Genomic DNA, 57671 nt, shown 5'->3' with positions numbered 1-57671 from the left:
TTTTACGCGCTTTGGCGGCGAGCAGGGTGTGACGCATTTCGAGTTTATCCATTAGGGTTTCTCCTATAAAGGGGGCTTTGGCCTATTAGGCTGTGATCAAGACAGCACCTTTTTGGGCTGAGTACGGACGTGGGTGGTATAGAGAACCAAGCCAACCAGGGTTAGGCCGCCTACCAGGTTACCCAGTACCGTGGGGATTTCGTTCCACATAATGTATTGATACAGCGTGAAGTCAGCGCCCAGCATGAGGCCAATTGGGAACAGAAACATGTTGACCACTGAGTGCTCAAAACCAAGGTAGAAGAAGACAATAATCGGCATCCACATGGCCATGATTTTGCCGGAAACCGTTGTGGAAATGGCCGCGCCCACCACGCCCATGGATACCATCCAGTTGCAGAACATGCCTCTCAGGAAAAGCACAATCCAACCGGCAAGCCCCGCCTCCTGATAACCCACCGTGCGGCTTTCACCAACGGCCATCATCGTTTGGCCGACAGCGTTGATCTCCTCTGTGCCGCCCATGGTGAAATTCAGGTAGCCGAAGGTGGCGATAAATAGGGCGCCCCCAAGGTTGCCAAGCCCTACCAGAGCCCAGCACTTCAGCATGCGCGGCAGTGTCACTCCGGGTCTTTTGTCGAGCCATGCAATTGGCACCAGCATAAAAACCCCGGTGAGCAGGTCATAGCCCATCAGGTAGAGCATCACAAAGCCCACGGGGAAGAGTAGTGCCCCAATCAAAAAGTGGCCTGTTTGCGTCGCGATGGTGATGGCAAAAATAACCGCCAACGCCAGAGTCGCTCCTGCCATAAAGGCGCGGATAAGCGTATCCCGGGTGCCCATATAGACTTTTGACTCACCCTGATCCACCAACTTGGTGACAAATTCACTGGGCATTAGATAAGACATAAATATGTCTCCTGTGTCATTTCGGTTAATTAACGCCTAACCCAAGAGTTTTAGTGTTTCCTGATAGGAGCAATAAATAGGAGCAATAAAACCGATGGCTGCGCCGTCCTGGTGCAAAAGAGATTAAGCGTGTGGCGCTATCGCACTATCCACCCATCCAGTGCTATTTGTGTGCCAACTCGCGCATATGATTTCTAATATTTTGTTTTGAATGGATTAATTTATTTTTTAGAGGATGTTTTTGGAGCGTTTAAGGTGTTACGAAATATCGTAAACTACGATATTTCGTTGTTTTAGTGACGAAATGTCGTAACTGGCGCGGTAATTGAATGGTGATGGGACAACTCATTTGAGACCGACACTAATGGATGAGCCTGAACGTCATCACGCTTTTGCGTTGATGGGTGGCTTTTCGCCTCTGGCGATGATTTTGGTCGATCCGTTTGCCGACCAACTGCTCGCTGCGAATTATGCCGCTTGCGCGCTGCTCAATATTGATGAAGCAATGCCTTTGGAGGCACCGTTTAGCCATCGCTTGGGTGCTTCGCTGTCACTATGGGTGAGCTTCACCGATGAAGCGCTAACACACAAAGCGGCCTGGTCGGATGACCTGGTGATGTTAGATATGCTGCGCCAGCCGTATCGAGTTGAGGTTTATGCTCAGCGTATCGACGACTCTTCACAGCTGTTGCTGACGCTTATAGACCGCAATAAAGCTGAGCAGCGGCGAGCAAAAGCGGAATTAGGCCGCCAGCACCGCCAGGGTGAGGTGGGTTGGCAGCGGGTCGAGCAGGTATTCGAGCGGATTGAAAAGCAGAACCAACTGATTCTTGGCGCAGCGGGCGAGGGGATTTACGGTCTGGATGCCGAAGGCAAAACAACCTTCGTTAATCCTGCCGCCGAGCGAATTCTGGGCTGGAGTACCGAGGATATGGTGGGCCACGACGCTCACCTGATGTTCCACCACACCCACGCCGATGGCAGTCACTTCCCGGTGCAGCAGTGCCCTATTCACGCCTCGTTTAGCGATGGTCAGGTGCATCATGTCGATAACGAGGTGTTCTGGCACAAAAATGGTGAGGCAATTCCCGTTGAGTACACGAGTACACCGATTTTTGAAATGGGGCGTTTGGTCGGGGCGGTGGTGCTGTTTCGTGATATTCGTGAGCGCAAGCGTGCTGAGCAGCAGTTGCGCGATGCCCTTGCTGAGGTGGAGTCACTCAAGCAGCGCCTCGAACTGGAAAATGAGTACCTCCAGGAAGAGATAAAAGCGGAGCTAAATCATCGCGATATTGTCGGCAATAGTCCGGCAGTGGCCAAGCTGATTCAGCAGATTGAGCTGGTTGCGCCCACCAGCGCCAACGTGTTGATTAGCGGCGAGTCGGGCACCGGTAAAGAGCTGATTGCCCGCGCCATCCATGCGGGGAGTACGCGCAGTGATCGACCGCTGATCCGCGTGAACTGTGCGGCTATTCCCCGTGATCTGTTTGAGAGTGAGTTTTTTGGCCATGTAAAAGGGGCCTTTACCGGCGCGGTGCAGGATCGCCCAGGGCGTTTTGAGCTTGCCCACGGCGGCACGTTATTTTTGGATGAAGTCGGTGAAATCCCCCTGGAGCTGCAGAGTAAGCTGTTGCGGGTGCTGCAGGATCAGCAGTTTGAGCGCGTAGGCGATAACCGTACCCGCGAAGTGGATGTGCGGGTGATTGCCGCCACCAATCGCGAACTGCGCGACATGATCGATGCGGGCCACTTTCGTGAAGATCTCTATTTTCGACTCAATGTGTTTCCTATTGATTCGGTACCGCTGCGCAAGCGGATTGAGGATGTGCCGCTACTGGCGCGGCACTTTTTACAGCGTGCCTGCCTGAAATTTAATAAGCCGGGAGTGCGCATTCCCCCCGCCCAGTTGGAGATTCTGCAGCGCTACCCATGGCCAGGCAACATTCGTGAACTGGAAAACATCATTGAGCGCCAAGTCATCGTGACCCAGGATCGACGCTTAATGTTTGATGACCTGCTATCGGGAGAGCCGTCGCGCTCGATGGGGCGTGCTCAACCAATGCCGACGTTGCGCCACACCGGCGGAGAGCAAAGTAAAGCAACGCTGCTGACTGAGCAGGCGCTGAGCCAACGTCGGCGGGCGAGCACGATTGCCGCTCTGGAACAGGCGAGAGGTAAAATTTCTGGGACCGGGGGCGCGGCAGAACTGCTTGGTATTAAACCCACTACGCTGGCCTCGCGGCTAACTAAATGGGGTATCGATGCGCGGGAATTTCGTAAAAGAGCGCCGCATTAATCGCCAAACCACCATGCTTTGGACTAAGGTAAGTTGGATGCGACTTGACAACAGGCTGCACACATATTTATAGATTGTTCAAGGCTAGCATACATACATGAATGTAACTATAATGCTCATCTTTCTGAATGGCTTAACGTGCGAGTGGCTTAATTTTCTGCAGGACAAGCAGGTTGAGAGACTAAGCGCGTTTACCATCTGACGCTGATACCTAGAGGCAATCCCATGCGACTGGCACACTGGGCAGTCAATGCCCCTTTACGACCCCTACTGTTAGCGGTATTTACTGCTTCTTTTGTATTGCCTGCTCAAGCCGCCGACCTCATCACGATTACCCGTGATGCGTTGGATAATAACGCTGAGCTTGCTTCGGCGCGCTCGGAGTATTTGGGTGTTGAAGCAGGCAGAGACGTTGCCCGCGGTGGGTTACTCCCCCAAATTAACGCCTCGGGCACCGTGGCGCATAACGAGCAATATGAAAGTCAGGGTTCATCCCGAGCGGGAACAGGGGCTGGAACGGGTAATGTGAGCGCTGGTGATGACCGTTACAACACCGTAGCGCTCACCCTCGAAGCCACCCAAGCGCTTTATGATGAGGTCACGCGCCGCCAAGTCACTCAGGCCGAGCGGCAGATTGACCAGCAGGTATACCTGCTGGCAGCTACCGAACAGCAGCTATTAATTGACGTGGCCAGCGCCTATTTTGATATTTTGCGGGCTTATGAAGTCCTCGAAGCGCGTTTTGCCCAAGAGCGAGCCATTGGCCGTCAGCTTGAACAGGCAGGCGAACAGTTTGAGGTCGGTTTGATTGCGATTACCGAAGTCGAAGAGGCCCGGGCTACCTTTGACCAGTCCCGTGCTGATCGCATTGCCGCAGAGAGTAATCTGCAGGTGGCATTTGAGGCACTAGAGCAGCTGACCGGCCAGCGCTACGCCAGTATTGAAGCGTTGGGCGACAGTATGCCAATCGCCCTCCCGGAACCCAGCAACCGCGACTACTGGGTAGAGCAAGCCATTGAGCGCAATCCTCAGGTATTGGCGCAACAGGCGGGGATTGAGGTATCACGCAGCGGTGTGGAAATTGCCCGTGCGGGTCGTTTGCCCACCCTTTCAGCCTTTGGCAACTATCAGTATGGCGACAGTGATATTGATAACACCACTGGAAATGACTCCTCTAGCCAAGTAGGCATACGCGCTAATTTACCCGTCTACACCGGCGGCAGTACCAGCGCCAGCATCCGCCAGGGGACTTATCAACTTGAAAGCAGCCAGTATGATTTCGAGTCCCAGCGTCGTTCGTCAATTCAACAGGTTCGCTCTCTGTACACTCAAGTCAGCAACGATGTGGAAACTGTCGAGGCTCGCGAGCAGGCCATTGTATCCAACCAAAGTGCGCTGGAAGCGACGCGCGCCGGTTACGAAGTCGGCACCCGTAACATCGTGGACGTTTTGAACGCTGAGCAGAATTTGTATAACGCCATCGCCAACTACGCCGAGGCTCGCTACGACTATGTCGTTAACCTGCTCTCACTGCGTCAGCAGGCCGGGCGCCTGGATGTAGACGCCATTGAAGAAGTCAATGCGTGGTTAACCGGCGATGAGGTGAATTTCACCTTGCCCGAAAGCGGTGGCAACGACCGCTATGAGTCCGCGCTCAACATCGGTGCACCGCCCCAACCTGGCACGTAATGGCTTGTCGGTTGGAAGTGATTCAGGTGCGCATGTGCTATCGGTCACCTTAAAAAAGATATATGGGAATGCAACGTATGAAGAAGATGATTCACTCACGCCGAGCGAGTCTGGTGACGCTAGTAGCTGCGCTGGCACTTTCAGCCTGCGGTCAAGAACAAGCCGAGGCGCCTCAACAGGGTGCCCAGCAAGAAGCTCCACCTCATAAGGTCGAAGTGGCCGAAATGGTGCGTCAAGATATACCGTTGGATAAGTCGTACCCCTCACTGCTACGCAGTGATGATGAAGTCACTTTGGTGGCCCGAGTCAATGGGTTTCTGGAGGAACGCCACTTTGAACCCGGCCAGTTGGTGGAGGAGGGGGATCGTCTTTACACCATCGAGCCCGATCTTTACCAGGCCACGGTCAATCAGCGTGAAGCCGATTTACAGAGCGCTCGTGCCGAGCTTGCCCGCGCCCAGCGTGATGCCCAGCGTTTCGAGCAGTTATTAAGCCAAAACTCAGTGAGTCGCCAGCAGTATGATCAGGCGTTGGCCGACCAACGAGTAGCTCAGGCGAGCGTCGCCCAAGCAGAAGCCGCTTTGACCAGTGCCAACCTGGATTTAGGCTATTCCCAGGTGACGGCTCCTGTCTCAGGCATGATCGGTTTGAGCCAAGTTAACGTGGGCAATTTGGTGACTTCGGGTACGGAGCTGGCTACGATCACCCCGCTGGATCCGCTGGAAGTTCGTTTCCAACTGCCTCAGCGGGATGCCTTTGAGCTGCGTCGTCAGTTGAGTGACGGCGGTGATACGTCGGATATTCGTGCGCGGTTGAGCATTCCTGGCGTGAGTGGCGGCAGCGATTCCGAATTAGAAGGGCATTTGGACTTCCTGGGCTCTCGAGTCGATAGCGGCACCAGTACCGTGCAGGCATCCGCAACCTTCGAAAACCCTGAGGCGACCGTACTGCCCGGCCAATTTGTACGTGTACGCATCGAGGGCCTGAAGCGTTTTGATGTGATGGCAGTCCCGGAAATTGCCGTTACCCAAGGGCTAATGGGCCCGCAAGTGTTTGTCCTGGATGACGAGGACAAAGCCCGCGAAAGGACTGTTTCATTGGGCGAAGTGGCTGGCCCATGGCAGTTGATTCGTGAGGGGCTTGAGCCGGGGGAGCGTGTAGTGGTCGGCGACCCCGCTGGTTTAGAGCCGGGTATGGTGATTGATCCTCAGCCGTTTGCTGGTAACGCTGAGGACATCGTTGAAGATGTGGAGCAAGAAGAGGCCCAACAGCAGTCTGAAGCGGCAGAGACAATGGAAGAGGGGGCAGGTGATGACCAGCCCGCTGAAGGAGAAGAGGGTGCGCAATAATGAACTTCTCTAACTTCTTCATCAGCCGCCCGATATTTGCCACGGTATTGGCGATTATCGTGACGTTGGTGGGCGTGATGTCCATGCGTATTCTACCGATTGAGCAGTACCCCAGCGTGGTGCCGCCGACGGTATCGGTGCAAGCGCAGTTCCCTGGGGCGGACGCTGAAACCGTTGCGCAAACGGTGGCGGCTCCCATCGCCGAAGCCATTAACGGCGTTGAGAACATGCTTTATATGACCTCCAACAGCGCCGATAACGGCCTCATGAGCTTAAGCGTGGCGTTTGACATCGGCACCGACGGCGACATTAACACCATCAACGTCAACAACCGGGTTCAGGGAGCGCTTTCGCAGTTACCTGAGGCCGTGCAGTCACAAGGTGTCACCGTTGAGCTGCGCTCTGACTCGATTTTGATGTTTATCGCGTTGACCTCGCCTGATGGCGACTACGACAACATCTATATGCAGAACTACGCCACCCTTAACGTGCTTGATGAACTGCGCCAGGTGCCGGGTGTGGGTAATGCCGAGGTGTTGGGCGGCGGCGAGTTTGCCATGCGTATCTGGATGGATCCGGATAAGTTGGCCCAGTACGACCTGACGCCCAGTGAAGTGGCCAGCGCGATTAGGGCACAAAATACTGAAGTGCCTGCGGGCAATTTGGCATCGACGCCGCAAAGTGAGCCGCGTGCGTACACCTATACGATTACCGCTGGCGGCCGCCTTAATAATGTCGACGACTTCCGTAATATTTACCTACGCACCAATAACGACGGCTCTTCGCTACACTTGGAAGACGTCGCGCGTATTGAACTTGGGGCATCTTTTTACGGGGTTGATGCGCGTTTGAACGGCTCAACCATGACGCCGATTATTATTAACCAGCAGCCCGGTGCTAACGCGCTGGAAACTGCGCAGGGTGTGCGGGATACCATGGAGGAACTGGCCGGTCGCTTCCCGCCCGGGCTTGAGTATGTTGCCCCTTATGATACCACCCTGTTTATTGATGCCTCCGTGGAAACGGTGCTCCACACCTTTATTGAAGCCTTTCTGATCGTTATCGTCATTCTGTTTATTTTCCTGCAGAACTGGCGTTTCACCGTGATTGCCATGTCGGTGGTGCCGGTTGCGGTCGTAGGTACCTTCGCAGGCTTCTACATGTTTGGTTTTTCAATCAACTTGCTGACGCTATTTGCCTTGGTGTTATCGATAGGGATAGTGGTCGACGATGCCATTCTTGTAGTGGAAAACGTCGAGCGCGTGCTGAGTGAAGAGGACGATATCAGTGTACGCGACGCGACTATTCGGGCGATGAAAGAAGTCGGCGGGCCGGTGATTGCGACCTCGTTGATCATGGCAGCCGTGTTTGTACCCGTGGCTTTCCTGGGCGGCTTTACCGGGCAGATTTACCAGCAGTTTGCAATTACCGTGGCGATCTCGGTGGCCATTTCGGCGTTAATGGCGCTGACCTTTACCCCTGCTCTGTCAGCGATTTTTATCAAGCACAAAATCGCCGGTGCCGGGCAGTCCAAATTCAAACGCGCCCTAAATACACCGCTACGCCTGTTTGACCGACTGTTTGCGGGGATCACCGCTGCCTATATGTGGGTCGTAAAAGGCTTGGTACGGTTTTGGGTATTGGCATTAGCGCTCACGGTAGCGACAGGGGTTGGTTCCTACTGGCTCTACGCCAATACGCCTTCAACGCTGGTGCCGGAAACCGATCAGGGGGTTGTGCTGGTCAGCGTGTCGCTTCCTGACGCTGCGTCGCTGGATCGCACCCAGCGCTATATGTCAAAACTCAGTGCAGCGATTGAAGATATTCCCGGTGTGGAATATTCCTCCGCGGTGGCGGGCTATGACATTTTGTCGAGTTCCGTGAATACCGCTCGGGGGGTAATGTTTATCAATCTAAGTCCTTGGTCTGAGCGTGATTTGACTGCCACCGAACTTGTAGGGCGCATTATGGGGTTGGGCGCCAGTATTGATGGTGGTTCCGCGATGGCCTTTAACTTGCCACCTATCATGGGGCTTTCGACCACCGGTGGGTTTACCGGCTACTTGCAGTCCTTTGATGGTGCATCGGCACGTGAGCTGTATGAAGCATCGCTGCAAATCATGCAGAAAGCTAACCAGCATCCTGCCTTGAACCGGGTATTTACAACGTTCAACGTTAATGTCCCGTCTTATCGTGCCAACATTGATCAGCAAAAAGCATTAAGTTACGGCGTGGCGCTGGAGAACATTAACTCGGCTCTGGGTAATACCTTTGGTAACGGCTTTGTGAACTACTTCAGCTATCAAAACCGTAATTTTCAGGTCTATCTACAAAACGAAGATGAATTCCGGAAGACGCCGGAAGACGTCAGCAGCGTTTACGTGCGTGGCGGAAATGGCGAACGTATTCCGCTCTCTGAATTTGTCGAGCTTGAGCGCCAAACCGGTCCGTCGGTAGTGTCCCGTTTCGGCGTTTATGCCGGTGCAATGTTCCAGGGTGAGCCAGCTGCTGGTTATAGCTCAGCTCAGGCGATCGAAGCAATGAACGAAGTCGTGGAGGAAGCGCTGGGCAGCAACTGGGGCATGGGCTGGACGGGGACCGCATACCAAGAGTCCAATATGGGCAGCGCCGCGACGCTAGCGATTGTCTTCGGCCTATTGATGGTCTTCCTGATCCTGGCGGCTCAGTATGAGAGTTGGTCTTTACCGCTAGCGGTATTGACTGCAACGCCTTTTGCTTTCCTGGGGGGTATTGGCGGTATCGCGTTGCGCGGGCTGGACACCAGTGTGTATGTGCAGATCGGCATGTTGGTGGTGGTCGGGCTTGCGGCGAAGAATGCCATCCTGATTGTTGAATTCGCCGAACTGCAGCGTAAGGAGCAGGGAAAATCAATCCGTGAAGCGGCGATTACAGCAGCAGAGCTGCGCTTTCGCCCCATCGTGATGACCTCCCTGGCATTTATCTTTGGTACCTTACCGCTCGCATTGGCGACCGGTGCCAGCGATGTGAGCAGTCATCACATTGGTACCACGGTCGCCATGGGTATGTTCTCAGTTGCCACTTTGGGCAGCCTGTTTATTCCCAGCTTCTACGCCATGATTGCAACCGTTTCTGATTGGCTAGGTCGCAAGATGAAAGGGAATAGGCATGATAGCTCACAGTCGGCACTTGAGCATGACAAAGCCTAGTCCTTAGCGATTAACCACCATCAAGAACAGGCGGGTGCTATCTTCGGATGGCACCCGCTTTTTATTGCGGTCACGATAATCAAGCTAGCTGACTAAGATCAAGGTAGAGGTGGCGCCCAAAAGCTAATCTGGACTAAGCTGGAAGTAACAATACATCACCGGCTAAGTACCGGGGGAGGCGCCATCATGAACGATCTACTGCACGCTGCTACGCAGTTTCCGACCATCGTCTTTACGTTGCTACTCGGGTTGTTGGCTCTTTACTGGCTGTTAGTGATTATCCGTTTAGCCCCTCTGGAGCTGTTTGAACGCGATAGCCTCAAAGAAGACCATCTCGCCAGCACGCTGGTTTCTCTAGGCTTCGCTGGGGTTCCCGCGACGCTGGCCTTGACGGTGATTCTGACCATTGCAGCAGTGCTTACATTGGCGATCGAACTACTGGTATTGCGGTGGCTACCGCTTGGCTTGATACGTATACCGGTAGGGGTGCTGGTGCTATGGGCTACGCTGGTGGTTGCTTCGCCTTTGGCGGCGATGCTCTGCCAGGCCTTGCACCGTGGGCTGCACCGTTATCGCCCCTTCACGCGCCGCTGTTTACTGGGGCAAACGGTGGTGGTGACTGAGCGCGAAGGTACTGGTGGGCAGGCGTTCGCAGTCATTGATAATGAGCCCAATAGCAGGGTCAAACTGCTGAGCAAGCACGATGCCCTACCTGTACAGGGGGAGCGCCGAGTGCTGGTGAAGTACTTACCTGAAGAGGGCGCCTATCGCAGCGTCTCTGAGAAGGCGTATCTCGAAACGCGAGTTCGTTTGAATAGACTGCGGCTAAACCAGAAAAATCGCCACTCAACCCATTACTCCACCTCCCACTAATACGACGTTCTATCTGAAGGGCGTCACCGGGAAGCCTAAATGCTAGGCATCCCGGTTATTTCCAACGCCGCCACTGCTGTGTCAGCCACTGCACTGCACGCTGCCAGACAGTGGCGTTTTGCGTCTTATTAACGGAGGTAGGACGAGGTGCGGGGCGGTTTAAAAAGTCGTGAATGGGGTCTACCTGTGCTGGTTTATCCAGCATGGGCGCATGACCACAGTCAGGCACTGTAAGCGTCACAAGCTTAGGCTGTGCTTCGGTCATCCGCGGTAGTGTTTCCGGGTCTAAAAGTGTGGACTCCTCACCGCGTATCACCATCGTCGGGCAGCGAATGTTCGCCCAGTCTGCCCACATGTCGCGCGGCGTATCGTGTACAAACTGCTCGCCGATGCGCGGATCAAAGTGATACGTCCAACTACCATCCGGTAACCGACGGGCACTGTTGAGCGCTAGTTCGCGCCATGCGGATTCACCGGTAATACCGAAACTAGCGTAGTGCTGATTGAGCTCTTGTTGGAGTTCGCTGAAGTTAGAGAAGCGGTGGGTAACGCCGAAATAGCTGGAGAGACCAATAAGACCCTGCGTGTTCAGCTCGGGGCCCACATCGTTAAGAATCAGCCGGGAAATACGCCCACTGTGTTGTGGGTCAGCGGCGATCAACATACCTAGCAGGCCACCCATCGAGGTGCCCAGCCAATCGATGTAATCGAGTTCAAAGTGGTCAAGCAGTGCGATTGCTACTGTCACGTAATGGCTATAAAGGTAGTCGTGAGCAGGGAAAAGCGACCAGCTTGATAAGCCGCGGCCCGGGGTGTCTGGGGCGATAATCCGCCATTCACTGCCGAGTTCCCGCGCCAGCGCGCTAAAGTCGCCACCGTGACGAGCAAAGCCATGCCAGGCGATCAAAGTGCGGGGGGCAGTAGGGTTCCAAATGCGTACGGCGACTTCTAATTCGCGTATGCGAACAAACTCCAAGGCATCCATAGGGTACTCACACGGCTAGAACAGTGGGGCCAGTATAAGCATACTTGCTGCATTGCAGCGAGAGTGGGTGCAATGTTTAACGCTGCATCATGCGAATAGAGGTATCAATCAGCTCGCCACCGCGTTCCCGAATCGAAAAAGCTCCGGGGTTACGTAGCCAGTCGTGGAACAGGCCTCCCAGCATGGACTGCATCAAGCGCGTTGCAATTTCGGGGCTAAGGTCTTCGCGCAACAATTGTTGCTGCTCAGCGAGCACAAAGACATTCAGCATCTCTTCAAAACACTCGTTGCCGATCTGCTCCTGCATGTCGAGCGGGTTAATATCGCTGAAGAACTCGCAGCGATGCAGCAGGATGGAGAGTATTCGCTGATAAGAAGGTTGCTCAAGGCGCACTAAACCCGCATGGCAGGCTAGTCGTATAGACTCCAATGGTGATAATTCGGCGTCGGCTTTGTCGACCTCATCCATCAGCGATTGGAAGGGCATACGCACCTGTTCAACCAGCGCCATGAACAGGTCGCCTTTGTTTTTAAAGTGCCAATAAACGGCGCCGCGAGTAAGGCCTGCATGGCGAGCAATTTGCTCTAAGGAGGTGCGCGCCACGCCCTTGGCAAAAAATACCTCTTCAGCAGCTTCAAGCAGTGCTTCTCGTGTAGCAGCCGCTTCTGCTTTGGTCTTTCTTGCCATGGAAATGCAACCTCATTATCGACACAGTATGGTCATATTTTAACCTAAGAGGGAGAACATTTACATTCAAAACTGTATGGTTAAATGAGCCATCTCATAACGTGGGTTAACAAATTCGTCATTTCACGACTGAAAGCGTATAAACAGGCAATGAAACTGGCCCTAATGTCGTGAGCAAAACGAATTAAAAAAACAGGACAGAAAGCATGGCGCGAGCTCCTTTTCAGCTGGGCGAACATACCATTATGCCCGGCCAACGCTTACAAGTTGATGTGCCGGTGGCGCGCTTATATACCCATACGCCCCTGCATATTCCTGTCGAAGTCGTTCATGGCCGTAAGGATGGACCAGTGCTGTTGGTATGTGGTGGCATTCACGGCGATGAAATCAACGGCGTGGAGATTGTCCGCCGGGTACTGCGCGCGAAAGCGATTAGTAGTATCCGCGGTACCTTGATCGCTGTGCCGGTTGTAAACGTACTTGGTTTCTTGCAGCAAACCCGCTATTTGCCTGATCGGCGTGATCTAAATCGCTGTTTTCCAGGCAGCGAGTCGGGGTCACTTGGCGGCCGTATTGCAAATCTGTTTCGCGAACAAATCGTCGATCACGCTACCCATATTATTGACCTACATACCGGTGCAATCCACCGCACTAATCTGCCGCAAATTCGTGCCCAGCTCCGTCCTGGAAGCGAAACCGAGCGTATGGCCGATGCTTTCGGTGCGCCCGTAGTGCTAAATGCGGAACTGCGTGAAGGTAGCCTGCGCCACTACGCTCAGAACCGCGGGATTCCAGTGCTGACCTATGAAGCCGGCGAGGCGCTGCGTTTTGACGAGTGGGCGATTGCCCCAGGGGTTCGCGGTGTGCTGCGAGTCATGCGCCGACTAGGCATGCTGACCGGCGAACAACGCCGCCGCACGCCAGCACCCGCGGAGCTTGCCAAAGGGTCAAGCTGGGCTCGGGCACCTATCGACGGCATTTTGCGCCCCAAGGTGCGCCTAGGCGCCCGCGTTGCGAAAGGCGAGGTGCTGGGCAAAGTCGCTGACCCTTTTGGCAATGATGAAGGCGAAGTGCGCGCCGCTGCCGACGGTATTGTGATTGGCATGAGTCGCTTGCCGCTGGCCAATGAAGGAGAGGCGCTATTCCATATTGCCCGTTTTGATGAAATTGATGAGGCAGAAACGGCTATTGAGAGCTTTAACTCAAGCTTGGTGCCGCCACCTGATTCGTTTTATTAATCGTAGTTCATAACTCAACGCTATCGCTTCAATAGTTAAGGATTAGCTACTATAAATGGCAAGTCAGTAGCCATTTGACTATACCTAAGGACGGGCTTTGTTAGCGGCTACTCAAAATGATAACACCCAAAACAAATAGCTAAGCTTTCATCGGACTCGAACGAGTGGCGATCAAACGCCACGTCTACCGTGACATGGAGGAAAAGCGATGACGAGCGATAAACCTAATCACACCACGACAGATGCGGGTATACCGGTCACCAGTGACGAACACTCGCTTACCATAGGACCCAACGGCCCGATTCTGCTCAACGATCACTACTTGATTGAGCAGATGGCAAACTTTAACCGTGAACGTATTCCCGAGCGTCAGCCTCACGCCAAAGGTGGCGGCGGTTTTGGGCGCTTTGAAGTGACTCATGATGTCAGCAAGTACACCAAGGCAGCCGTGTTCCAGCCGGGCACGACCACTGAAACACTGATGCGTTTCTCAACCGTGGCCGGCGAACGGGGTAGCCCGGACACATGGCGTGACCCGCGCGGGTTCTCGATCAAGTTCTACACCACAGAAGGCAACTTCGACATGGTGGGGAATAATACGCCGGTGTTCTTTGTTCGCGACCCGATGAAGTTTCAGCACTTTATCCGCTCGCAAAAGCGCCGCGCAGATACCAATCTTCGTGACCATGATATGCAGTGGGATTTCTGGACGCTGTCGCCTGAATCGGCTCACCAAGTGGCTTGGCTGATGGGGGATCGGGGTATCCCGAAAACCTGGCGTCATATGAACGGCTACTCCAGCCATACTTATATGTGGATCAACGCAGAGGGTGAGCGGTTTTGGGTCAAGTACCATTTTAAAACCGACCAGGGAATCGATTTCCTCACCCAGGAAGAAGCGGACAAAATGGCTGGCGCAGACGCTGACTACCATACCCGCGACCTCTATCAAGCCCTTAAAAATGGCGATCACCCCAGCTGGACGCTGAAAGTGCAGATCATGCCGTTTGAAGAGGCGAAGACCTACCGTTATAACCCCTTCGATCTGACCAAAGTGTGGCCCCATGCGGACTACCCGATGATTGAAGTGGGTAAACTCATCTTGGATCGTAATCCCACGGATTATCACACCGAGATCGAGCAAGCGGCATTTGAGCCCAATAATATGGTACCAGGTACCGGTTTAAGCCCTGATAAAATGCTGCTGGCGCGTGGGTTCTCCTACGCCGATGCCCACCGCGCGCGGCTTGGCGTGAACTATAAGCAGATCCCGGTGAATTCGCCGAAGTCGCCGGTGCACAGCTACACTAAAGATGGCGCGATGCGGGTGCAAAATGTCACCGACCCGGTTTATGCACCCAACTCGAAAGGCGGCCCCTCTGCCGATGCTGAGCGCTACCCTATGGATAACACCTGGGAAGTGAGTGATGACTTTGTGCGCACCGCCTACACCCTGCGCCGCGATGACGACGATTGGGGGCAGGCCCATACCCTGGTGCGTGAAGTGATGGATGACGCCCAGCGTGACCGTTTGGTGTCGAACGTTGTTGGTCATCTATCGGATGGTGTTACGGAGCCGGTGCTTCAGCGTGCGTTTGAGTATTGGCGCAATATTGACCAGGAAGTCGGCGACCGCATCGCTAAAGGCGTGAAAGGCGGCTAACGCGTGACTTTTTAAGCACACGGCGCGCCGTCCACACCTTCAACGCTTAAGCGGGAAGGGGGGCAGAAAGGGCGGCGGGCTGTGTGTCTTGAGCCTCTGGCTCACGCACTAAACTTAACGCTTCATCAAATAGGCGCAATCCTGCGCCTTCTTTATGGGCGTGTTCTGACAAATGACGCCGGAAGCGCCTGCCGCCGGGGCAACCCTGGAATAAACCCAGCAGGTGGCGGGTAATATGATTCAGCTTCGCGCCTTCATCCAAGCGCTGCTGAATATACGGCCGGAAAGCGTTCGCAGCATCCAAACGGCTCTCTGCCGGGCCTTGCTCACCAAACAACTGTTCATCGACACCAGCGAGCAGCCACGGGTTTTGATACGCCTCACGCCCCACCATCACGCTATCCACATGGGTAAGCTGCGCTTGGCACTCCGCCAGCGTTTTAATCCCGCCGTTAATGCCAATATGCAATTCAGGGCGGCTCTGCTTTAGACGATGAACACGGGGGTAGTTAAGCGGCGGCACATCGCGGTTCTGTTTAGGCGACAAACCCTGCAGCCACGCCTTACGGGCGTGAACGGTAAACACCTCGCAGCCTGCGTCAGCAACGATAGCGATAAACTGCTCAAGATCAGCGTCCTCATCCTGGTCATCAATACCAATACGGCACTTCACCGTGACCGGAATAGACACCGCAGCCTGCATTGCCCGCACTGCCTCTGCCACCTTTTCGGGGTAGCCCATCAAGCACGCGCCAATCAGGTTGTTCTGCACGCGGTCACTCGGGCAGCCGACGTTCAGGTTCACCTCGTCATAGCCCCAGGCTTCGGCAATCGCTGCGCACTCAGCCAGCTCACCGGCGTCGCTGCCGCCTAACTGCAGTGCAAGCGGATGCTCCACCTCGTTATAGCCCAAAAAGCGCTCACGGGGCGTCCCGTGCAAAATCGCACCGGTAGTGACCATCTCGGTATACAGCAGCGCACGCTTGGTTAAGGTGCGTGCTAGCGCTCTGTAATCGCGGGTTGTCCAGTCCATCATGGGCGCTACGGAGAAAGTTCTATCCAGCTCCGGGCGGACAATGCCAGACTTCATGCGGGTTTGCGCGGTTGTGTTATCATTCATAACTGTTCATATTTACAGTGGTTGAGCGGCGTTTTACATGGTTCGTTGGTACATATTTGGTACTTGAGCCGCTTTTGATTTGGTACATCTGAGAGGCAAGTATGGCAACGATTCGCAAGCGCCGTAAAAAGGACGGCAGTTTCTCATATACTGCCCATTTTAGCATTCCGAGAAAGGACCTTACGCTAAAGCCTGGGTTTAAGCAGTAAACACCGCATACACCATCTGCAGTGCCAGCCCCATCAGCATAAACGCGAATACTCGTTTGAGAAGTTTGACGGGCAGCCTATGCGCTAATTTTGCTCCGATGGGAGCCGTTAGGATACTGAAGGGCGCCATGAGCAGTAGCGCGGGCAGGTAAACGTAGCCGAGCGCTGCACTGGGCAGTCCTTGGATAGACCATCCGTTGATTATGTAGCCAAGTGCACCAGCAACTGCGATAGGGAGTCCTACGGCTGCTGAGGTGCCTATTGCTCGGGGTAGCATGACGTTACACCAGGTGAGGAAGGGCACTGTTAGTGAGCCACCGCCAATAGCAACGAGCGCGGAAATGCCACCGATGCCCAACCCCACACCGCTTACGCCGATAGGGCCGGGTAAGCCGCGGCTCGGTTTGGGCTTGATGTTTGCCAGCATCTGGAGCGACATTAGCACCATAAAGCAGGCGAAAAAGATGGCAAGGCCGCGGGTGGGCAGCAGCGCAGCGATAAAGGTCGCCAAAAAGGTGCCGATTAATATGCCAGGGGTAATAAAGCGCACGATGTCCCAGCGAACGGCTCCGTGCCGATGGTGGGAAAGCAGGCTAGCGGTAGAGGCGGGAATGATGGCCGCCATGGCGGTGCCTAAAGCCAAGTGGGCAAGGTGCTCGTGGGGCACGCCTTGGAGTACGAAAAGCGACGTCAGAATTGGCACCATAATGCCGCCGCCACCAATCCCCAATAAGCCCGCCATCAAGCCCACAAAACCGCCCAGTGCTATATAGGCCAACCACCAAATGATGTCCAAAGCCGCTGCTCCTAAAAGTGTCTTGTTAGCATGATAAGCATATTGTACCTGAAGCGGTGCCTGTCGCGGGGCCAATACAAGTATTCCACTGTGGTGGCGGCTATGCAGTGGTAAGCTGCTAGGAGCCTGTCAGACTGAATGCTGATCTACTGCAAATTCGTGTGCTTTTCGCGACGATCGGTCAAGCCTGACAGGCTCCGGGGCAATATTTTGGAGTGCATATGCGCAATGTATTAAGCAGTGTTGGTGTGTTGATGATATCCGTTGCGCTACTGGTAGGCTGTGGCGAAACAGACGAGCCGAGTGAGTCGGTATCAACTGCAGAACAAACATCAGCTCCTGAGCCCACAGCTGCTGAGATAGACGTGGCTGTGGCAGAAGAGGTGGCGCCTCTTGTCGTCGAGATAATGGCGCATGTATCGCTGCGCAGTGATCGGCGTTTAATGGTGGAAGGTGAGAGCAACTTGCCCGATGAAACGCTGGTACAGATTATTGTCGAACGCGAGATCAGCAGCGTGCGTTGGCGTGAGCGGACGCGTATAGAGAATGGCGTGTTCGCAGCGGGACCATTTGGCCCTGGCAGTGGCTTACCCGATGGTGGCTATATAGTACAGGTTGAGGTTTCCGAAGGCAGTGTGCAGCCGGAAGCCGTTCAAGCGCGTATTGGCCACGAGGGCCAGCACCTGGCGGGAGAGCTGGTAAATCAATCCCGCCATGGGCTGGGCCAAGTGGCCACCTACTCACGACGCTTCTTGGTGGGGAGTGAGCCAAGGCAAACGCGTGACCAGGTGGAGGTGCTAGAGAGTCCGGGGAGGTAGACGCTTTAGGCAGGATGCCAATGGGCTAGCAGTACTGCATGAATCGATGTGTCGCTTGGGGCTTTTGTGAAGTGCTCAATGACGAAACGATCGTCGCGTTGCACTACATAGTGGCCCGCTTTGTGAAACACATGGGTCGGCCCGAGTAGCAGAAGATCACCAGCATTAACGGGTGAAAAATCTGTACCTGGGCCGGGTGTTGCCATTACGCACGGTGCTTTCCAGTCGATGTTCAGCGGGAGGTGACTGGGCACTTTAATGGTCGTTGCCTGTACCTGTTCCCAGGGGAGGGGACCAGTATGGGTCAACGTTAATAGCTCGGGGGCGCTATCACCTTCCAATAGAGTTGCCAGGGAGCAGTCGAGTGCATCAGCGAGCGCCACAAGGCGTTCGTGACCGATCTGTTTGATCGCCCCAGATTCCCAATAAGAAATGGTGACATCTGACACGCCAACTTTGCGTGCGAGAGCAGCTTTGTTGAGCTTGGCCCTAAGCCGCAGTTGCTTGATACGTGAGCCTAGCGATTCCATTTCGTCTTCCTGATGATGAGCTAACAAGCTCGTTGAATGTCTTCCACTATAAATTTCTCTAATATAGATAGTGGAGCTATGAACATACTTTATTGGTCTATCTCAAGCTTGGGGTATGCACCCAAGATGTTGCTGCAGTGCCATACTAAGCGATTGTGCTTTAGCGCGCATTAGTGGACAAATAACGTTGAGTTAATTTCTCTGACGCTTTCTTGCGCTAGTCGTTCCCTGCGCGACGCTGTTGGTTGCGCCTAAGGTGCGTATAATATCGCCATGCATTTTTGCCAATAGGACGTTTTCATGACCGTACGTACTCGCATTGCACCTTCTCCCACAGGAGACCCCCACGTTGGCACGGCCTACATCGCGCTTTTTAACCTATGTTTTGCGCGTCAGCACGGTGGCCAATTCATTCTTCGTATTGAAGACACTGATCGGGTGCGCTCTACTCCTGAGTCGGAGCAGATGATTCTCGATTCACTGCGCTGGCTGGGTCTTGAGTGGGATGAAGGCCCGGATGTTGGCGGCCCCCACGGCCCTTATCGGCAAAGCGAGCGTGGCGATATATATGCTCAATACGCCCAGCAGTTGTTGGATGCCGGGCATGCATTTAAGTGTTACCGCACCAGTGAAGAGCTTGATGAACTGCGTGAAACCCGCAAGGCTGCGGGCTTGCACCTGGCATTGAAGCCTGCTGACTTAGCATTGGAGAGCCAGGAGCAAGCACGCCGTGAACAGGAAGGCTGGCCTTATGTAGTGCGCATGAATGTGCCTGCCGAAGGCGTTTGTGTGGTCAACGATATGCTGCGCGGTACGATTGAAGTGGAGTGGGCGCAGGTGGACGCGCAAATTCTGCTTAAATCAGACGGCATGCCCACTTATCACCTCGCCAATGTGGTCGACGATCATCTAATGGCGATCACCCATGTGCTGCGTGGGGAAGAGTGGATTAACTCCGCACCAAAGCACCAACTGCTGTATGAGTATTTTGGTTGGCAAATGCCGCAACTTTGTCACATGCCGTTGCTGCGCAACCCCGATAAATCCAAACTCTCTAAGCGCAAAAACCCGACCTCCATCAATTATTATCGTCGGATGGGCTTTTTACCCCAGGCCGTTACCAACTACTTGGGGCGGATGGGGTGGTCGATGCCTGATGAGCGCGAGAAATTCAGTCTACAAGAGATGATGGCGGAGTTTGACGTTCAGCGTGTCTCGTTAGGTGGCCCTGTATTTGATCTGGAGAAACTGACCTGGTTAAACGGTGTGTATATCCGTGAAGACCTGGATGATGATGCACTGTTGAGCGCACTGCGTGACTGGGCTTTCAATGAAGCTTACGTTAAGCAGATACTGCCGCAGGTGCGACCACGGGTAGAGACGCTCTCCCAGGTAATGCCGTTGGCAGGGCACTTCTTCTCTGGCCTTCCGGCGCTAACAAAAGCGTCGTTTGATAGCGTGAAGCTCGAGGAAGAGGAGCTGGTCAAACTGCTTCAGTTCCTTGTTTGGCGATTCGAGGGTGTTTCGGCTTGGCATAAAGAGGCGCTGTTGAACGAGGTGAAAACGCTGGCTGAGCACTTTGACTTGAAAATGAAAGCCTTTCTGGCGCCGGTGTTTATTGCCATTACCGGCAGCGCGTCCAGCACCTCAGTGATGGACGCCATGGCGATTCTGGGTTCAGACGTTACCCGGGCACGCCTGCGTAGTGCGATAGAGGTATTGGGCGGCGTCTCGAAAAAGCAGGCCAAGCGCTTTGAAAAAGAATTTCGTGAGATCGCTTCGTGAAATAGTTTAGTAAAATCAGCTAACCGCGCATGAGATAGCGCTAGCGCCAATTTCTCATCCTTAGGAAATTGGCGTTTTTTCTGTTGACGAAGGCCAGCGGAATCAGTATTATACGCTCCGTCTTCGCGACATGTGGGGCCTTAGCTCAGCTGGGAGAGCGCAACACTGGCAGTGTTGAGGTCAGCGGTTCGATCCCGCTAGGCTCCACCAATTAGTAGTACTTGTTATCAGTACCTTTCGCGAAGCAGCTCGATATACGTCCCATTCGTCTAGTGGTCTAGGACACCGCCCTTTCACGGCGGTAACAGGGGTTCGAACCCCCTATGGGACGCCACTAATTCAGCATCCCTCCCTAATCGTTTATTTCTCTGGCAATGAGTCTTCTCATTTGCTGGCTTTTTGTATTCCCGCTGTTCACAAAAGAGCTACAAATCGACAATTTTTGGACGATTTTGTGCTTGACTTGTCCACTTTTGCGATTCTGGCTTAAAGGTTGTGCACAACCCCTTGTTGTTGACGCAAAAAATCTTTAACAGAACGTAAGTCTTTAAAAAACAATGACTTACAGGAGGTTAAAAAATAACCAATTTAAGGCTGGCCCACTGCCCATGGCGATTTCGGGACGTTTTGAAGTGGTTGTGAACAGGGTTATCCACAGATAGTGTGGAAAACCTTGAGCAGGATCCAGAAGCAAAAAAGTCAAGCGATAATGGAGTCGAATTAGGCGTTTTTGAAGTCCTTCAATGTTGCATCCGGCTATCGCAGCGTCCTAGGCTCAGAAGGGGCAAGGGGTGGTCTCTAAGGGGAGAGCTTGCTCAAGGCACCTGGTAAGGTTAGTGAATGGTCGCGAGCGCATGTGGTGGTGCGTTGGTGGTCTATGAACCAGCGTTAATCAGCCCATACGCAAAAGGCCACCCGAAGGTGGCCTTTGATCGTACTGTCAAGCGGGGATGGTTTATTTTTTCGGATAGTCACGCTGGTCGTGGCCAATATAGAGCTGGCGCGGACGACCGATTTTGTAGCTTTCGCTGAGCATTTCGTGCCAATGCGAGATCCAGCCAATAGTGCGCGATACCGCGAAGATCACGGTGAACATATTGGTGGGGATACCCATGGCTTTCAAAATGATGCCTGAGTAGAAATCAACGTTCGGGTACAGCTTCCGCTCGATGAAGTACTCGTCTTCTAGGGCAATTTGCTCAAGACGCTTGGCGATTTTAAGCTGAGGGTCGTCGGCCATGCCGAGCTCTGCAAGTACTTCGTCGCAGGTCTCTTTCATTACCTTGGCGCGCGGGTCAAAGTTGCGATACACGCGGTGACCAAAGCCCATTAGCTTGAACGGGTCGTCCTTATCCTTGGCTTTATCAACAAAGCGCTGGATGTTCTCTTCGGAGTCTTCACCGATTTCGTCGAGCATAGCCAGCACGGCTTCGTTGGCGCCGCCGTGAGCGGGGCCCCAAAGTGCCGCGATACCTGCGCTAATACAAGCGAATGGGTTGGCCCCCGTGGAGCCTGCCAAGCGTACAGTCGAGGTAGAGGCGTTCTGCTCGTGATCCGCATGCAGCATGAAGATGCGATCCATGGCTTTCGCGTATACCGGGTTGATTTTGTACTCTTCGCAAGGGTTGCTGAACATCATGTAGAGGAAGTTCTCTGCATAGGTCAGATCGTTGCGCGGGTAGTTAAAGGGCTGACCCACATTATACTTATGGGACATTGCCGCCAGGGTAGGCATCTTGGCGATCAGGCGGATCGCGCTGATCACGCGATCTTCCTCTTGAGTGATGTCCATGTGGTCGTGATAGAAGGCCGCTAAGCCGCCCACTACACCGCACAAAATAGACATCGGGTGGGCATCGCGGCGGAACCCTTTAAAGAAGTTGTTGATCTGATCGTGAACCATGGTGTGGTTACGAATGCGCGATTCAAAATCCGCGTACTGCTCGTCGTTGGGTAACTCACCAAACAGCAGGGTGTAGCACACTTCTACGAAATTGGACTCTTTGGCCAGTTGATCAATCGGGTAGCCGCGGTGTAGCAGCACGCCCTTGCCGCCATCAATATAAGTGATGGCAGACTGGCAGGAAGAGGTGGCCATAAAGCCGGGGTCGTAGGTGAACAGGCCTTCAGCGCCTAAACCGCGTACGTCGATGACGTCGGGGCCAAGTGTGCCGGAATACATGGGTAGCTCGATCGGTTTATCCAGACCGTCTACCGTCAATGTCGCTTTCCTGTCAGCCATGCTGGCCTCCTTTCGAATTCGGGTTGGGACGTAAAGTCATTGCTGCGCATACCGCGCCGGCGAAAAGGCTTGCCCACTATAGAAGTGTGCGACATTTTGTCAATTAGCCTAAGCGCTAGCTGCAGGTTGTACAAATATTGTTGCTTTGAATAGTTTTTGTATACGATGAAAAAGCCTACATTATGGCGAAGCGTCAGAAGATTGACGATAGGCTAACATGATATGTTAACAGGCTTATCAAATTGCTAATCTACTGTCACTATAACCATGCTGCAGCGCAAAATCGACTCAGGATGCGGACAATTTTCTTGCACCATAGTCGAGTTAGGGCTGAGTTCGGTTTGTAAGCGAGGGCGAAGGTTCTTATAATCCACGGCGCGCGACCGGCAGGTAGGTGGTCGTGCCCGACTTGGCAACGGCCGAGCCCCTTCCAGCAACCACCGCCCGCTCGGGCCATGCCCGACCTGTCGCAGAGCGGGCCAAGAGAGTGTGTACAAAGCCGTGAATAGCAAACGACCCGTAAACCTAGACCTTACTACGATACATTTCCCACTGCCGGCGCTGACGTCGATCACACACCGCATCACGGGTGTCATCCTGTTCGTTGGCCTGATTTTCGCTTTTTGGGCGCTGGGCAAGTCCTTGTCATCTCCTGCGGGTTTCGACGCCGTTAGCGATGCACTGGCCAATAATTTTTTGGCTAAGTTGATTGCTTGGGGGTTGTTATCCGCACTGGCATTCCACTTTGTAGCAGGTATCAAGCACCTGCTGATGGATGCCGATATTGGGGTAACCCTTGAGGGTGGCGTTAAAAAAGCGCAGATCACCGTCGTGGTCAGCGCTGTTCTGATTATTCTGGCAGGAGTTTGGGTATGGTAACTAACATTACAAGTTTTGGCCGTAGTGGGCTTTCTGACTGGCTGATGCAGCGCGTTTCTGCTGTTATTTTGGCCCTCTACACGGTCTTTATCGTTGCCTTTCTGCTGTTTAATCCGAACCTCGATTACTACACGTGGAGCGGTCTGTTCAGCCAGACGTGGATGCGGATTTTCTCGCTACTGGCGTTCGTCGCCTTAGCCGCACACGCCTGGATTGGTCTGTGGACCGTCACCACCGACTATCTCAAGTCCACTCGCCTGCGCGTGGGTGTCCAAGCTGTCATCATCTTGGGCATTTTCGTGTACTTGGTGTGGGGCATTCAAATTCTGTGGGGAGCTTGATTACATGTCTAATCTGCGTAGCCTGACGTTTGACGCCATTATTATTGGTGGCGGTGGCTCTGGCCTGCGAGCCGCTCTGGAGCTGGCGAAGTCCGGCAAAAAGACGGCCGTGTTATCGAAAGTTTTCCCGACCCGCTCTCACACCGTTTCTGCCCAGGGTGGTATTACCTGCGCGATTGCGTCCGATGACCCGAATGATGACTGGCGCTGGCATATGTACGACACCGTTAAAGGCGGCGATTATATCGCTGACCAGGACGCGGCGGAGTATATGTGTTCTGAAGGCCCGAAAGCGGTATTCGAGCTCGAGCATATGGGCTTGCCGTTCTCGCGTTTAGATAACGGTCGCATTTATCAGCGCCCGTTTGGCGGTCAGTCGAAGAACTTCGGTGAAGGTGGCCAGGCGGCTCGTACCTGTGCCGCTGCTGACCGTACCGGCCACGCGCTGTTGCACACCCTTTACCAGAATAATTTGAAGAACAATACCGTGTTCCTCAATGAGTGGTATGCGGTGGATTTAGTCAAAAATGCCAGCGGTGATGTGGTCGGCTGTATCGCCATGTGTATCGAGACGGGCGAAGTGGTTCACATTAAGTCCAAGGCCACAGTATTAGCTACTGGTGGTGCAGGCCGTATTTATGCTTCCACAACCAATGCGTTGATTAACACCGGTGACGGTATTGGCATGGCGCTGCGTGCGGGCTTCCCGATGCAAGACATGGAAATGTGGCAGTTCCACCCGACCGGTATTTACGGTGCGGGCACGCTGGTCACAGAAGGCTGCCGCGGTGAGGGTGGCTACCTGATCAACAAAGACGGCGAACGCTTTATGGAGCGTTATGCGCCGAATGCCAAAGATTTGGCGGGCCGTGACGTTGTAGCCCGTTCGATGGTCATGGAAATTCTGGAAGGTCGTGGCTGTGGCGAGAAGGGCGATCACGTCTTCTTGAAGCTTGATCACCTGGGTGAAGAAGTACTTGGTAAGCGCCTACCCGGTATCGTTGAGCTCTCCAAGACGTTTGCTCACATCGATCCGGCAAAAGACCCGATCCCGGTCGTACCGACCTGCCATTACATGATGGGCGGTATTCCGACCAATATTCATGGTCAGGCGATTACCATGGACGAAAGCGGTAACGATCATATCGTTAACGGCCTGTTTGCCTGTGGTGAAGCAGCGTGTGTTTCTGTTCACGGTGCTAACCGCTTGGGCGGTAACTCGCTACTTGATCTAGTGGTCTTCGGTCGTGCTGCAGGCATGTTTATTGAAGGCGCGCTGAACGAAGGCATTGAGTACCTGGACGCTTCCGAGTCTGACATTGAGTCGGCCATGAAGCGGATCACGCGCTGGAATGAGTCTGAGGGTGGTGAAAGTATTCCTGAGCTGAAAGCTGAGCTTCAGGAAATCATGCAGACCTCCTTCGGCGTATTCCGCGAAGAGAAAAACATGCTGGAAGGCGTCGACAAGCTAGCGCTGCTGCGCGAGCGCATCGCCAATGCCTACTTGCCTGACAAGTCCAATGCCTTCAACACTGCCCGTGTAGAAGCACTGGAACTTGATAACTTGATGGAAGTGGCTGAAGCGACGGCGATCGCTGCCCTAGAGCGTAAAGAGAGCCGCGGCGCCCACTCGCGTTACGACTATCCAGACCGTGATGACGTCAACTGGCTGAAGCACTCGCTCTTCTTCCCAGCGACGAAAGAGCTGAAAAAACGCGACGTTAACTTCAAGCCGAAAACCGTTGATACGTTCGAGCCTAAGGTTCGTACCTACTAAACGCCGCATAGACGAGAGGGAGTCACTATGTCCAATCTTCAGGTATCCGTATACCGCTACAATCCGGAAACCGACTCCGCACCTTACATGCAGGAGTTTCAGGTCGATACTAAAGGCCGCGATGTGATGGTGCTGGATGTTCTTCATATGATGAAGGAACAAGACAGCGGTTTGGCGTTTCGTCGCAGCTGCCGTGAAGGCGTCTGCGGTTCAGATGGCATGAACATGAACGGCAAAAACGGCTTGGCATGTATCACGCCGCTGTCAGACGTTGTCAAAAACAACAAGCTGACCCTGCGCCCGCTGCCGGGCCTGCCGGTTATTCGCGATATGGTCGTGGATATGGGGCTGTTCTATAAGCAGTACGAGCGTATTCAGCCGTACCTGCAGAACGATACGCCTGCACCGGCCATTGAGCGTCTGCAGTCGCCAGAAGAGCGCGACAAGCTAGATGGCTTGTATGAGTGTATTCTATGTGCATGCTGTTCAACGTCTTGCCCGTCGTTCTGGTGGAACCCCGAGAAGTTTGTCGGCCCGGCCGGTTTGCTGCAGTCTTACCGCTTCCTGGCCGATTCACGTGACACGGCTACCAGCGAACGGTTGAGCAACCTGGAAGATCCGTTCTCGGTGTTCCGTTGCCGTGGCATCATGAACTGTGTAGCGGTGTGCCCAAAAGGGCTCAACCCTACCCGGGCAATTGGTAAAATTCGCGAAATGTTACTCGCTGATGCTACCTAAGCCTATGACATCTTAGTAAAAAAGCGCCTGCCACTTAAGTTGGGTGATAATGCCACTTAAATCATGGCGCTTCGCTTGTTATCATAGGGTTTGTCAGGCGGTGCGGCGTCACGTCGCACTGCTGATCAGACAAGTTTGAAAGCCGGTGCCTGGGGTACCGGCTTTCGAGCATGAACTGAAGACGAAACATCGTATGACCGCTAGAAACACAGTATGACCGCTAGATGCGACATAAAGTGTGAGATGAAGAATAGCTAGACGAACAGGGTTTCCGGCCGTTGGCCGGCGCCGCCGGCAAATGTCCCGCCCCGCCGGCAGGGCAATAGCGATGTCGCCGCATGTTTGCGACGATACCGATACCACCCCATCAGTGCAGGGTGACCGAGAGATGCAACAAGGCATAATGGAGTTGATGTGGCGTTCCTCTCACGTTAGTGGCGGCAATGTTCACTACGTGGAAGCGCTTTACGAGCAGTACCTCGCCGATCCTGAGTCTGTCCCTGACGAATGGCGCAGCTATTTTGATGAGTTGCCGCGCCCCGAGGGCAGTGCCTCCCACGATGTTCCACTTAGCCCCGTGCGTGATCAGTTCTACCAGTTGGGGCGCGAAAGTCGCCCGGGCCGGGTAGTCGCCGCTGCCGATAGCGGTGAAAACAAAAAGCAGGTAAAAGTCCTGCAACTGATCAACGCTTACCGCTTCCGTGGCCATCAAAAGGCCAATATCGACCCGCTAGGGCTGCGTAATCCCACCCCCGTCCCCGATCTCGATCTGTCCTTTCATCAGCTTTCAAAAGCTGATCTGGATACCGAGTTCCAAACCGGTTCTTTCTTTTTAGGTATCGACAAAGCGCCACTGCGTGACATCGTAGATGCGTTGGAGCGTACTTACTGCCGCTCCATCGGCTGCGAGATCATGCATATCGTCGATACGGAAGAGAAACGCTGGCTACAACGGCGTTTTGAGTCGGTACGCAGTGCGCCTGATTTCAGTGCCGACGTGCGCAAGCACGTGCTGGAGCGTTTGACGGCCGCCGAAGGTTTGGAGAATTACCTGGCATCCAAGTATCCAGGTACCAAGCGTTTCGGTCTTGAAGGCGGCGAATCGTTTGTGCCGATGATGGACGAGCTTATCCAGCGTGCTGGCGGTTATGGCACCAAGGAAGTGGTCATCGGTATGGCGCACCGTGGTCGACTCAATCTGCTAGTCAATATTCTGGGTAAAAACCCAGCTGACTTGATTGATGAGTTCGACGGCAAGAAAGTCATCGAGCGTGGCTCAGGTGATGTGAAGTACCACCAGGGTTTCAGTTCGAACGTCATGTCCCCGGGCGGCGAAGTCCATTTGGCGATGTCGTTTAACCCGTCGCACCTGGAAATTGTCGCGCCTGTCGTAGAGGGTTCGGTGCGTGCCCGCCAAGATCGCCGTAACGACGAAGAGGGCAGTAAAGTACTGCCGATCAACGTCCACGGTGATGCGGCGTTTGCCGGTCAAGGCGTGGTGATGGAGACATTCCAGATGTCTCAGACCCGTGCTTATAAAACCGGTGGCACCGTCCATATTGTGATTAACAACCAAGTGGGCTTCACCACCTCGCATCCGCTGGATGCACGCTCTACCGAATACTGCACTGATATTGCCAAGATGGTTCAAGCGCCTATTTTTCATGTCAATGGCGATGACCCGGACGCAGTGCTGCACGCCACCCAAGTCGCTCTCGACTATCGCCAGCAGTTCAAAAAAGATGTGGTGATCGATCTCGTTTGCTACCGTCGCCGTGGCCACAACGAAGCTGACGAGCCGTCAGGCACGCAGCCGATGATGTATTCCAAGATCAAAGATCACCCTTCTGCGCGCTCGCTGTACGCCAAGCGCTTGGTTGATCAGGGCGTGCTCTCTGAAGAGTCCGCTAAAGCGATGATCGAAACCTATCGTGATGACCTCGTGGCAGGCAACCACGTTGCCAATGCACTGGTGCAAGAGCCCAACGCTTCTCTGTTCGTTGACTGGGCGCCTTACCTGGGTCACGAATGGTCTGGTGATGCCGACACGACGTTTGATATGAAGCGTCTGCAGCAGTTAGCGGCTCGCATGTGTGAAGTGCCGGACGGCGTCGAAGTGCAGCGTCAGGTGGCCAAGATTTATGAAGACCGGCGTAAAATGCAGGCTGGTGGTTTGGCACTTAACTGGGGCTTTGCGGAAACGCTAGCCTACGCCACGCTGCTAGAGCAGGGGCATCCGATCCGGATTACCGGGCAAGACGTTGGGCGCGGTACTTTCTCCCACCGTCATGCGGTGGTGCATAATCAGAAAGATGGCACTACCTATGTTCCGCTGCAGAATATGGCCGATGGTCAGCCGCGTTTCACCATTCATGACTCCTTCCTTTCGGAAGAAGCAGTGTTGGCATTTGAGTACGGCTACTCAACCACTGCGCCGAATGACTTGGTGATCTGGGAAGCTCAGTTTGGTGACTTCTTTAATGGCGCCCAGGTGGTCGTGGATCAGTTCATCTCGTCGGGTGAAACGAAGTGGGGCCGGGTGTGTGGTTTAACCATGCTGTTGCCACACGGCTACGAAGGCCAGGGCCCGGAGCACTCTTCGGCGCGTTTGGAGCGCTTCCTGCAAATGTGTGCTGAGCACAATATGCAGGTCTGCGTACCCACCACGCCCGCACAGATTTATCATCTACTGCGTCGTCAGGTGATTCGCCCGCTGCGCAAACCGCTGGTGGTGATGACACCTAAATCGCTGCTGCGTCATAAAGAAGCGATTTCGAGCCTTGAAGATCTCGCTCACGGTAAGTTCCATATGGTACTCGCCGACCAGGCAGATCTGGCGCCTAAGAAGGTCACACGCGTTGTGCTATGTGCTGGCAAGGTCTACTACGACTTAGCCGCTTGGCGCGCTGAGAATGAGCGTCATGACACGGCAGTTGTGCGTATTGAGCAGCTATACCCCTTCCCGAAAGAAGAGCTTCTGGAAGCGCTGCAAGACTATACCAACGTAGAAGATATTGTGTGGTGCCAGGAAGAGCCGCTTAATCAGGGCGCTTGGTACTCCAGCCAGCACAATATGCGTGCAGTGGCCGACATGCTGAAAGATGGCCTTGGTCGCGAGTTGAAATTTGCAGGACGTCCTGCCTCTGCTGCTCCAGCAGCTGGCTATATGTCCGTCCACACTGAACAGCAGCGCCAGCTGGTGGAAGACGCTTTTAATTTATAAGCGACCACCGGATTTAGAGAACATATAAGGGAAACGACATGGCTACTGAGATCAAAGCGCCAACCTTTCCGGAATCCGTTGCCGAAGGCACAGTGGCGGCGTGGCATAAAAAGCCGGGTGACAGCGTTGAGCGTGACGAGCTGATTGTTGAGATCGAAACCGACAAAGTGGTGCTGGAAGTCGTCGCACCGGAAGCGGGAACCCTGACCGACGTAATGGCCGAAGAGGGCGATACGGTTGCGTCAGAACAGGTGCTGGGCAAAATCGGCGAAGGCAGCGCGTCTGGCAGCAAAAAAGAAGAGAAATCTTCGGGCGATGACAGCGCTGAAAAATCCGAAGAGAAGTCTGAAGGTAAGAAAGAAGAGAAAAAAGCCAGCGGTGGCGGCAAGCAACACGACGTAAAAGCCCCCAGCTTCCCTGAGTCAATCCAGGAAGGCACCGTGGCGACCTGGCACAAAAAAGTCGGTGAAGCGGTCAAGCGCGATGACGTGCTGGCCGACATCGAAACCGATAAGGTTGTGCTGGAAGTGGTCGCTCCGGCCGATGGCGCCCTGGCTGAAATTAAAGCCGAAGAGGGTAGCCAGGTTGAATCTGAAGCGATTCTTGCGACCTTCACCGAAGGGGCCGGTGGCGACAGTGGAAGCGAAAGCGGTGGCGATTCAGCGTCCGCTAAAGCAGACAGCAGCGATGGCGATGGCGCCGACGAGAAAGTCGGTGACAAAATCCTCGCTCCGGCCGCACGTAAAATGGTTGCCGAGCATGACCTGGACGTTGCCAAGATTGAAGGCACCGGCAAAGGTGGCCGCATCTTGAAAGAAGACGTTCAGAAAGCGGTCAAAGACGGTTCTGCCAAGAAAGCAGCAAAATCGTCTGCACCAGCGAAAGCTGCCGCGGCACCAGCTGCCGAAGGTGAGCGCATCGAGAAGCGCGTACCGATGAGCCGTCTGCGTCAGACCATCGCCAAGCGCCTGGTTCAGGCGCAGCAAACCGCGGCGATGCTGACTACCTACAACGAAGTGGACATGACCGAGATCATGGCCCTCCGTGCGCAGTACAAAGAGACGTTCTTAAAAGCTCACGACATTAAGCTGGGCTTTATGGGCTTCTTTGTAAAAGCGGCTTCAGAAGCGCTCAAGCGGTTCCCGGACGTTAACGCCTCTATCGACGGCACCGACATCGTTTATCACGGTTATCAGGATATCGGCGTTGCGGTATCCACTGACCGTGGTTTGGTTGTACCGGTACTGCGTGACACCGACAGCATGAAAATCGCTGACGTCGAGCGCAAGATTGTCGACTTCGGCAAGCGTGGTCGTGACGGTAAGCTGGGCATGGACGACATGATCGGCGGCACCTTTACCATCACCAACGGCGGTACCTTTGGCTCGTTGATGTCCACCCCGATCATCAACCCGCCGCAAACTGCCATTCTGGGCATGCACAAAATCCAGGATCGTCCGATGGCCATCAACGGCAAGGTCGAGATTCGCCCGATGATGTATCTGGCGCTCTCTTATGACCACCGTATGATCGACGGCAAAGACGCCGTTCAATTCTTGGTCACCTTGAAAGAATTGCTGGAAGACCCGGCACGTCTACTGCTGGATATCTAAAAAAGCATAAGCGTCATATTGATTTAGTACGCTTCTGCTTAACCAGGATATATCTGCAATCGTACACAGCCTTCCGCCCGGTTCGAGTTAAAGCGGGCGGAAGGCCAGCAAGCTAGAGGAGCCAACATGGCTGATAAGTTTGATGTGATCGTTATTGGTGCCGGCCCTGGCGGTTACGTCGCCGCCATTCGTGCCGCACAGATGGGCCTAAAAACGGCCTGTGTCGAAAAATGGGTTAACAAGGAAGGTAAGACAGTTCACGGCGGCACTTGCCTAAACGTGGGCTGTATTCCCTCGAAGGCCTTGCTGGAAACCTCGCACAAGTTTGTTGAGGCCCGTGACCATTACGCCGAGATTGGTATTGAAATCAGCGATGTGTCAACGAACATTGCCAAGATGCTTGAGTTCAAGGATCAGGTCATCTCCAAGAACGTCGGCGGTATTAGCGCGTTGTTCAAAGCCAATGGTGTTACCGCCCTTGAAGGCACCGGCAAAGTAGTCGCGTCTAAGCAGGTCGAAGTTACTGGCCATGATGGTGAAAAAGCCACCTATGACGCTGACAACATTGTTATCGCAGCGGGCTCTGTGCCGGTTGAGATTCCGCCGACCCCGATGACCGAAGGCTTGATCGTTGACTCTAGTGGTGCACTTGAATTTACCGAGGCACCTAAGCGTCTGGGTGTGATTGGGGCTGGCGTCATCGGTCTCGAACTGGGCAGTGTGTGGAGTCGCCTGGGCAGTGAAGTCACTATGCTTGAAGCCATGGACACCTTCCTGCCGATGGTGGATACCGCCATCGCCAAGGAGACCCAGAAGCTACTCAAGAAGCAGGGCCTGGATATCAAACTCGGCGCTCGTGTGACCGGTTCGGAAGTCAAAGGCGAAGAAGTCGTTGTGAAGTACAGCGATGCCAACGGCGAACAAGAGATGACCTTTGACAAGCTCATCGTTTGTGTTGGCCGTCGCCCCTACACCAAAGGCGTAATTGACGAAGGCGTTAGCGTTGAGTTGGATGAGCGTGGCTTTATCTTTGTCGATGACCAGTGCCGTACCAACGTCCCGGGCATTTATGCTATCGGCGACTGTGTACGCGGCCCAATGCTGGCGCATAAAGCCTCTGAAGAAGGCGTTATGGTGGCCGATATTATCGCTGGCCATAAGGCTGAGATGAATTATGACGCTATTCCTAGCGTGATCTATACCGCACCAGAAGTGGCTTGGGTCGGTATTAACGAGCAGGAAGCCAAGGCTGCTGGAATTGAGATTAAAACGGGTTCTTTCCCGTTTGCAGCTAACGGTAGGGCGCTCGCCAACAACGCTTCAGATGGCATGGCTAAGATCATCGCTGATGCGGAAACTGACCGCATTCTCGGTATGCACATTGTGGGTCAACACGCTGGCGAATTGATTGCCCAGGGTGTGATTGCCATGGAGTTCGGCTCCAGCGCTGAGGATTTGGCATTGACGTGTTATGCGCACCCAACGACAGCTGAAGCAATTCACGAAGCAGCACTCGCGGTAGATGGTCACGCGATTCATATGGCCAATCGCAAGAAGCGTAAGTAATTTAGTTAAACAACGAAGCGCCACCTTTTAAGGGTGGCGCAAACTTTCGGCTTTGTCTTAATCCACAAAGATCGAAAGAACGGGGATGACCAGTTTTTTAGAAACTGATCATCGTTCGAGTCACATGCAACCAATGGCATGAATCGATGAATCTTCACGAGTATCAAGGTAAACAGCTGTTTGCCGACTATGGTCTACCAGTGTCTAAAGGCTTTGCAGTCGACACGCCCGAAGAAGCGGAAGAGGCTTGCAAAAAAATCGGTGGTGACATGTGGGTGGTTAAAGCCCAGGTTCACGCCGGTGGCCGTGGTAAAGCGGGTGGCGTTAAGCTGATTAAAGACCCGGCTGAAGCCAAAACATTTGCAGAGCAGTGGCTGGGTAAAAACCTGGTAACCTTCCAGACTGACGAAAAAGGTCAGCCGGTTGCCAAGATTTTGGTTGAGACCTGCACTGACATCGCCGATGAGCTGTATCTCGGTGCCGTGGTTGACCGTACTACCCGTCGTGTGGTCTTTATGGCCTCCACCGAAGGTGGTGTCGAGATCGAGACGGTTGCAGAAGAGACGCCGGAAAAGATTCTCAAAGCCGAAATCGATCCGCTGGTCGGCGCGCAGCCGTACCAAGCGCGTGAGCTAGCCTTTGAGCTGGGCCTGAAGGGCGACCAGATCAAGCAGTTCACCAAGATTTTCCTGGGTCTGTCTCAGTTGTTCCACGACAAAGACCTGGCGCTGTTGGAAATTAACCCGCTGGTCGTCACTGAAGAAGGCAATCTGCACTGCCTCGACGCCAAACTGGGTCTGGATAGCAACGCTCTATACCGTCACCCTGACCTGCAGGCCATGCGTGATCCTTCGCAAGAAGATCAGCGTGAAGCCGATGCGGCGAAGTGGGAACTTAACTATGTCGCGCTTGATGGCAACATCGGCTGCATGGTTAACGGCGCAGGTTTGGCCATGGGTACCATGGACATCGTCAACCTGAGCGGCGGCAAGCCCGCTAACTTCTTGGACGTTGGCGGCGGCGCCACCAAGGAGCGCGTGGCAGAAGCGTTCAAAATCATCCTGTCTGACGACAATGTTAAAGCCGTACTGGTTAACATTTTCGGCGGTATCGTTCGTTGCGACATGATTGCTGAAGGCATTATCGGTGCCGTTGAGCAAGTGGGTGTCAACGTACCGGTTGTCGTACGTCTGGAAGGTAACAACGCCGAGCTGGGTGCTGAAAAACTAGCATCTAGCGGTTTGAACATCATCGCGGCTACCAGTCTGACCGACGCGGCTCAGCAGGTCGTTAAAGCGGCGGAGGGCAAGTAATGAGCATCCTGATCGATAAGAACACCAAGGTCATCTGCCAGGGCTTTACCGGTGGCCAAGGCACGTTCCACTCCGAGCAGGCGATTGCCTACGGTACGCAAATGGTCGGTGGTGTTACGCCGGGTAAAGGCGGCCAGGAGCACCTCGGTCTGCCCGTTTTCAACACCGTGAAAGAAGCGGTAGCGAAAACCGGCGCGGAAGCCAGCGTTATCTACGTACCGGCGCCGTTCTGTAAAGACTCGATCCTTGAAGCGGCGAATGCCGGTATCAAGCTGATTGTGTGCATCACTGAAGGCATCGCCACGCTGGATATGCTCGAAGCCAAAGTGAAGTGCGACGAGCTGGGCGTACGTCTGATCGGCCCCAACTGCCCAGGTGTTATCACCCCAGGCGAATGTAAAATCGGCATCATGCCGGGCCACATTCATCAGCCGGGCCGTGTCGGTATCGTATCGCGCTCTGGTACCTTGACCTATGAAGCCGTTAAGCAGACCACTGATCACGGTTTTGGTCAGTCTACCTGTGTGGGCATCGGCGGCGACCCGATTCCGGGCTCTAACTTCATCGACATTCTTGAGATGTTCGAGAAAGACCCGAAAACCGAAGCTATCGTCATGATCGGCGAAATCGGTGGCACGGCTGAAGAAGAAGCGGCGGCTTACATCAAAGCTAACGTTTCCAAGCCCGTGGTTTCCTACATTGCCGGTGTTACTGCACCTCCTGGCAAGCGTATGGGCCACGCGGGCGCGATCATCTCTGGCGGTAAAGGCACCGCTGACGAGAAGTTTGCTGCTCTAGAAGACGCTGGTGTTAAAACCGTGCGCTCTTTGGCTGAAATCGGTGATGCGCTGAAAGAAGTGACTGGCTGGTAAGCCATTGACGTTTAGCTGCACGCTATAAGGGCGCCCCGAGGGGCGCCCTTATTCATTTCTGCACATTTAATGTTGTTCTGGCTAATGTTGCTATGGCGTCGGTGAGCGACGCAGCATGCGATAGCTATACAGTACAAAGAGCGGCGCGCCTGCCGCCAAATATAAATGGTAGCTGACCAACCGCCACACCAGTACCGCCGCTGCGGCCTGCTCGCGCTCCATCAAAGGCAACAACAGGCTTCCTACGCCCACCTCCGCAGCACCCGCGCCGCCGGGCAGAAAACTAAATTGGCTGGCTGCCATCGCCAGCATCTGGGTCAAGAATGTCCACATCCAGTCCGCATGGCCACCTACTCCCAGTACTGCCAAATAGAGCAAGCTGTAGCGCATGAGCCAGTGCACTGTCGTCAGCGCTAGCATGGTGATCAGTATACTGCGCGGGAGCTTAAGGGTGACCTTTAACGCATGCCGACAGCGCAAGAGGCGCCGTACGAGCCAGCGTCGCTGATATCGGCTTGGCCATGGCGTGTTCACGCCGGGTGAGCGCAAGAGACTGGGTAGATAACGCATTACGACAATCACCAGCGCTGCCATGAACGCTAATCCTACCAGTGCCCACTGTACGAGCGATTGATGTGGCCACTGGGTGTCGCTTAGCATTGAAAAGAGCACCAGGCCACTCAGCATGGCCAGGAAGAACAGTAAATCGCAGCCTTGATCAATCAGGAACACCGCCGCGCCCTTGGCAGGCGGAAAGCCGCGCCGCGCAAGCAACAACAACAGGGTCGCTGGGCCACCGCTGCCGCCTGGGGTGGCGCACAGGGCAAACTTGGACGCCAGCTCGATACCCAGCGCGCCGCGCTGGCCGAGCCTGCCCGCACGGCCACCCAGCATCAAACGTAGCCTTGCTGCATTCAGGTTCCAGCACAGAAAGGCCATCACCAGCATCAATAACAGCAGCCCAAGTGGGAAGTGTTTGACGCGCTGCAGTGCTTCAGCGCCACCCAGCCAAGCAGTGAGCACTAGCGGTGCAATCAGCGCTAAGGCAATCATCACACCATGGATGGGTCGCCACTTCAGTAGCTGACGGCGACTAGTGGTGTTGGTGGAGTGCATACGGTTGGCTGCCGTGGCAAAGCTGCTGATAGTGCTCCAGCAGGGAATGCATGACACCATCCCAGTTGAAATGGCGCTCTACATGGCGGCGCGCATAGCGCCCACTGGCGGCGACATCATTACTGAACAGTGCCACACACGCCTCCGCCATGGCAACGGGGTCGAGCGGTTTGCATAAAATACCCGCCCCCAGCGGCACGTTTTCTGCCAGCGCCCCTGCGTTCGCTGCTATTACTGGAATGCCGCTTGCCATCGCTTCCTGAGCAATTAAGCCGAAGGTTTCGCGGGTGCCCGCATGTAACAGCGCATCGCTACTGGCCAGTGCCTTCGCGACCTCGTGGGCGCCACAGCAGCGATCCACGATGGTGACATTGCTGGGTACGTGATGTGGCATGCCGGGGCCCATCAGCAGCAAATGGTAATCGCTGCTTAGCTGACGCATCGTCGTAAGCAGCACATCAATATTTTTCTCGCGGGAATTGCGGCCCACAAAGATCAGCAGCTTTTTGTCGCTGGGTATGCCCATGGTTTGGCGAAACGCAGAGTCACACTGCTGGGGATTGAATTGCGCCAAATCGACGCCCAATGGCTGAACGCGAACGTTATTGACGCCCCAGTCATTCAGTCGATTCGCCATGGCGTTACAGGGTGCCAGCACGCTATCAAACTGGCTATAAAGCGTCGTGACATAGTGGGTTAAGCGTTTCTCAACGTAGCGCCCAAAGCGATCACCCATCAGGCGCGGAAGATCAGAGTGATAAAAGCCCACCACAGGCACGCCGAGGCGTTGCCCCGCATCGAGCGCCGCCCAGGCCGTTACATAGGGGTCGCCAGCCTCTATCAGATCGGGCTTCAGATCAATCAGTGCATCACGCCACGGAGAACCGCGTAGCGGAAAGCGGTAACCTTGCCCCAAAGGAAGGTGTAACGCCGGTAGCGTGTGGTGGTCGCCAAGACTATCCCGCTCCGCCCCCGGCACCAGCAGGCTGGTGCGCAGCTGTGGAATACGCGAGAAAACACGGTGTTTGGCCTGCAAATAGGTACGCACACCGCCGCTGGCGGGGGCATGAAACATCGTCACATCGGCAATGTGCAAGCTAACCTCCAACCCCAAAGAGTGTCATCGTTTCACCATAAAGGAGAAATAAGTCAGTTCAGAGACAACGGAGCCCGTTTGTGTCTATGTGGCAGGGCTCTCGGCAGGCGCCACCATGGCGACCACTCTGGCGATGATCTACCCCGATATCTTTGCGGCGGTAGGCGTGCACTCTGGGCTGCTCCACGGCGTGGTCAAGAGTTTCCCCGATGCCTTGGGGGTCATGCAGGGAGGCACAGGGCCCCTCGCTGGCGGTAACAAAGCAAAAGGAGCCGGGTGGGCGTCGGATGTGCCAGCGATTATGTTTCATGGCGACCGCGACACCACCGTGCTCCCCCGCAACGCGGATCGCGTGGCCGCCCAGTACAGCACATCGCGTCAAGCAGGAGCGACGGTAGTGCAAGGCAACGTTCCAAGGGCCGCGGCTACACCTGTACCACCCACCGTGATGCTTCGGGTAAGCCATGCTTAGAGCAGTGGCGTATCCATGGGGGCATGGCTTGGTCAGGAGGTAGCAAAAAGGGCAGCTATACCGACCCTCAAGGCCCTGACGCTGCCCGGGAAATGCTGCGTTCTTCTGTCAGCATCGGCAGATAGTGTCATAGAACTGGCCGATATCTGCTCAGGTTATGTCTAGTCTGTCAGTAAGTTAGCGCAGGTGAGACGCGCTGGTATAGTAGATACTCTTTGATTATGTATAAAAGTTGACAATAGTTTGCAAAGGTTGAGTTACAGTTTTCATTCTTGTTGCCTAAAATCCTAGCTCTTTCACTTGTTAGGATTTGGCAATGCTTTCACGGTTCAAGATCGGTACACGGCTCGCACTGGCTTTTGGCTTGGTCTCGCTATTTCTTTTGGGCACTTTAATAGCGGGAATTATGGGCATCACCTTCACCAAGGATACTGCCCAAAAAACCTTGGACACGGACGTAGCACTCGCAAGCAATGCCGCAGAAATTCAGCGGCTGGCATTGCAAGCGCGGCGTTTTGAAAAAGATATCTTCATCAATATCGACAGTAGTGATCGGGTAGCGGCTTACCAGCAAAGTTGGACGGCGACCATCGAAGCAATACAGGCCGCCTTCCAGGCGGGTAGCCAAATTGCCGATAAGGATAGCCTCGATGCTTTGTACCAACAGGCAGGAAGAGCCCTCCAGGGGTATGAAGAGGGTTTTTTGTCAGTCTATCGCCAAATTGAACTAGGCAGTATTACCGAAACCTCTCAAGCCAATCTGGCTTTCGGTGAGCATAAAGAGAGTATCTACCAGCTTGAGGAGTTGGCTGATGAAATTAGCCTAGTGGCTGCTGAAGGGGTCAAGACGGCTAACGAGGCGATAAATGCCGAGTATCGTTTGGCTATTTGGCAGCTTTGTATTTTCGCGGGGGTGGCGTTGTTGATGGCGCTGGCGCTGGCAATTGCTATTACGCGTAGCATTGTATTGCCTTTGCGGAGAGCGGTTGAGGTTGCTAGGCGCGTTGCGGAAGGAGATTTGCGACACGATATCGTAACCACAGGACGTGATGAAACGGCTCAGTTATTAACCTCCATGGCCGAAATGAGTAAAGAGCTCACTACCTTGGTCGCATCACTACGTGACTCTAGCGAGAATGTCTTGAACGGAGCCAATGAAATTGCCCAAGGTGGGCAGGAGCTCGCCGCTCGTACTGAGCAGCAAGCAGCTGCCTTGCAGGAGACGGCTTCAAGTATGGAGGAGATGACGGCAACGGTTCGCCAGAATAGTGATTCAACCAAAGAGGCTGATACGCTGGCCCATAATGCTTCGCAACAGATGCAAAGCAGTGGTGAAGAAGTTTCCCGAAGTGTGGAATTAATGCGCGAAGTGACAGCCGCATCGCTAAGCATGGATAAGATCGTTGAGGCCATCGATACGATTGCATTTCAAACCAATATCCTGGCTTTAAACGCCTCCGTTGAAGCGGCGCGTGCTGGTGATAAAGGCCGTGGATTTGCAGTGGTCGCTACAGAAGTTCGTGCGCTAGCAAGCCGCAGTGCCGCTTCAGCAGGTGAGATTCGTAGTATGCTCGACGATACGCGTAGCAAAATAAAGCTATGTTCTGACCAAGCGGAGCGAGGCGCTGCGACCATAGGTGAGACGGAAGCGGTGATCCAGCGCCTCGCTATGCTGATGGTCGAGGTCTCCTCTGCCACTCGGGAGCAAAGCAGTGGTATTGAGCAGATCAATACTGCTATTACTGAAATGGATTCTACCACTCAGCAAAACAGCACCTTGGTTCAGCAGTCGACTAATGCAGCATTTTCCCTGGAAGATCAGGCTGGGCGACTTCGCGAGCTGGTAGCTGCCTTTCAAATAGATGAAGCTGTTGTGAAAAAAGCAACAGAGTACAAGCCTGCAATGGCCTTATCCTCGGCTGCAAGACAAGCAGAGTTCTAATAATCTGATAACAACAGTGGCGCCTCAAAGGCGCTGCTGCTTTTTAATGGGCTAATAAAGTTTTTCACTAGGTTGTGCCATCAGGAAGTGGTCCTCTTCGCGCAGCGAACTGACAAGCGTATAACACTCTAATTCTTCGGTCTGGGTACGCTCTTTTTTGTCATCAATCACTCCTCTGCCGTAGTCAATGGGAACAAACACCACTGGCATCAACGCCGAGGCTTTATCATAGGCTGGGTGAGCTGCTAGTAAGACTGATTGATGGCAGATTTTATAAAAAGTATATAGAGAAATAAAAAGCAATGTTTGAAAAAAGCACTCTTTTTTTTGCTTTATTACATGAAAAAAATAGTACTGCAGACTAGATTTTTAACCCGCCTCTATTCTTGACAGTAAAAGCGGTGTCACTTATCTTTAAAATGTAATCTTTGGTAATTTTTATGTTTCTTATTGTAATGTGTGTGGGTGTGTGGCTTTTCATGAGGGCTACCGGAAGAAATTTAATTATAAAGATCATAGTACATTGATTTTTAATACATTAAAAAACTAGTGCAGGAGTGTAGTGTTGTTAGTTTACATGTGATTTTTACTTATATAAGCAGTAGTCATATTGTCCGGCTTAAGTGTTTCTGATTGGGAAGTGGCAATTTTTTTATTGCTTTAAAGTATCCTTGTGTTACCTGCTATACACTTTTTAGTCCAGAAATATGCAATGCAACAAGTAGGCATGAATAAAAACATCGGAATTAAATAAGCTTGAAAATAAGAGCGTAGGGAAACTCGTTTAATTGACGATAATGGCGAGGTGGTATTTTGAAAATCTTGGTCATAGGGAACATGGGCTATGTTGGCTCCGTTGTGGTGCGGGAGCTAGCCTTACGTCACCCATCCGCCACTCTTCATGGGTATGACACTGCCTACTTCGCACACTGTTTGACGAATGCCGAACTTCTTCCTGAGCGCTATCTCGACCAGCAGTTTATGGGGGATGTGCGAGATATTCCGGCTGATTTTTTTGAAGGTTATACGGCTGTAGTTCAACTGGCGGCGATTTCCAATGACCCCATGGGAGACCGTTTCGCCGCAGTGACAGCTGAGGTCAATCAGCAGGCGACGGTTGAGATTGCCAAGGCAGCGGCTCAGGCGGGGGTAGAAAACTTCGTTTTTGCCTCAAGTTGCAGCATTTATGGCATCGCTTTAGGGGCTCCGCGCAGTGAGTTGGATCCCGTGGCTCCCGTTACCGCCTATGCCTGCTCGAAAATAGCAGCTGAAGAAGCGTTAGCCGGCATTGGGGGCGACATGGTGATTACCAGTTTACGCTTTGCGACTGCTTGCGGAATGTCAGAGCGTTTACGGCTGGATCTGGTGCTCAATGATTTCGTTGCCTGTGCCCTAAGTCAGCAGCATATTACCGTGCTTAGCGATGGGTCTCCCTGGCGGCCCTTGATCGACGTCTCCGATATGGCCAGAGCTGTCGATTGGGCAGTACAGCGCAAGCCTGAAAACGGCGGGCGCATACTCAATATCAATACCGGATCGAACGAACGCAATCATCAAGTGCGAGACTTAGCCACTGCAGTGGCCAAAGCCGTTCCCGGCACCACGCTGAGTATCAATACCCAAGCCCCGGCGGACAGTCGCTCCTACCAAGTGGATTTCAGCCTGTTTGCCAAGTTGGCACCTGAGCACCAACCACAAATGACGCTAATAGATTCGATCATGGGATTGATCAATGGGCTCAAAAGCATGGAGTTTTCCGATACCCAGTTCCGAGCCTCGCGCTATATGCGTCTGCATGCGCTGCAGGCACATATCACTGCGCGCCGTCTATCTGAAAACCTGCGCTGGCAAATGTGTGATGCAGTCACCCCGAGTGCTTTGTCTGCTGCTACCCACATTAACCTTGAGGCCTGAAACGGAGGCTAGACTATGAAAGTCGCAATTTTCGCGGGAGGGTTCGGAACGCGCTTAAGTGAAGAAACAGCCATTCGCCCCAAGCCCATGGTGGAAGTGGGTGGTCGGCCGATCCTTTGGCATATCATGAAGATGTACGCCCATCATGGCTTAAAGGAGTTTATCGTCCTGGGTGGCTATAAGGTGGAGTACATCCGTGACTATTTCCTCAATTATCGCGGCAATCGAACCGATTACACCATCGATCTGAAGACAGGTAACGTCGACTGGCTTCAGAGCGTTAATGATGATTGGAAAATCACTGTGCTGGATACAGGCGCCGATGCCATGACCGGAGGGCGTCTCAAGAAGGCAATGTCTCTCCTGGCAGATGAGCCTTTCTGTTTGACCTATGGCGATGGGTTGAGTGATCTGAATATCAATGCCTTGATCGACTCACATCTGGCCTCGAAAAATTGGTGCACCCTGACGGCAGTAACGCAGCCGGGCCGCTACGGTGCCCTGCGTTTGAAAGAGGGCAACAGCCAGGTAGAGGGCTTTCGTGAAAAGGGCGAAATAGATGGAGGGCTGATCAATGGCGGCTTCTTCGTCTGTAATCCGGAAGTGTTCGAGACGATCGACGATAGCCAGACCGTATGGGAAAACGAGCCCATGAACCGGATGATCGAGCTGGGGAAATTGGGCTACTTCCATCATAACGGGTACTGGCAAAGCATGGATACGCTGAGAGACAGAATGGTACTCGAGACCGCCTGGGCAGAAGGCGCCCCCTGGAAGCTCTGGAAGGAATGAACCATCAATGATTATTGTTGATACGGCGCTTGCCCAACGAGAGGCGCAGGGTAATCCCATTCGAGTGGGGATGGTCGGGGCGGGGTTCCAAGCGGGCGGTATCGGTCTGCAGATTATGACCGCTACGCCCGGGATGCGCCTTTGTGCGATTGCCAATCGTCATTTGGATGCAGCGATCAAAGTCTTCCAGCAAACCGGGATTGAGCCAGTCGCCTGCGAGACTCAGCAGGAACTTGAAGCGGCGATTGCGGCTGGGCGACCGGCAGTCATCGAGGATGCCGTGGCACTGGCACGCGCAGAGGGATTGGATGCAATTATTGAAGTCACTGGCTCGTTGGAGTTCGCGGCGCATGCCGTCCTGGCGGCGCTGGAAAGTGGTAAAGACGTCATTCAAATGAACGCGGAACTCGACGGCACGATCGGCCCCATCTTGAAAGTGAAAGCCGATGCGGCAGGGGTTGTCTACAGCTTTGCTGATGGCGACCAGCCTGGTGTACAGATGAATCTCTATCGGTTCGTCGCCGGGCTAGGCATTAAGCCGGTACTGTGTGGCAACATTAAAGGCTTGCATGACCCATATCGCAATCCGGCTACCCAGGAGAGCTTTGCTAAACGCTGGGGGCAAAAGCCGGCAATGGTGGCCTCTTTTGCTGATGGTACCAAGATATCGTTCGAACAGGCGATCGTCGCCAACGGCACCGGCATGCAAGTGGCGCAACGCGGTATGTTGGGCCCTGATTTCTCCGGTGGCGTAGCCGGTGGCCCTTTACTGCCCATCGAACAGGCGGTGTCGGCATTTGAGCCCTACTTGAACCCAGAGGAACCGGGTTTGGTTGATTATGTTGTTGGAGCGCAGCCAGGGCCGGGCGTATTTGTGCTCGGGACAATTGATAGCCCCCGCCAGCGCCACTATCTCGAACTCTACAAGTTGGGCGAGGGGCCATATTACTGCTTCACAACGCCCTACCACCTTTGCCATTTCGAAGTGCCCACGTCCGTTGCCCGTGCCGTGCTTTTCCGTGATCCAGTGTTATCCCCCTTAGAGGGCCCGAGGGTGGGCGTTATCGCCATAGCCAAAAAAGCGTTGCGAGAGGGGGAAACAATAGAAGAACTCGGCGGTTTTGAAGTCTATGGTGTGGCGGAAAACATTGAGGTAATACGCAGGGAACGGCTGTTGCCTATCGGGCTAGCGCTGGGCTGTCAGGTGGTGGGCCATGTGGAAAAGGATGCGGCGCTGACCTTTGATGATGTGCGTATACCGCCAGGGCGGCTGATCGACCGTCTTTATGCCGAACAGGAAGCCATGTTTGCCCTGGAATTGACGTCTGGTGTCGCTGCTACTTTCACGGAGTAAGACATGCATTTTCATCAAACGAACCTCAAGGATGCCCGCCTGATAGAACTTGAACCACATGGTGATAAACGCGGTTTTTTTGCCCGCACCATGTGCCGTGCGGAGTTTGAGCGCCATGGCCTGCTGAGTGACTTTGTGCAGCAGAATACCTCCTTTTCTGCTCAGCGAGGCACCTTAAGGGGGTTGCATTATCAGCGGCAGCCCCATGCCGAAGCTAAACTGGTGCGCTGCATTCGAGGCGCGATTGTCGATGTCATCGTGGATATCCGTAAAGACTCGGAAACCTACTTGCACCATCAGTTATTTGAATTAACCGACGCAAACCGGCGCCAGCTGTATGTACCGCCAGGCTTTGCGCACTCCTTTCAGACGCTGACCGACGATGTTGAAGTCAGCTATCTGGTCTCGGCTGCCTATCATCCCGAGGCTGAAAGTGGTTTGCGCTATAACGATGAACGTCTCGCGATTGAGTGGCCGATTCCACCCACGGTGGTGTCTGAAAAAGACGCTAGCTGGCCCTTAATCAGTGAGCGAAACGAAGCGCTTTTTTAGTTATTGGCGAATAACTAGTAGCGAATCCAGGTATCAACCAAACACACACTAAAAAAGGGGCAGCGTGATCGCTGCCCCTTTGAGTACTGCCTGGCTATTATTGCCTACCCATTAATTGGCAGGCTTTGCCACTAACGAGCGAGTCTCTTCGCGTGCTTCAGTGAGCACTATGCGCAGCGGATCGCCAAGCTTGTAACGCTCTTCGCCCTCAATCTGGATACGGCCCTCTTTATCGTCAATGACTACTTTGCTGCGGTCACTGTGCATCAAGGGCGCGGGCACAAACGCCGTCGCGCCGTTTTCCACCAGACGAACGCGCATACCGCCACGGTTGATGGCCATGATTTCGGCCTCAAACGTATCCTGGTTCTGCGCAGCGGGCGTTAGGTAACGCACGTAGAGCCAGTCTTTCACGTCGCGCTCGGCCATACGGTTCAGGCGGCGGCGTTCCGTCAGTTGCTCGGTGAGCTGCTGGGTCGCTTCGGCGGGGGCCTGTTCGCCTTTCAACACGCGTTTGATCAGGCGGTGGTTGACCATATCGCCATACTTACGAATTGGCGACGTCCAGGTAGCGTAGGCGGCTAGGCCCAGGCCAAAGTGTGGGCCGGGCTGGGCCGACATGCTGGTAAAACCCTGGAAGCGCCGCAGGCGCGCATCCAGCCAGGCGTCGTCGCGGCTTTCCAGTGCACGCTTAAGCTCGGTGTAGCGGGCAAGCTCGGTGAGCGCTTCGCGCTCAACCACAATCTCCTGACCTGCCAGAAACTCCTGTGCAGCTTCGGCTTTTTCCGGCTCAAAGGCGCGGTGCACGTTAAAGATACCGTGGCCGATATGCTGGGCCAGGAAGTCCGCGCAGCAGGCGTTGGCCACAATCATCGACTCTTCGATCATGCGGTTGGCAATGCGGCGCTCTTCGGTGCGCACCGCCAATACGTTACCGGCGGGATCGAGATCAAACACGTAGTCGGGACGGTCTTTAAACACCAGCGCGTGTTCATTGCGCCAAGCGGTACGCGCTTCGGTCAAATCACGCAGCGCAGTAAGCTGCTCGGCGATCTCATCCGCGGGTGCCCAGTCGCCTTGACCTTCGATCCAGTCGGAGACGTTGTCATAAACGAGCTTGGCGTGGGATTTAACGTTGGCCGCAAAAAAGCGGTAATCGCCCAAGCTGCCGTCGGCGTTAATATCCAGCGTACAGGCCAGCGCAGGGCGCTCCTTGCCTTCCCACAATGAGCAGAGGTCATCCGCTAGCTGCTCGGGCAGCATGGTGACGTTCTGGCCCGGCAGGTAGACGGTAAAAGCGCGAGTGCGGGCCTCTAAATCGGCCGCATGGCCTTCTGCCACGTAAGCGGTGGGGTCGGCAATCGCGACACTCAACTGCCAGCCGCCTTCCGCACGAGTAGCCACGTGCAGCGCATCATCCATATCGCGGGTCTTCTCACCATCGATGGTGAAGAAGGGCGTGGGCGTTAAATCTTCGCGAGTCAGGCCTTCATCGATCAGCGGCCAGTCGGTGCCCGCATCGGGGCACTCTTGCTCCAACGCATGGCGTGCAAGTGTGACGCGCCACGGCACCGCTGGGTCGTCGCTTTTCGCGACTAGCTCATCAATCTGGGCAAAGAAAGCGCGGTCGTCGGCTTTTAGCGGATGGCGTACCAAGCGGGCAACGACCCAGTCGCCGTCAGCAATGGTGTCCTCATCAAGGCTGTTCTTTATCCGCGCCTTGATAATATTTTTAATCGACGGATGGTCGGGGACGACAGATAGGCGACCTTCGCGCTTCTGCACCCGGGCGACAAACCGATCAAGACCCGCTTCAATCAGCTTTTCCGGCTCAATGGACTTTTTGTCACCGTTCTCGTGAATCACGCCTTCCACGCGATCACCGTGAATCACCTGCTTCATGGCGGGCGGCGGCACGAAATAGGATTCACCGTCGTCGGTTTCGAGAAACCCGAAACCTTTGTCGGTGGCTTTGATCACCCCTTCAGCGCGGGGGGTGGTTTGACGAATCTGTTGCTTGAGCTGGGCAAGCATGGCGTTGTTCTGAAGCATGAGCTCAATCAGTTGGCGAGAGTTAGGCTGCCACTATACGGATTCCCGCAGGCTGCGCCAATTGTCGCTATGCGATGTTGGCCCTGATGTTGGCTTTGGTAATGGCGAGTCAAAGGCTTACATGCGCTCAAGGGAATCGGTTAAGCTGAATATTCATACTCACGGAGCGCGCTATGACACCTCGCCTGATTGTTTCTGACCTGGATGGCACCCTATTAGGAAGCGACCACACCCTGCACGCAAGCACTGTAGAGGTGCTAAGGGCATTAGTGGAGCAGGGGCATCATGTCGCGCTCGCCTCTGGCCGCCACTACCACGATATGAAGGTGTTTCGTGATCAGTTGGATATTCCCGCGCACTTGATTAGCACCAATGGTGCTTATGTACATGATCCCAACGATGCTTTGTTGGCGGCTAATCACCTTGAGCCTGAATATGCAAAGACGCTAATCGGTCTTCCGCGCCCTCCTCAAGTACGGCTTAATCTTTATCGCGAAAGCGGCTGGCATATTGACTCAGAGGCCCCGCACTTATTATCCCTTCACGCATCCACAGGGTTTGGTTATGAAGTCGTGCCGCCCGCGCAAATGGACACTAACGGGGTAGGCAAAGTGCTCTATCTAGGCGATCCAAACGCGCTAAAACAGCTAGAAGCCCAGGCGCAAGAGGCCCACGGCGACGGGCTGCATATTACCTATTCCACCATTGATTCTCTGGAAATCATGGCCGGCGGGGTCAACAAAGGTGTGGCGCTGTCATCACTGCTGGAACGGTTGGGCTTAACGCCCGCAGATTGTTTAGCGTTTGGCGATAACCTTAACGATACCGAAATGCTCGATTTAGCAGGGGAGGCCCAGGTAATGGCTAATGCTCACCCAGCGCTATTTGACCGTGTCACCGGGGCTGAGCGTATCGGTCACCATGGCGAAGCCGCCGTTGCCCAATGGCTGAAAAAGCGCTTTGGGCTGTAGGGTTACGTATTAATTAGTAGCTCTTAATTTCGTCACTTGCAGCGACTTGGGGCTGAGGTCAATCTGAAGCAGCTCAATAGCTTGGCCTAAAATTTGGCGAGCTGCCTGTTTGGGCAGAACAGCGGCTGGAGCAAGCAACGCCTGCGCAGTTGGATGAGTGGTCTGGAGCGATCTTGACCGCCAACTCCCTTGATGAGCTGTTCAAAAACTGACGTTACGCTTTATTTATTCGCTGGTGGTTTCAGCCAATCAAACATTTTTATTATAAAGCTACGTTCAGTGGGTTTTTCATCGTTTTTGCCAATAAAAGCCTCAAGCAGACTTTGATTAAGCTGTTGAGGAAGAGCGTTGGCATCGGCCATGAGCGCTTCGCGTGAAATATCTTCCTCAGCGCTAGAATTGCTTCGCATTTACTATTATCTCTTTTCAACTAACCGTTGAGTTAGCAAAGCGTTTACCAAGGTTGGCGAAGTCGTCACTTGACATCAGTATGTCAAAAATATCTTCAGGTGCCCCTTTGCCTTCGGCGCGATGGGTTATAAAGTTGAAGTCCATCTCGATCAGGTGTTCAAGGCGTGGTGCATAGAAATCGGGATACTGCGCCTGCATGATAGGTGGCAGCTCGTTGTAATTCCCCAGCACTTCTTTGAAAAATTCGGTCATCTTGCCAGTTTGGCTGTACTCCAGCTGGCCTCGAGCAACAACCGCCTGTTTCCATGCGGTTTCTTGTGCACGTCCCTCTAGCCAAGCCGCCCGTCGCTCATTGGCAGTAAACGTGCCGCTATCATCATAAATAACCAATGCTAGTTGATCTTGGGATAGGCCGCTAAAGGGGTTGCTACCTCTGCCGCTGACAAATGAGGTGGCTTGTTTTGCTCTTTCCAGTAGTTCGGGATCATCGGTGTCAGGTACTTCAGCATCATATTTTGCCCGGTGAAGATGAAAGTCCCGAACGATTGGCTGGAGCAGTGCATCAGCTTTTTGCCCTAACGCTTTACGATCCAGGCTGGCATCACGCTCTTCGGCACGCAGGGCGCTGTCACTTAACTGCTGAGCCAACGTGGAAAGCTGGCTTGTTGGCTTCGATGAACCAGAAGTAAGCGTTGCGTTTTCGCCTTGTTCAGTTCCCTTGGTTGATACATCCTGGGTGCGGCTACCAGAAGTCGTTTGCGATGTCGCCGGGGTAGATGAACCAATACCGATTGTCATTGCGATACCTCCTTGTGTCTTTGAGTAATAGCCCAAAAAATATGTACCAAGTAGTGCATAGGGTTCCCTACATTTTTAACCGACCGTAGAGTTAGCAAAGCGTTTACCAAGGTTGGCGAAGTCTTCACTTGACATTAGTATGTCAAAAATATCTTCAGGAGCCCCCTTGCCTTCGGCGCGATGGGTCATAAAGTTGAAGTCCATCTCGATCAGGTGCTCAAGGCGTGGGGCATAGAAGTCGGGATATTGTGCCTGCATGATAGGGGGCAGCTCGTTGTAATTACCCAGCACTTCTTTGAAGAATTCTGTCATCTTGCCGGTTTGTTCATACTCCAATTTACCTCGAGCTATAACCGCTAATCTCCTTGCTGTTTCCTGGTCATACTCTTCTTTCCAGGCGGCTTTTCGCTCATTAGCCGTAAACGTGCCGCTATCATCATAAATAATCAGTGCAAGCTGATCTTGCGACAGGCCGCTAAAGGGGTTGCTGTCCCTTCCGCTGACAAAGGAGGTGGCTTGTTTTGCTCTATCTAATAGCTCGGGATCATCGGTGTTAGGTACTTCAGCGTCATATTTTGCACGGTGAAGATGAAAGTCCCGAGTTATTGGCTGGAGCAGTGCATCGGCTTTTTGCCCTAACGCTTTACGATCCAGGCTGGCATCACGCTCTTCGGCTCGTAGGGCGCTATCGCTTAACTGCTGGGCCAAAGTGGAAAGTTGGCTTGATGGCTTCGATGAACCAGAAGTAGGCGTTGTGCTGCCGCCTTGTTCAGTTCCCTTGGTTGATACACCCTGAGTGCGGCTACCCGATGTAGATTGAGAGGTCACCGGAGTAGATGGCCCGATACCGATTGTCATTGCAATACCTCCTTGTGGCTTTGCTTAATCGCTATCAATATGTGGCCGATGATAGTGGCGAAAGCGCTGGTTATTGCTCTATATCTACATTATTAATCGGCTAAGCAAACAAAAGCATTAAGTAAATATTGTATTTTTTTGTTAGCATTCTTATTAATACACAGAAATAGCGTAGCCACAGGTGATTTCATCATTAGTCGAAGGGGGCTTGAGATGCACAGTTTCCTCGACCATCATCAAGGCCCAATAACGACAATAGCGTAGGGCTGAACCCGCTGAGATGACGACAACCCCTGCTACTTTGATTGTGGTCGACGATGACCCAGAGATTTGTGAACTGCTCGCTGACTACCTGGGGCGCCATGGCTATCGGGTATTCACAGCGGACGGTGCGCAGGCGTTGCATTCTCTGCGTGCAGAACACGCCCCCGACTTGCTTATTGTCGATTTAATGCTCCCCGGTGACGATGGCTTTACCATCTGCCGTGACGTCCGAAAGCACAGCGATGTGCCGATCATAATGCTTACCGCCAGCGCCGATGAGACCGATCGCATTCTGGGTCTGGAGCTGGGTGCTGATGACTACTTGGGCAAGCCGTTTAATCCCCGCGAATTGCTGGCGCGCGTCAAAGCGGTACTGCGACGCACCCGCAGTGCTCCACCAGAGTTGCCTGCGGGGCAGGCGCGCTGGGTCAGTTTTGGTAATTGGCAACTCGACCGCATGACCCGCGAGTTGATTGACCTGCAGGGCGAGCGCGCCGCGCTTTCAGGGGCTGATTTTCAGCTATTGCAGGTGTTTTTAGAGCATCCGGCGAAGGTGCTCACTCGGGATGATCTATACGCGCTTACCCGTGGGCGGGACGCGCCGCCGCTTGATCGCTCCATTGATGTCCACGTTTGCCGCCTGCGCCAACGGCTGGGTGAAGATGCCCAGCACTCGCAGTTGATTCGAACGGTGCGCGGGGCAGGCTATGTGTTAACCGCCCAAGTAGATGCATTAACGTGAGACGCGTGGAGTGGGCAACCATTCGTCGACGCTTATCCCGACGAGCTGCCCGCTGGCTGCCGGCGTCGCTGCGCGGGCGCTTCGTGATCATCATGATCGCCGGAGTGCTTGTCGCCCAAGGGGCCAGCTACGCCATCTGGACTTCCCAGGTGCGCTCCAGCCACTTGGCACAGCTTGATGAGCTGTCCACCAATATGGCGTTTAGCATCGCCTCCACCATGAAGTTTTTCCGCTCACTGCCCGTTGATTACCGCCATATTGTGCTCGATCAGCTGCGTAATATGGGTGGCACGCGCTTTTTTGTTAGCGTCAACGAACGCAGGCTGGCCATCGACGATATCGGCTCCGGGCCGGAAAAACAGGTGGTGGTGAACAATGTGCGCTCGGTGCTCACCCAGCAGCTCAATATCGACGACGTGATTGTCGAGTTCTCCCGCCCGGAAAACCTGCGTGTGCTCAATAACGAAGTACTGCTTTACGACCTACCGCCCCGCTGGGGGCAGCACAGCCTGCTGATGGAGCCACTCTCGCCGCCGATTTTAGTGGTTCAACTGGAGCTTGCCCCAGGCACCTGGCTGTATGTGGCCACGCTGCTGGGCGTACCGGATATTTTCAGCGGTTATCGCTGGCTTTCTGAAGAGCGTTTGCTGGTCGGGTTACTGGTGCTGCTGAGTGTGCTGGCGCTTTCTCTATTGGGTATTACCAGCGTGACCCGGCCACTGGCGCGGCTTTCACGGGCAGCGAATCAGTTGGGCGATGATTTGGATATGCCGCCACTACGGGAGAGTGGCCCCAAAGAAGTGGCCGCCACCGCCGCGGCGTTCAATCGTATGCAGCGGCGTATTCGTGAGCAGATTGAGGAGCGCGAACGGCTGTTTTCGGCGATTTCCCATGATTTGAAAACCCCCTTAACCCGCATGCGCCTGCGCGCCGAGATGCTCGATGACGACTATCAGCGCGAGCGTTTTTGCGCCTCACTGGATGAGCTGGATAGCTTGGTTAAAGGTGCCTTGGCCTCGGTAAAAGGCTTAGACCTGCATGAGGAGCCCGAGCCCGTTGATCTAACACACCTGCTCGAAGAGCTGGCCGAAGAGCTTAGCCTTCAGGGGGGTAAGGTCACTATTGAGATTAAAAGTGGTTCTCTTATCGCGCCGCTGATTGTCAAACCGGTAGCGCTTAAACGCTGCCTGGCAAACCTGCTTGAGAACGCGGTGTTCTATGGCAAGCAGGCCGATGTGCAGCTAATCGATCACGGTAATGTTGTCACCATGCGTATTCGTGACCACGGCCCAGGTATACCCGAAGAGCAATTGGGGCGGGTGTTTTCGCCCTTTGTGCGCCTGGAGCCCTCACGCAGCCGGCATACTGGCGGTAGCGGCCTGGGGTTGGGCATTGCCCGGCATATTGCCCGCGCCCATGGCGGCGATATCACGCTCGCCAACCATGCTGATGGTGGGCTGGTGGTAACTCTCACGCTACCCCGCCAGGAAACTATTACAGGTTTGTAATAAAACCCCAACACTATGCAGTACTCGGTAACTCCCGTTGACGCTCCCCTTGGCGTAACCTCTTGGATGTCGAACGTCCGAGAGGACAATAACAATATAAGGAGTTACTCCATGTCGACGCTTAAGAAGACGACCCTCGCGCTTGCTCTGGCAGGTGCCACGCTAGCCACCACCGCTCAAGCGAATGAAGTTGAAGTGCTGCACTGGTGGACTTCCGGTGGTGAAGCTCGCGCTGCCAACGTGCTTAAAGAGTTAATGGAAGCTGAAGGCTACGGTTGGCAGGACTTTGCAGTGGCAGGCGGCGGCGGTGAAACCGCCATGACGGTGCTTAAATCTCGTGCCATGTCGGGCAACCCACCCTCTGCAGCCCAAATCAAAGGCCCCGAACTTCAGGAGTGGGGTGAGCTTGGCTTGCTCGGTGACCTGAACGGCGTTGCCGATGCGGAAGGCTGGGATGAGCTGCTGCCGGAAGTCGTGGCCGATATCATGCGTCACGACGGCCAATACGTGGCGGTACCCGTCAACGTACACCGGGTAAACTGGTTGTGGGCCAACCCCGAAGTGCTCGAAGCGGCAGGGGTAGAGATGCCCACCACGCTGGATGAACTATTCGAGGCAGGTGAGGCTATCCGAGAAGCGGGCTTCGTACCGCTGGCTCATGGCGGCCAATCCTGGCAGGACGCTACGGTCTTCGAAAGCGTACTGTTAGGTGGTCAGGGTAGCGAGTTTTATCAGCAGGCATTGGTAGAACTAGACCCTGAAGCCCTGGGCGGCGAACAAATGATCGATGCCCTTGAGGACTTCAAGCGTACCCGCGAGCTGATGGATGAAGGCATGCCCGGGCGTGACTGGAATGTTGCCACGGCAATGGTGATTGAAGGAGTGGCAGGGTTTCAGCTGATGGGCGATTGGGCCAAAGGGGAGTTCACTGCGGCCGGACTGACCGCCGGGGAAGATTACCTCTGTGCCGCAGCGCCGGGCACCGAAGATGCGTTCACCTTCAATATCGATAGCCTGGCCATGTTCCGGGTCACTGACGACGATGAGCGAGAAGCGCAGCAAGCGTTAGCCCGCCTAGTGCTTGAGCCTACTTTCCAGGAAGCGTTTAACCTTGCCAAAGGCTCGATTCCTGCGCGGCCAGATCTGGACATGAGCGAATTCGATAGCTGTGCCCAGCAGTCGTTGGCTGATTTCCAGCGCACCGCTGAAGAGGGTGGCCTAGTGCCCAGTATGGCCCACGGCATGGCCGTACGTGCGGATATACAGGGTGCCATTTTTGATGTGGTTACCAACTACTTCAACGACGCCGATATGCCTGCTGAAGAAGCGGCAGAACGTATGGTGAGCGCTGCCGAAGCGGCCTCTTTCTAGGCTTTTCTAGCGTTAGCGTTCTTCAGGCGCCGCTGCAACGGCGGCGCCTTCGTTGCTTGGCAAGGATACTTCTCCATGAGAGATTCCCTCCCCATGAAAAATACCTCTGCGACGCCTTTAGGGGCTGGCGCTAAGCGGTCGACGCCATCCGGCGGTTTGCAGGCGTGGCTGCCTCGCCTGGTGCTGGCACCGTCGGTGGCAATTTCGCTGTTCTTTGTTTACGGCTTCATGCTGTGGACGTTCGTACTCTCGCTAACCAGCTCGCGCATGCTGCCCAGCTATGACTTTGTCGGCTTTGGTCAATATGCACGCCTGATGGCCAATGAGCGCTGGTGGGTCGCCTCGACCAACCTGATGATTTTTGGCGTGCTGTTCGTGGTGATTTGCCTGGCGATTGGCTCGCTGCTGGCGATACTACTCGATCAAAAAATTCGCCAAGAGGGCGCACTGCGCACAATCTATCTTTACCCCATGGCGCTGTCATTTATTGTTACCGGGGTAGTGTGGAAGTGGCTACTCAACCCGCAGCTGGGCATTCAAGCGATGGTTCAAGGCTGGGGCTTTGAGTCGTTTCGCTTTGACTGGATTGTCGATCCTGATATGGCGATTTATACCCTGGTGATTGCCGCCGTATGGCAGGCGTCAGGCTTTGTGATGGCGCTGTTTTTAGCTGGCTTACGGGGTATCGATGACAGCATTATCAAAGCGGCGCAACTAGATGGCGCTAGCCTGCCGCGCATTTATTGGCGCGTAGTGATGCCCTGCCTGCGCCCGGTCGTGTTTAGCGCGGTGATGATTTTGGCCCATATTGCCATTAAGAGCTTTGACCTGGTCGTTGCGCTCACCGGCGGTGGGCCTGGCTATGCCACCGATTTACCCGCCACCTTTATGTACGCCCACGCCTTTACCCGGGCGCAGATAGGTTTGGGCTCTGCCAGCGCCATGCTGATGTTGGGCGGCGTGTTGGCGATTTTGATTCCTTATCTCTACTCCGAATTAAGGAGCCGCAAGCATGGCTAATGTGATTCGTCGTCAGACGCCCGCTGCGCGGCTGGGCCGTGGCCTGCTCTATGGCGTGCTGATACTCGCCGCGCTGTTCTATATTCTACCGCTGGTGGTCATGCTGATGACCTCGGTGAAGCCGCTGAGCGAAATCAGTGCCGGGTCGCTGCTCTCGTTTCCGCAAAATCCCACTTTCGCGCCGTGGACAAAAGCCTGGGGTGAAGCCTGTACCGGCATGCGCTGCGATGGCGTTGGCGGCTACTTCTGGAACTCCTTTGCGATTGTGATTCCAGCGGTGCTGATCTCAACCACTATCGGAGCCCTTAACGGCTATGCGCTGACCAAATGGCGCTTCAAAGGCTCTGAATTAGTCTTCGCGCTAATGCTGTTTGGCTGTTTTATTCCTTTCCAGGTGGTGCTGTTGCCCATGGCGCAAACCCTCGGCTGGCTGGGGATCTCCAGCTCCCGCGCCGGGTTGATCCTGGTTCACGTGGTCTTTGGCATCGCTTTCACCACGCTGTTTTTCCGCAACTTCTACGTGGGTATCCCCAACGAGCTGGTATCGGCGGCGAAGTTGGATGGCGCGGGCTTTTTCCGCATCTTCTGGCGCATTCTACTGCCGGTTTCGGCTCCGATTATTGTCGTCTCAGTGATTTGGCAGTTCACCCAAATCTGGAACGACTTCCTGTTTGGCGTGGCGTTTTCAGCCCACAACACCCAGCCCGTTACCGTGGCGTTAAATAACCTGGTGAATACCTCCACCGGCGTTCGCGAATACAACGTGGATATGGCGGCGGCAATGATTGCCGCGCTGCCCACCCTGGTGGTGTACGTGCTGGCGGGAAAATACTTCGTGCGCGGGCTGACAGCCGGTTCCGTTAAAGGCTAATAACAACTAGGTGAGTGGCAACCATTTCTAGAAGGTCAGAAGCAGCCCGTAGCGGGGGTCTTTCGCCAGGGATGGCGAAAGTAGCGCCCAGGGATGGGTTCACAGCGCCCCCGCGGAGGGCTGCTTCTGACCAACCCAGATGAATGGAGTTTGTCAGTCGCTTTAGAATAGGATTTTCATTATGGCAGCTTTAGAAATCCACAACGTGCGTAAAGAGTTTGGCAGCGAGCGGGTGCTCAAAGACGTTAGTATCTCCATCGATTCCGGCGAGTTTTTGATTCTGGTTGGGCCGTCAGGCTGCGGTAAGTCCACGCTGATGAACGCCATTGCCGGGCTTGAGCCAGTGACGTCCGGCAATATTTATATCGATGGTGAAGACGTAACCTGGCGAACCCCCGCGGATCGGGATATCGCCATGGTGTTTCAGTCCTACGCGCTTTACCCCAGCATGACTGTACGCCAGAACATCAGCTTCGGGCTGGAGATGCGCAAGGTGCCCAAAGCCGAGCGGGAAGCGGCCGTGGAGCGGGTAGCCGACTTACTGCAGATCACTCACCTGCTGGAACGCAAGCCTGCCCAGCTCTCCGGCGGGCAGCGTCAGCGGGTAGCCATGGGGCGGGCGCTGGCCCGGGAGCCAAAGGTCTACCTGTTTGACGAACCGCTCTCTAATCTGGATGCCAAACTGCGCGTGGATATGCGCACCGAGATCAAAAAGCTCCACCAGCGCCTGGGCACCACCATTGTTTACGTCACCCACGACCAGGTCGAAGCCATGACCCTGGCCGACTGCATTGCGGTGATGCGCGACGGCCATATTCTGCAGCTCGGCTCGCCGGATGAGGTCTACAACAACCCGGTGGATATGTTTGTGGCTGGCTTTATGGGCTCGCCGTCGATGAACTTCATTCGCGCCACACTGGAGGACGATAACGGTGGGTATCAACTGAGGATTGCCACGCCAGGTGAGGATGAGCTGGTGCTACCCTGGCCGGAGGAGCGCATCGCCCCAGATATGGCCGAACGGCTTAACCAGCCGGTCATTCTTGGCCTACGCCCAGAGCACTTCAGCGAAGAGGATGAGCGGTTAACGTCCCAAGCCGAAGGAACGCTGCTGAGCGCCAGTGTGGCGGTGGTAGAACCTACCGGGGCGGATATTTTGCTGCGCTTACCGCTTGGCGAACAGGAAGTTACCGCCCGTGTTGGGCCTAAATGCGCAGTGGTTGCAGGGGAGCGCTTATCACTACGTGTTGATATGGGCAGAGCGATTCTATTTGATGCCGAGACCGAGCAGCGTATTGCGTAAGCGATTTGACTTGAACCTGTTGTGAAATAGTGGGCCCCCTGCTGGTTTCAGCAGGGGGCCTCTTTTGTAGTTACCTAAAGGTTTCAACTGCAGGTATTACTTACGAATAAGCCGTAGCTCGCCATTGAGCGCCTTGATGATCGAGTAGCACATCAGCAGCATCACAATCGAGAACGGAATAGCGGTGGCGGTAACACCGGCCTGAAGGGCGGTCAGGCCACCACCGATAAGCAGCACAATCGCGATGAGACCCTCGACGACCGCCCAGAACATACGCTGTGGCCGCGGAGCATCGATTTTACCACCGGCGGTGATGGTATCGATGACCAGGGAGCCGGAATCCGAGGAGGTGACAAAGAAGATCAGCGCCAGCACGATGCCCAGGGTCGACATCAGCCCCGTCAAGGGTAGTTCGTTCAGCATGCCGAACAGCGAAAGCTCGGGTCTGTAGTTGTCGATGACATACTCTTTAACCAGGCTGCCCGCCGGGTCAGCATAGAGCTGTTCAAGGGCGGTTGAGCCAAAGACGCCCATCCAGACAAAGATAAACAGACTGGGAACCAGCAAAACGCAGAGGATAAATTCACGCACCGTGCGGCCCCGGGATACCCGAGCGATAAACATCCCCACAAAAGGTGCCCAGCTAATCCACCAAGCCCAGTAGAAAATCGTCCAGGACTGGCGGTAGGCATCATCCTCACGACCAAAGGGCGCGGACAGAGGAATAAACTCAGTGACATAGGTGGTAAGTCCCGACCAGAAACCCGCCATGGCCAGCAGAGTAGGGCCAGCGAAAAGCACAAAAAAGAAGAACAGAACGGCCAGGATCATGTTGATCTCTGAGAGCTTCTTCAAGCCGCCCTCAAGACCGCGCCAAACCGACACCAGCGCCACCGCCGTCACCAGAATGATGACGATGACCTGGGTTAAGGTGCTTACTTCCAGGCCGAAGACAAAGTTCATCCCCGCATTAGCCTGCTGTGCCCCAAGCCCAAGTGAGGTGGCCAGCCCGAAGAGAGTGGAAAACACCGCCAGGATATCGATCACATGGCCCCACCAGCCCCAGACACGCTCACCGAGAATGGGAAAGAACGCCGAGCGAATAGAGAATGGCAGGCCCTTGTTATAGGTAAACAGGCCCAGCGCTAGCGCCATCACCACATACACCGCCCAGCCATGGATACCCCAGTGTAGATAGGTACCCGCTAGGCCCATGGCGCTGGCATCATCAATAGCCGCTGAGTTCAGTTCGCCATCGGCGCCGAAGGGCGATGCGATGCCCAGAGGCAGCGAGACATTGGCGTGATAAACCGGTTCGAGTACGCCGAAGAACAGCAGGCCGATGCCGATTCCCGCGGTGAACAGCATGGCGAACCAGGAGAGATAGCTGTGATCCGGTCGCGCATCGGCCCCGCCCAGCCTGACTGAGCCATAAGGCAGAACCACCAGCGCTAAGCAGAACAGAATAAAGAAGTCGACCAGAATCATGAAATACCAGTCCAACGTTCCCGTCGAGAAGGCAACAATGGACTGAAAAGTGCTCCCCGCTCGCTCTGGAAACAGC

The 57671-nt window shown here is 54.4% G+C and carries 46 protein-coding genes and 2 tRNA genes (2 of these 48 only partly in view); 33 read left to right on the top strand and 15 right to left on the bottom strand.

Features of this window, described 5'->3' with window-relative positions; all coding sequences use genetic code 11:
- On the bottom strand, positions 1-52 hold the start of the coding sequence (cynS, locus tag ACW17M_RS09885) for a cyanase (protein WP_233973737.1). Its footprint begins 389 nt before the window's first position; 52 of the gene's 441 nt are visible here — the first part of the coding sequence; it begins with the start codon at positions 50-52; its stop codon lies off the left edge, out of view.
- A 44-nt stretch (positions 53-96) separates the two neighbouring features.
- Positions 97-909 carry a formate/nitrite transporter family protein gene (locus ACW17M_RS09880; protein ID WP_009287282.1) on the bottom strand — a complete coding sequence of 271 codons (813 nt, stop codon included), beginning with the start codon at positions 907-909 and terminating at the stop codon, positions 97-99.
- 364 nt (positions 910-1273) lie between these two features.
- Here ACW17M_RS09880 and ACW17M_RS09875 point away from each other — a divergent pair, with 364 nt between their 5' ends.
- The 5 genes from ACW17M_RS09875 to ACW17M_RS09855 all read left to right on the top strand — a co-directional run bounded on the left by ACW17M_RS09875 (position 1274) and on the right by ACW17M_RS09855 (position 10304).
- Positions 1274-3205: a sigma 54-interacting transcriptional regulator gene (locus ACW17M_RS09875; protein ID WP_051052014.1), complete on the top strand. Its 1932-nt coding sequence runs from the start codon at positions 1274-1276 to the stop codon at positions 3203-3205.
- Positions 3206-3430: 225 nt separating this feature from the next.
- Positions 3431-4894, top strand: a complete 1464-nt coding sequence (locus ACW17M_RS09870) for a TolC family outer membrane protein (protein ID WP_009287284.1) — start codon at positions 3431-3433, stop codon at positions 4892-4894.
- A 77-nt stretch (positions 4895-4971) separates the two neighbouring features.
- A complete protein-coding gene (locus tag ACW17M_RS09865) occupies positions 4972-6243 on the top strand; it encodes an efflux RND transporter periplasmic adaptor subunit (RefSeq protein WP_027959769.1) in 1272 nt (423 codons plus the stop codon).
- A complete protein-coding gene (locus tag ACW17M_RS09860) occupies positions 6243-9431 on the top strand; it encodes an efflux RND transporter permease subunit (protein WP_027959768.1) in 3189 nt (1062 codons plus the stop codon). Before ACW17M_RS09865 ends, ACW17M_RS09860 begins: the two co-directional genes overlap by 1 nt.
- 186 nt (positions 9432-9617) lie before the next feature.
- Positions 9618-10304, top strand: coding sequence for a hypothetical protein (locus tag ACW17M_RS09855; protein WP_027959767.1), 687 nt, complete (start codon positions 9618-9620; stop codon positions 10302-10304).
- Between the two features lie 55 nt (positions 10305-10359).
- Here ACW17M_RS09855 and ACW17M_RS09850 read toward each other — a convergent pair whose 3' ends face one another.
- Both ACW17M_RS09850 and ACW17M_RS09845 read right to left on the bottom strand, forming a co-directional pair.
- Positions 10360-11289, bottom strand: coding sequence for an alpha/beta fold hydrolase (locus ACW17M_RS09850; protein WP_457547331.1), 930 nt, complete (start codon positions 11287-11289; stop codon positions 10360-10362).
- A gap of 76 nt (positions 11290-11365) precedes the next feature.
- Entirely contained in the window at positions 11366-11977 is a 612-nt protein-coding gene (locus ACW17M_RS09845) for a TetR family transcriptional regulator (protein WP_039859306.1), read from the bottom strand.
- Between the two features lie 206 nt (positions 11978-12183).
- On the opposite strand from ACW17M_RS09845, the gene ACW17M_RS09840 reads away from it, so the two are divergent.
- Together ACW17M_RS09840 and ACW17M_RS09835 are read left to right on the top strand one after the other, a co-directional pair.
- Positions 12184-13215, top strand: coding sequence for a succinylglutamate desuccinylase/aspartoacylase family protein (locus ACW17M_RS09840; protein WP_009287287.1), 1032 nt, complete (start codon positions 12184-12186; stop codon positions 13213-13215).
- A gap of 208 nt (positions 13216-13423) precedes the next feature.
- Entirely contained in the window at positions 13424-14878 is a 1455-nt protein-coding gene (locus tag ACW17M_RS09835) for a catalase (protein WP_457547330.1), read from the top strand.
- A gap of 46 nt (positions 14879-14924) precedes the next feature.
- Here ACW17M_RS09835 and dusA read toward each other — a convergent pair whose 3' ends face one another.
- Positions 14925-15998 carry a tRNA dihydrouridine(20/20a) synthase DusA gene (gene dusA / locus ACW17M_RS09830; protein ID WP_457547329.1) on the bottom strand — a complete coding sequence of 358 codons (1074 nt, stop codon included), beginning with the start codon at positions 15996-15998 and terminating at the stop codon, positions 14925-14927.
- Positions 15999-16196: 198 nt separating this feature from the next.
- On the bottom strand, positions 16197-17003 hold the full coding sequence (locus ACW17M_RS09825; protein ID WP_039859307.1) for a sulfite exporter TauE/SafE family protein: 807 nt from the start codon (positions 17001-17003) through the stop codon (positions 16197-16199).
- A gap of 221 nt (positions 17004-17224) precedes the next feature.
- Here ACW17M_RS09825 and ACW17M_RS09820 point away from each other — a divergent pair, with 221 nt between their 5' ends.
- The gene (locus ACW17M_RS09820) at positions 17225-17821 is read left to right on the top strand and encodes a hypothetical protein (RefSeq protein ID WP_427768785.1); all 597 of its coding nucleotides are present in this window, start codon (positions 17225-17227) and stop codon (positions 17819-17821) included.
- Positions 17822-17826: 5 nt separating this feature from the next.
- Here ACW17M_RS09820 and ACW17M_RS09815 read toward each other — a convergent pair whose 3' ends face one another.
- On the bottom strand, positions 17827-18351 hold the full coding sequence (locus ACW17M_RS09815) for a helix-turn-helix domain-containing protein (protein WP_176316289.1): 525 nt from the start codon (positions 18349-18351) through the stop codon (positions 17827-17829).
- Between the two features lie 300 nt (positions 18352-18651).
- On the opposite strand from ACW17M_RS09815, the gene gltX reads away from it, so the two are divergent.
- The 3 genes from gltX (at position 18652) to ACW17M_RS09800 (ending at position 20470) form a co-directional block, all read left to right on the top strand.
- On the top strand, positions 18652-20136 hold the full coding sequence (gene gltX, locus ACW17M_RS09810) for a glutamate--tRNA ligase (protein ID WP_009287292.1): 1485 nt from the start codon (positions 18652-18654) through the stop codon (positions 20134-20136).
- 134 nt (positions 20137-20270) lie between these two features.
- Positions 20271-20346: transfer RNA gene (locus tag ACW17M_RS09805), tRNA-Ala, on the top strand.
- 48 nt (positions 20347-20394) lie between these two features.
- A tRNA-Glu gene (locus tag ACW17M_RS09800) sits at positions 20395-20470 on the top strand.
- A gap of 621 nt (positions 20471-21091) precedes the next feature.
- Here ACW17M_RS09800 and gltA read toward each other — a convergent pair.
- On the bottom strand, positions 21092-22378 hold the full coding sequence (gene gltA / locus ACW17M_RS09795) for a citrate synthase (RefSeq protein ID WP_009287293.1): 1287 nt from the start codon (positions 22376-22378) through the stop codon (positions 21092-21094).
- Between the two features lie 501 nt (positions 22379-22879).
- On the opposite strand from gltA, the gene sdhC reads away from it, so the two are divergent.
- The 9 genes from sdhC (at position 22880) to sucD (ending at position 34700) form a co-directional block, all read left to right on the top strand.
- Positions 22880-23257 carry a succinate dehydrogenase, cytochrome b556 subunit gene (gene sdhC, locus ACW17M_RS09790; RefSeq protein ID WP_196518187.1) on the top strand — a complete coding sequence of 126 codons (378 nt, stop codon included), beginning with the start codon at positions 22880-22882 and terminating at the stop codon, positions 23255-23257.
- Positions 23251-23598: a succinate dehydrogenase, hydrophobic membrane anchor protein gene (gene sdhD / locus ACW17M_RS09785; protein ID WP_022520469.1), complete on the top strand. Its 348-nt coding sequence runs from the start codon at positions 23251-23253 to the stop codon at positions 23596-23598. The genes sdhC and sdhD overlap by 7 nt, the downstream gene beginning before the upstream one ends.
- A 4-nt stretch (positions 23599-23602) precedes the next feature.
- On the top strand, positions 23603-25375 hold the full coding sequence (gene sdhA, locus ACW17M_RS09780; protein ID WP_022520468.1) for a succinate dehydrogenase flavoprotein subunit: 1773 nt from the start codon (positions 23603-23605) through the stop codon (positions 25373-25375).
- Positions 25376-25402: 27 nt separating this feature from the next.
- Positions 25403-26113 carry a succinate dehydrogenase iron-sulfur subunit gene (locus ACW17M_RS09775; protein WP_009287296.1) on the top strand — a complete coding sequence of 237 codons (711 nt, stop codon included), beginning with the start codon at positions 25403-25405 and terminating at the stop codon, positions 26111-26113.
- Between the two features lie 388 nt (positions 26114-26501).
- Positions 26502-29336 (top strand): 2-oxoglutarate dehydrogenase E1 component, encoded by a 2835-nt coding sequence (locus ACW17M_RS09770; RefSeq protein ID WP_027959716.1) that lies wholly within the window; start codon positions 26502-26504, stop codon positions 29334-29336.
- A gap of 38 nt (positions 29337-29374) precedes the next feature.
- Positions 29375-30949, top strand: a complete 1575-nt coding sequence (gene odhB, locus ACW17M_RS09765) for a 2-oxoglutarate dehydrogenase complex dihydrolipoyllysine-residue succinyltransferase (protein WP_414120726.1) — start codon at positions 29375-29377, stop codon at positions 30947-30949.
- A 126-nt stretch (positions 30950-31075) separates the two neighbouring features.
- Positions 31076-32515 (top strand): dihydrolipoyl dehydrogenase, encoded by a 1440-nt coding sequence (gene lpdA / locus ACW17M_RS09760; RefSeq protein WP_457547328.1) that lies wholly within the window; start codon positions 31076-31078, stop codon positions 32513-32515.
- Between the two features lie 146 nt (positions 32516-32661).
- Entirely contained in the window at positions 32662-33828 is a 1167-nt protein-coding gene (sucC, locus tag ACW17M_RS09755; RefSeq protein WP_009287299.1) for an ADP-forming succinate--CoA ligase subunit beta, read from the top strand.
- A complete protein-coding gene (gene sucD, locus ACW17M_RS09750) occupies positions 33828-34700 on the top strand; it encodes a succinate--CoA ligase subunit alpha (protein WP_009287300.1) in 873 nt (290 codons plus the stop codon). Before sucC ends, sucD begins: the two co-directional genes overlap by 1 nt.
- A gap of 90 nt (positions 34701-34790) precedes the next feature.
- Here the strand turns inward: sucD and ACW17M_RS09745 are convergent, their stop codons facing one another.
- A complete protein-coding gene (locus ACW17M_RS09745; RefSeq protein WP_400669017.1) occupies positions 34791-35816 on the bottom strand; it encodes a lysylphosphatidylglycerol synthase transmembrane domain-containing protein in 1026 nt (341 codons plus the stop codon).
- A complete protein-coding gene (locus tag ACW17M_RS09740) occupies positions 35794-36912 on the bottom strand; it encodes a glycosyltransferase (RefSeq protein ID WP_457547327.1) in 1119 nt (372 codons plus the stop codon). The genes ACW17M_RS09745 and ACW17M_RS09740 overlap by 23 nt, the downstream gene beginning before the upstream one ends.
- A gap of 115 nt (positions 36913-37027) precedes the next feature.
- Between ACW17M_RS09740 and ACW17M_RS09735 the strand changes: the two genes are divergently transcribed.
- From ACW17M_RS09735 to rfbC, 6 genes are all read left to right on the top strand, one after another.
- On the top strand, positions 37028-37384 hold the full coding sequence (locus ACW17M_RS09735; protein WP_027959714.1) for a PHB depolymerase family esterase: 357 nt from the start codon (positions 37028-37030) through the stop codon (positions 37382-37384).
- 316 nt (positions 37385-37700) lie between these two features.
- Positions 37701-39326, top strand: coding sequence for a methyl-accepting chemotaxis protein (locus ACW17M_RS09730; RefSeq protein ID WP_230804470.1), 1626 nt, complete (start codon positions 37701-37703; stop codon positions 39324-39326).
- Between the two features lie 813 nt (positions 39327-40139).
- Positions 40140-41240 (top strand): NAD-dependent epimerase/dehydratase family protein, encoded by a 1101-nt coding sequence (locus tag ACW17M_RS09725; protein ID WP_039859311.1) that lies wholly within the window; start codon positions 40140-40142, stop codon positions 41238-41240.
- A gap of 15 nt (positions 41241-41255) precedes the next feature.
- The gene (gene rfbF, locus ACW17M_RS09720; protein ID WP_009287302.1) at positions 41256-42032 is read left to right on the top strand and encodes a glucose-1-phosphate cytidylyltransferase; all 777 of its coding nucleotides are present in this window, start codon (positions 41256-41258) and stop codon (positions 42030-42032) included.
- A 7-nt stretch (positions 42033-42039) separates the two neighbouring features.
- Entirely contained in the window at positions 42040-43386 is a 1347-nt protein-coding gene (locus ACW17M_RS09715) for an NAD(P)H-dependent oxidoreductase (RefSeq protein ID WP_457547326.1), read from the top strand.
- A 3-nt stretch (positions 43387-43389) separates the two neighbouring features.
- Complete coding sequence (rfbC, locus tag ACW17M_RS09710; protein WP_457547325.1) at positions 43390-43938, top strand: dTDP-4-dehydrorhamnose 3,5-epimerase; 549 nt, start codon at positions 43390-43392, stop codon at positions 43936-43938.
- A 111-nt stretch (positions 43939-44049) separates the two neighbouring features.
- Here rfbC and ACW17M_RS09705 read toward each other — a convergent pair whose 3' ends face one another.
- The gene (locus tag ACW17M_RS09705) at positions 44050-45990 is read right to left on the bottom strand and encodes an exoribonuclease II (protein WP_457547324.1); all 1941 of its coding nucleotides are present in this window, start codon (positions 45988-45990) and stop codon (positions 44050-44052) included.
- A gap of 173 nt (positions 45991-46163) precedes the next feature.
- On the opposite strand from ACW17M_RS09705, the gene ACW17M_RS09700 reads away from it, so the two are divergent.
- Positions 46164-46961 (top strand): HAD family hydrolase, encoded by a 798-nt coding sequence (locus ACW17M_RS09700; RefSeq protein WP_457547323.1) that lies wholly within the window; start codon positions 46164-46166, stop codon positions 46959-46961.
- Between the two features lie 221 nt (positions 46962-47182).
- Here ACW17M_RS09700 and ACW17M_RS09695 read toward each other — a convergent pair whose 3' ends face one another.
- The 3 genes from ACW17M_RS09695 to ACW17M_RS09685 all read right to left on the bottom strand — a co-directional run bounded on the left by ACW17M_RS09695 (position 47183) and on the right by ACW17M_RS09685 (position 49028).
- Positions 47183-47371: a hypothetical protein gene (locus tag ACW17M_RS09695; protein ID WP_159176422.1), complete on the bottom strand. Its 189-nt coding sequence runs from the start codon at positions 47369-47371 to the stop codon at positions 47183-47185.
- Between the two features lie 16 nt (positions 47372-47387).
- The gene (locus tag ACW17M_RS09690; RefSeq protein ID WP_159176423.1) at positions 47388-48170 is read right to left on the bottom strand and encodes a hypothetical protein; all 783 of its coding nucleotides are present in this window, start codon (positions 48168-48170) and stop codon (positions 47388-47390) included.
- Between the two features lie 75 nt (positions 48171-48245).
- Positions 48246-49028, bottom strand: coding sequence for a hypothetical protein (locus tag ACW17M_RS09685; RefSeq protein ID WP_457547322.1), 783 nt, complete (start codon positions 49026-49028; stop codon positions 48246-48248).
- A gap of 280 nt (positions 49029-49308) precedes the next feature.
- On the opposite strand from ACW17M_RS09685, the gene ACW17M_RS09680 reads away from it, so the two are divergent.
- The 6 genes from ACW17M_RS09680 (at position 49309) to ACW17M_RS09655 (ending at position 56107) form a co-directional block, all read left to right on the top strand.
- The gene (locus ACW17M_RS09680; protein WP_009287305.1) at positions 49309-50034 is read left to right on the top strand and encodes a response regulator; all 726 of its coding nucleotides are present in this window, start codon (positions 49309-49311) and stop codon (positions 50032-50034) included.
- Entirely contained in the window at positions 50031-51542 is a 1512-nt protein-coding gene (locus ACW17M_RS09675; protein WP_233973693.1) for an ATP-binding protein, read from the top strand. Before ACW17M_RS09680 ends, ACW17M_RS09675 begins: the two co-directional genes overlap by 4 nt.
- 111 nt (positions 51543-51653) lie before the next feature.
- Entirely contained in the window at positions 51654-52913 is a 1260-nt protein-coding gene (locus ACW17M_RS09670; protein ID WP_457547321.1) for an ABC transporter substrate-binding protein, read from the top strand.
- Between the two features lie 93 nt (positions 52914-53006).
- On the top strand, positions 53007-53933 hold the full coding sequence (locus tag ACW17M_RS09665) for a carbohydrate ABC transporter permease (protein ID WP_041157867.1): 927 nt from the start codon (positions 53007-53009) through the stop codon (positions 53931-53933).
- A complete protein-coding gene (locus ACW17M_RS09660) occupies positions 53926-54804 on the top strand; it encodes a carbohydrate ABC transporter permease (RefSeq protein WP_009287309.1) in 879 nt (292 codons plus the stop codon). The genes ACW17M_RS09665 and ACW17M_RS09660 overlap by 8 nt, the downstream gene beginning before the upstream one ends.
- Positions 54805-54985: 181 nt before the next feature.
- Complete coding sequence (locus tag ACW17M_RS09655; RefSeq protein WP_022520449.1) at positions 54986-56107, top strand: ABC transporter ATP-binding protein; 1122 nt, start codon at positions 54986-54988, stop codon at positions 56105-56107.
- Between the two features lie 96 nt (positions 56108-56203).
- Here the strand turns inward: ACW17M_RS09655 and ACW17M_RS09650 are convergent, their stop codons facing one another.
- A protein-coding gene (locus ACW17M_RS09650) for a BCCT family transporter (RefSeq protein WP_027959700.1) crosses the window boundary here: on the bottom strand, positions 56204-57671 show its 3' portion. The gene runs 173 nt beyond the window's last position; 1468 of the gene's 1641 nt are visible here — the last part of the coding sequence; the start codon falls outside the window, past its right edge; the stop codon is at positions 56204-56206.

Source organism: Vreelandella sp. 2A-K22, from assembly GCF_054065485.1.
The sequence above is the reverse complement of the archived record's forward strand: the minus strand, read 5'-3'. Positions and strand labels throughout refer to the sequence as shown.

Excerpts from the sequence above, each read along its gene's own strand:
- ACW17M_RS09860 (WP_027959768.1), top strand. The coding sequence starts at position 6,243 with ATGAACTTCTCTAACTTCTTCATCAGCCGCCCGATATTTGCCACGGTA.
- ACW17M_RS09875 (WP_051052014.1), top strand. The coding sequence starts at position 1,274 with ATGGATGAGCCTGAACGTCATCACGCTTTTGCGTTGATGGGTGGCTTT.
- odhB (WP_414120726.1), top strand. The coding sequence starts at position 29,375 with ATGGCTACTGAGATCAAAGCGCCAACCTTTCCGGAATCCGTTGCCGAA.
- sucD (WP_009287300.1), top strand. The coding sequence starts at position 33,828 with ATGAGCATCCTGATCGATAAGAACACCAAGGTCATCTGCCAGGGCTTT.
- ACW17M_RS09670 (WP_457547321.1), top strand. The coding sequence starts at position 51,654 with ATGTCGACGCTTAAGAAGACGACCCTCGCGCTTGCTCTGGCAGGTGCC.
- ACW17M_RS09685 (WP_457547322.1), bottom strand. The coding sequence starts at position 49,028 with ATGACAATCGGTATCGGGCCATCTACTCCGGTGACCTCTCAATCTACA.
- ACW17M_RS09700 (WP_457547323.1), top strand. The coding sequence starts at position 46,164 with ATGACACCTCGCCTGATTGTTTCTGACCTGGATGGCACCCTATTAGGA.
- sdhD (WP_022520469.1), top strand. The coding sequence starts at position 23,251 with ATGGTAACTAACATTACAAGTTTTGGCCGTAGTGGGCTTTCTGACTGG.
- ACW17M_RS09870 (WP_009287284.1), top strand. The coding sequence starts at position 3,431 with ATGCGACTGGCACACTGGGCAGTCAATGCCCCTTTACGACCCCTACTG.
- ACW17M_RS09730 (WP_230804470.1), top strand. The coding sequence starts at position 37,701 with ATGCTTTCACGGTTCAAGATCGGTACACGGCTCGCACTGGCTTTTGGC.
- ACW17M_RS09840 (WP_009287287.1), top strand. The coding sequence starts at position 12,184 with ATGGCGCGAGCTCCTTTTCAGCTGGGCGAACATACCATTATGCCCGGC.
- ACW17M_RS09705 (WP_457547324.1), bottom strand. The coding sequence starts at position 45,990 with ATGCTTCAGAACAACGCCATGCTTGCCCAGCTCAAGCAACAGATTCGT.
- ACW17M_RS09770 (WP_027959716.1), top strand. The coding sequence starts at position 26,502 with ATGCAACAAGGCATAATGGAGTTGATGTGGCGTTCCTCTCACGTTAGT.
- ACW17M_RS09690 (WP_159176423.1), bottom strand. The coding sequence starts at position 48,170 with ATGACAATCGGTATTGGTTCATCTACCCCGGCGACATCGCAAACGACT.
- gltX (WP_009287292.1), top strand. The coding sequence starts at position 18,652 with ATGACCGTACGTACTCGCATTGCACCTTCTCCCACAGGAGACCCCCAC.
- ACW17M_RS09775 (WP_009287296.1), top strand. The coding sequence starts at position 25,403 with ATGTCCAATCTTCAGGTATCCGTATACCGCTACAATCCGGAAACCGAC.
- lpdA (WP_457547328.1), top strand. The coding sequence starts at position 31,076 with ATGGCTGATAAGTTTGATGTGATCGTTATTGGTGCCGGCCCTGGCGGT.
- ACW17M_RS09865 (WP_027959769.1), top strand. The coding sequence starts at position 4,972 with ATGAAGAAGATGATTCACTCACGCCGAGCGAGTCTGGTGACGCTAGTA.
- rfbC (WP_457547325.1), top strand. The coding sequence starts at position 43,390 with ATGCATTTTCATCAAACGAACCTCAAGGATGCCCGCCTGATAGAACTT.
- rfbF (WP_009287302.1), top strand. The coding sequence starts at position 41,256 with ATGAAAGTCGCAATTTTCGCGGGAGGGTTCGGAACGCGCTTAAGTGAA.
- ACW17M_RS09835 (WP_457547330.1), top strand. The coding sequence starts at position 13,424 with ATGACGAGCGATAAACCTAATCACACCACGACAGATGCGGGTATACCG.
- ACW17M_RS09680 (WP_009287305.1), top strand. The coding sequence starts at position 49,309 with ATGACGACAACCCCTGCTACTTTGATTGTGGTCGACGATGACCCAGAG.
- ACW17M_RS09655 (WP_022520449.1), top strand. The coding sequence starts at position 54,986 with ATGGCAGCTTTAGAAATCCACAACGTGCGTAAAGAGTTTGGCAGCGAG.
- ACW17M_RS09695 (WP_159176422.1), bottom strand. The coding sequence starts at position 47,371 with ATGCGAAGCAATTCTAGCGCTGAGGAAGATATTTCACGCGAAGCGCTC.
- ACW17M_RS09735 (WP_027959714.1), top strand. The coding sequence starts at position 37,028 with ATGGCGACCACTCTGGCGATGATCTACCCCGATATCTTTGCGGCGGTA.
- ACW17M_RS09880 (WP_009287282.1), bottom strand. The coding sequence starts at position 909 with ATGTCTTATCTAATGCCCAGTGAATTTGTCACCAAGTTGGTGGATCAG.
- ACW17M_RS09845 (WP_039859306.1), bottom strand. The coding sequence starts at position 11,977 with ATGGCAAGAAAGACCAAAGCAGAAGCGGCTGCTACACGAGAAGCACTG.
- sucC (WP_009287299.1), top strand. The coding sequence starts at position 32,662 with ATGAATCTTCACGAGTATCAAGGTAAACAGCTGTTTGCCGACTATGGT.
- ACW17M_RS09715 (WP_457547326.1), top strand. The coding sequence starts at position 42,040 with ATGATTATTGTTGATACGGCGCTTGCCCAACGAGAGGCGCAGGGTAAT.
- ACW17M_RS09850 (WP_457547331.1), bottom strand. The coding sequence starts at position 11,289 with ATGGATGCCTTGGAGTTTGTTCGCATACGCGAATTAGAAGTCGCCGTA.
- sdhA (WP_022520468.1), top strand. The coding sequence starts at position 23,603 with ATGTCTAATCTGCGTAGCCTGACGTTTGACGCCATTATTATTGGTGGC.
- ACW17M_RS09660 (WP_009287309.1), top strand. The coding sequence starts at position 53,926 with ATGGCTAATGTGATTCGTCGTCAGACGCCCGCTGCGCGGCTGGGCCGT.
- ACW17M_RS09745 (WP_400669017.1), bottom strand. The coding sequence starts at position 35,816 with ATGCACTCCACCAACACCACTAGTCGCCGTCAGCTACTGAAGTGGCGA.
- ACW17M_RS09820 (WP_427768785.1), top strand. The coding sequence starts at position 17,225 with ATGCGCAATGTATTAAGCAGTGTTGGTGTGTTGATGATATCCGTTGCG.
- gltA (WP_009287293.1), bottom strand. The coding sequence starts at position 22,378 with ATGGCTGACAGGAAAGCGACATTGACGGTAGACGGTCTGGATAAACCG.
- dusA (WP_457547329.1), bottom strand. The coding sequence starts at position 15,998 with ATGAATGATAACACAACCGCGCAAACCCGCATGAAGTCTGGCATTGTC.
- ACW17M_RS09815 (WP_176316289.1), bottom strand. The coding sequence starts at position 18,351 with ATGGAATCGCTAGGCTCACGTATCAAGCAACTGCGGCTTAGGGCCAAG.
- ACW17M_RS09665 (WP_041157867.1), top strand. The coding sequence starts at position 53,007 with ATGAAAAATACCTCTGCGACGCCTTTAGGGGCTGGCGCTAAGCGGTCG.
- ACW17M_RS09855 (WP_027959767.1), top strand. The coding sequence starts at position 9,618 with ATGAACGATCTACTGCACGCTGCTACGCAGTTTCCGACCATCGTCTTT.